Annotated in this window: 31 protein-coding genes, 2 tRNA genes and 1 pseudogene; 9 read left to right on the top strand and 25 right to left on the bottom strand. The window is 57.9% G+C overall.

The window, feature by feature from the left end; genetic code table 11:
* Positions 1-87: 87 nt before the first annotated feature.
* The 6 genes from BLT47_RS02255 to BLT47_RS02225 form a co-directional block, all read right to left on the bottom strand.
* Positions 88-1854, bottom strand: coding sequence for a hypothetical protein (locus BLT47_RS02255; protein WP_074661143.1), 1767 nt, complete (start codon positions 1852-1854; stop codon positions 88-90).
* A gap of 589 nt (positions 1855-2443) precedes the next feature.
* Positions 2444-3205 (bottom strand): ABC transporter ATP-binding protein, encoded by a 762-nt coding sequence (locus BLT47_RS02250; protein ID WP_065415208.1) that lies wholly within the window; start codon positions 3203-3205, stop codon positions 2444-2446.
* Positions 3206-3398: 193 nt separating this feature from the next.
* On the bottom strand, positions 3399-4406 hold the full coding sequence (locus BLT47_RS02240) for a FecCD family ABC transporter permease (RefSeq protein ID WP_074661138.1): 1008 nt from the start codon (positions 4404-4406) through the stop codon (positions 3399-3401).
* Entirely contained in the window at positions 4399-5598 is a 1200-nt protein-coding gene (locus BLT47_RS02235; protein ID WP_074661135.1) for an ABC transporter substrate-binding protein, read from the bottom strand. The genes BLT47_RS02240 and BLT47_RS02235 overlap by 8 nt, the downstream gene beginning before the upstream one ends.
* Before the next feature lie 529 nt (positions 5599-6127).
* Positions 6128-6364 carry a YbdD/YjiX family protein gene (locus BLT47_RS02230; protein WP_074661132.1) on the bottom strand — a complete coding sequence of 79 codons (237 nt, stop codon included), beginning with the start codon at positions 6362-6364 and terminating at the stop codon, positions 6128-6130.
* Between the two features lie 141 nt (positions 6365-6505).
* Positions 6506-8908, bottom strand: a complete 2403-nt coding sequence (locus tag BLT47_RS02225) for a carbon starvation CstA family protein (RefSeq protein WP_074661130.1) — start codon at positions 8906-8908, stop codon at positions 6506-6508.
* 1048 nt (positions 8909-9956) lie between these two features.
* On the opposite strand from BLT47_RS02225, the gene BLT47_RS02220 reads away from it, so the two are divergent.
* A complete protein-coding gene (locus tag BLT47_RS02220) occupies positions 9957-11144 on the top strand; it encodes a YeiH family protein (protein ID WP_074661127.1) in 1188 nt (395 codons plus the stop codon).
* Positions 11145-11373: 229 nt separating this feature from the next.
* Here the strand turns inward: BLT47_RS02220 and BLT47_RS02215 are convergent.
* Positions 11374-11449, bottom strand: a tRNA-Arg gene (locus BLT47_RS02215).
* A 121-nt stretch (positions 11450-11570) separates the two neighbouring features.
* On the opposite strand from BLT47_RS02215, the gene BLT47_RS02210 reads away from it, so the two are divergent.
* Complete coding sequence (locus BLT47_RS02210; RefSeq protein WP_074661188.1) at positions 11571-12413, top strand: DUF1684 domain-containing protein; 843 nt, start codon at positions 11571-11573, stop codon at positions 12411-12413.
* Positions 12414-12594: 181 nt separating this feature from the next.
* Here the strand turns inward: BLT47_RS02210 and BLT47_RS02205 are convergent, their stop codons facing one another.
* Positions 12595-13017, bottom strand: coding sequence for a YccF domain-containing protein (locus tag BLT47_RS02205; protein WP_074661124.1), 423 nt, complete (start codon positions 13015-13017; stop codon positions 12595-12597).
* A gap of 276 nt (positions 13018-13293) precedes the next feature.
* Between BLT47_RS02205 and BLT47_RS02200 the strand changes: the two genes are divergently transcribed.
* From BLT47_RS02200 to BLT47_RS02190, 3 genes are all read left to right on the top strand, one after another.
* Positions 13294-14199, top strand: a complete 906-nt coding sequence (locus tag BLT47_RS02200) for an ABC transporter ATP-binding protein (protein WP_143021745.1) — start codon at positions 13294-13296, stop codon at positions 14197-14199.
* 508 nt (positions 14200-14707) lie between these two features.
* On the top strand, positions 14708-15568 hold the full coding sequence (locus BLT47_RS02195; protein ID WP_074661118.1) for a hypothetical protein: 861 nt from the start codon (positions 14708-14710) through the stop codon (positions 15566-15568).
* The gene (locus BLT47_RS02190) at positions 15549-16205 is read left to right on the top strand and encodes a hypothetical protein (RefSeq protein ID WP_074661116.1); all 657 of its coding nucleotides are present in this window, start codon (positions 15549-15551) and stop codon (positions 16203-16205) included. The genes BLT47_RS02195 and BLT47_RS02190 overlap by 20 nt, the downstream gene beginning before the upstream one ends.
* On the opposite strand, the gene BLT47_RS02185 is transcribed toward BLT47_RS02190, so the two are convergent.
* Positions 16171-17784, bottom strand: coding sequence for a SulP family inorganic anion transporter (locus tag BLT47_RS02185; protein WP_083330005.1), 1614 nt, complete (start codon positions 17782-17784; stop codon positions 16171-16173). The two genes, BLT47_RS02190 and BLT47_RS02185, sit on opposite strands and share 35 nt — an antisense overlap.
* A 188-nt stretch (positions 17785-17972) precedes the next feature.
* Between BLT47_RS02185 and BLT47_RS02180 the strand changes: the two genes are divergently transcribed.
* A complete protein-coding gene (locus tag BLT47_RS02180; protein ID WP_049620292.1) occupies positions 17973-18311 on the top strand; it encodes a carboxymuconolactone decarboxylase family protein in 339 nt (112 codons plus the stop codon).
* 415 nt (positions 18312-18726) lie between these two features.
* Here the strand turns inward: BLT47_RS02180 and BLT47_RS02175 are convergent, their stop codons facing one another.
* The 6 genes from BLT47_RS02175 to BLT47_RS02150 form a co-directional block, all read right to left on the bottom strand.
* Positions 18727-21327: an ATP-dependent Clp protease ATP-binding subunit gene (locus BLT47_RS02175; RefSeq protein WP_074661113.1), complete on the bottom strand. Its 2601-nt coding sequence runs from the start codon at positions 21325-21327 to the stop codon at positions 18727-18729.
* A 112-nt stretch (positions 21328-21439) separates the two neighbouring features.
* Positions 21440-21901, bottom strand: a complete 462-nt coding sequence (dtd, locus tag BLT47_RS02170; RefSeq protein WP_049620290.1) for a D-aminoacyl-tRNA deacylase — start codon at positions 21899-21901, stop codon at positions 21440-21442.
* The gene (locus tag BLT47_RS02165) at positions 21902-22255 is read right to left on the bottom strand and encodes a DUF2516 family protein (protein WP_143021744.1); all 354 of its coding nucleotides are present in this window, start codon (positions 22253-22255) and stop codon (positions 21902-21904) included.
* 32 nt (positions 22256-22287) lie between these two features.
* On the bottom strand, positions 22288-24060 hold the full coding sequence (locus BLT47_RS02160; RefSeq protein WP_074661110.1) for a hypothetical protein: 1773 nt from the start codon (positions 24058-24060) through the stop codon (positions 22288-22290).
* Positions 24038-24679 (bottom strand): heme-binding beta-barrel domain-containing protein, encoded by a 642-nt coding sequence (locus BLT47_RS02155; protein ID WP_083330004.1) that lies wholly within the window; start codon positions 24677-24679, stop codon positions 24038-24040. Before BLT47_RS02155 ends, BLT47_RS02160 begins: the two co-directional genes overlap by 23 nt.
* A 9-nt stretch (positions 24680-24688) precedes the next feature.
* Positions 24689-25642 (bottom strand): hypothetical protein, encoded by a 954-nt coding sequence (locus BLT47_RS02150; RefSeq protein WP_074661107.1) that lies wholly within the window; start codon positions 25640-25642, stop codon positions 24689-24691.
* Between the two features lie 1170 nt (positions 25643-26812).
* Here BLT47_RS02150 and BLT47_RS02145 point away from each other — a divergent pair.
* Positions 26813-27439, top strand: coding sequence for a DUF47 domain-containing protein (locus BLT47_RS02145; protein WP_049620286.1), 627 nt, complete (start codon positions 26813-26815; stop codon positions 27437-27439).
* Between the two features lie 2 nt (positions 27440-27441).
* Positions 27442-28458 carry an inorganic phosphate transporter gene (locus BLT47_RS02140; RefSeq protein ID WP_176700768.1) on the top strand — a complete coding sequence of 339 codons (1017 nt, stop codon included), beginning with the start codon at positions 27442-27444 and terminating at the stop codon, positions 28456-28458.
* 345 nt (positions 28459-28803) lie between these two features.
* Here the strand turns inward: BLT47_RS02140 and pstB are convergent, their stop codons facing one another.
* The 8 genes and pseudogenes from pstB to BLT47_RS02100 form a co-directional block, all read right to left on the bottom strand.
* Complete coding sequence (pstB, locus tag BLT47_RS02135) at positions 28804-29583, bottom strand: phosphate ABC transporter ATP-binding protein PstB (protein ID WP_049620284.1); 780 nt, start codon at positions 29581-29583, stop codon at positions 28804-28806.
* Between the two features lie 109 nt (positions 29584-29692).
* On the bottom strand, positions 29693-30862 hold the full coding sequence (gene pstA, locus BLT47_RS02130) for a phosphate ABC transporter permease PstA (RefSeq protein ID WP_083330003.1): 1170 nt from the start codon (positions 30860-30862) through the stop codon (positions 29693-29695).
* 10 nt (positions 30863-30872) lie between these two features.
* Positions 30873-31985: a phosphate ABC transporter permease subunit PstC gene (pstC, locus tag BLT47_RS02125; RefSeq protein ID WP_083330002.1), complete on the bottom strand. Its 1113-nt coding sequence runs from the start codon at positions 31983-31985 to the stop codon at positions 30873-30875.
* 44 nt (positions 31986-32029) lie between these two features.
* Positions 32030-33163: a phosphate ABC transporter substrate-binding protein PstS gene (gene pstS, locus BLT47_RS02120; RefSeq protein ID WP_049620283.1), complete on the bottom strand. Its 1134-nt coding sequence runs from the start codon at positions 33161-33163 to the stop codon at positions 32030-32032.
* A gap of 165 nt (positions 33164-33328) precedes the next feature.
* Entirely contained in the window at positions 33329-34513 is a 1185-nt protein-coding gene (locus BLT47_RS02115) for a SixA phosphatase family protein (RefSeq protein WP_074661104.1), read from the bottom strand.
* An 87-nt stretch (positions 34514-34600) separates the two neighbouring features.
* On the bottom strand, positions 34601-37066 hold the full coding sequence (locus tag BLT47_RS08880) for an RNA degradosome polyphosphate kinase (protein WP_256332501.1): 2466 nt from the start codon (positions 37064-37066) through the stop codon (positions 34601-34603).
* An 84-nt stretch (positions 37067-37150) separates the two neighbouring features.
* A pseudogene (gene mshD / locus BLT47_RS09505) lies at positions 37151-38074 on the bottom strand (mycothiol synthase); the annotation flags it as partial.
* A 51-nt stretch (positions 38075-38125) separates the two neighbouring features.
* Positions 38126-38755, bottom strand: coding sequence for a hypothetical protein (locus BLT47_RS02100; RefSeq protein ID WP_074661101.1), 630 nt, complete (start codon positions 38753-38755; stop codon positions 38126-38128).
* A gap of 389 nt (positions 38756-39144) precedes the next feature.
* On the opposite strand from BLT47_RS02100, the gene BLT47_RS02095 reads away from it, so the two are divergent.
* Positions 39145-39222 (top strand) — tRNA-Lys (locus tag BLT47_RS02095).
* 1195 nt (positions 39223-40417) lie between these two features.
* On the opposite strand, the gene BLT47_RS02090 is transcribed toward BLT47_RS02095, so the two are convergent.
* Together BLT47_RS02090 and BLT47_RS09695 are read right to left on the bottom strand one after the other, a co-directional pair.
* Positions 40418-41728 carry an AAA family ATPase gene (locus tag BLT47_RS02090; RefSeq protein WP_176764471.1) on the bottom strand — a complete coding sequence of 437 codons (1311 nt, stop codon included), beginning with the start codon at positions 41726-41728 and terminating at the stop codon, positions 40418-40420.
* Positions 41729-41805: 77 nt separating this feature from the next.
* Positions 41806-42582, bottom strand: a complete 777-nt coding sequence (locus tag BLT47_RS09695; protein ID WP_083329999.1) for a bifunctional DNA primase/polymerase — start codon at positions 42580-42582, stop codon at positions 41806-41808.
* Between the last annotated feature and the right edge of the window lie 142 nt (positions 42583-42724).

The raw sequence follows: 42724 nt of genomic DNA, 5'->3' as shown, positions 1-42724 counted from the left end.
TGCGCGGAATATGTTTTACGGGACATGGTAGAAGACTACCTTTCTCCGGCTGAACGCCGGGGCTAGCCTATGTCCACCAACAGGGGGTCAGGTCCAGGGATCAACATTACTCACCTTGGTATAGGTCACGTCTTGCATAGGTCGGCTGTAGAAGCCGCATACTACGTACGAATAGTCACGCCCCGAAGCCCCCGAGGTATCTTGCGCTCCTATAGTTATCGGCGCCCGACCCTGCTCTACATTGAGGCCGTATTGCCCATCGGGCATAGGCGCGCGTTGCAAGGCAGAGGGGTGCACCGGCTCTGGTTGCTTACCAACGGCATACCCAATACATCGCAGAGGTTGATCTTGAGTGTACGGCGTGGAGGCATAATCCCGCTGCGGATCATGCGGATCGGTTTGCGTGACGCCGAGCAGGGTTACGTTATCACCCGGGTCCAATTGCGCGGCTCCATGCTCATTTGTGGTTAGAGCGTGAGTTTCGGCCCGCCCCGTCTTATTATTTTTGTAAGTAGCGGTGATTCCTGCGCCAGCGCGCGGCCCCATGTACCGCTTTTCTCCATCCATAACCTGGCTGGTAAGCGTCATGCACTGTTTGCGGTAGAAGGCCATGTTAATCTCATCGGAGAATTTGCCATCACGGACGTCGTTTTGTTCCTGCCGCGAAATCCGCTGGTCGTAGTACCCACCGATGTCATAGCCGCCGTCCGGGTGTCTAATCTCGGTGAAACTGATGCGCTTTTCTCTACAGGCGGGAATACTGCGGTTAAGTCTGGTGTTTAAAGAAATCTGGCCGGGCACTGGCACTTCGCCCCACCGGTTAGTTACCGAGCATGCCTTACCGGTATTGGGATCGTTATAGTACAGGTCCGAGAACATGTCCGCACGATGCTGTGCGGCCGGCCCCATTTCCAGAACATGGATCTTAGTACCCGATCTGACAATCTGTTGCACATAGGGATTAACCTGCTCTGCCGATTGCTTACTTCTCCCTACAGAAACCAGGAAAATATCGGTGTACCCGTATTTTTCAACGTGCTGGGCCATCTTCTTGAAAGCCCACATCCAATCCGAGCTTGACTCCAATTCGCGCCGCTGCCCTGGCCACTTCGGGTTAGTAGCATCTAAAGAACGGATCTTCTCAACAACTCGTTCGTAGCCATCTTCAGTTGCGAGTGACGTTGCTGGCAGATCTGGAGTATTTCCAGTGGCGTGCCCACCAACGATCGTCCCATCGGAGAGTACGTAGCCACTACCACCACGGTCCTCAAACTGCGAGAAGGTATATATCCCCACCTCGGTAGGGCTTCCTTTTAGCTTGGAGATAGCATCCTCAAGTTGCTGAGCCTGGTCCATGCGCCGAACATACGGCTTACCGTTGTACCAGGTTCCCCAATTATCAATATTTTCCCGCTCGCTTTTGTTTACATCGTATTTATCGGATCCCCACAAGGAATCGCGAATTTCCTTATCAGGAATGTGGTAACCCCAAGTACCAATAAAAGAACTGTCACTGAAAACCCCGCCCATGGTTTCCCAGGTGTAGGTACCAGCAAAGTCGAACATGACCGCGATCTTGGCCTGCTCACAGCCGGCTTCAGTAATTCCGGCGAAAGGATTATCTCCTTGCAGGTTCGGCCACGGATCTTGCTCGGAGCCCACCACGTACGATCCGCCATTGCCTTCCGCCGGGGCGTTTTGCGCGGTAACAAATCCCGGCTTGCTGCCGCCGGTGCTTTGCGGCTGTGCCCATGCCGCAGGCGCAGCGCCAAACATGGACATTACGAGGACGAGGACGCACAGCCACGCCGTTACGGCGATCGGTGCATTCTTCTTTCTGGACCCCAAGTACATAAGCCGCCTCCCCAGCGGATGCGTTTGTGTGCCGAACCAAGTTCGGACGAGGTACGCAATGCCAATTTCACGTAATGCAGACGCACCCTCCGGCGTGCCCACATCACTTACTTACAATCTGCGGGAAGTTTCACCAGTTTCCAAAACTTCCTTCTTTGCGCGCTACAAACCAGCGCCGTGGAGTAGGAAGAAAGTCCCAGGACCTAAGTTTTCCCTTTAGTTCGCACCCTCAAGACGATAGTCGAAACTTCCAGATTGCCGCTCACTTTCCCTCTACATTTCAATATTTGTGCACTAAACTTGCAGCGCACGGCTAGGCGTTAACTAGCCACATGAGCTGCATGTTTACAAAACCGGAAATTTCAATTTTGCAATGTGGCACGTTTTCGCGTTCACTTCCGGCGAACGCACTCAGGTACATTTAAACAACACTTCAAGATTTTTATGTGCTACGGCACGCATTTGGGGAGCTTTGGTAATGAAGTCCCACACAGGGAAACGCCCGGATGCCTAGCCGTCAAGCGTTACTGGAGCTATTACTAGCAGCCTGTGCCGCCAATGGGCATCCCGGCTATATCATCAAGTACCGCTAGCGGGAGCTTTCTGGAACGCCGTGCGGAATATCGAATCCGAATAGGATCCGGTTGTCTTGTTCTACCAGCGTGGCTTGCACGTGATATACCTCGGCAAACATTTCTGCGGTAAATACCTGCGCCGGGGTTCCTTGGGCATACACTTTGCCTTCGCTCAATACCACTACGTGGTCCGCAAACCTTTCGATAAGGTCGATTTGGTGCAGACTCACCAGAGTAGCCAACTCGTGGCTAATCGTGAGCTCTTTGATCTGGTGCATAATCCGGTACTGGTTTTCAATGTCCAAGGCGGAAGTCGGCTCGTCTAACAGCAATATATTCGGCTGTTTTGCCAATGCCTGGGCGATAAAAACCTTTTGCCTTTGCCCGCCCGATAATTCATTGAGGGGGCGCGTCGCGATTTCGCGCAAGCCCAAAAGATCTAAGACGCGATATACATCTGCTTCGTCTTCCGGAGTGGTGCGCAGGCCTAGTTCCGCCACTTTCCCGATGAGCACCGTTTCAAAAACGGTAAAAGGAAGATTTCCTTCTGCGTGCTGATTGAGATAAGAAACCACGCCTTCGGTACTGATCTCGCCGGCGGCAGTAGCCCCGCGCGGCCGCCAGCGAGGGTTGTGAATTGCCCGTATCAGCGTGGTCTTCCCCGCCCCGTTCACACCCATGAGCGCGGTGATCTGCCCCGGCTGTGCCTGCAAGTTCACGCCCGCTAAAACCGGTACCGTGCCGTAACTAAACGAAAAATCCTTTACCCGAATCATTTCTCTTGCCTTTCGCAGCCCCCAGCCGCCATTCCACCCGCATATTTACAGCCCCCGGCCACCGCTATTGCACCCGCATAATTACAGCCCATAGCCACCACCCCAGGTTCGCGACCCCAGCCGCCACCACTCCCCTGCATATTCGCAGCCCTTGGCCGCTGCATCGCCCGTGTAAATGCCCTGCCTGTTGGCATTAGGACAGCCTCCGGCGTCGTTGGCTAAGCAGCGCATACACGAGGAAGGGAATACCGATCAGGGAACTAATAATGCCGATCGGAACCACCACACCGGGCACCACCAGCTTCGAAAGAATGGAGGAAACCAGGAGGATAATCGCTCCCATAAGCGCGGAAGCGGTTACGTAAAAACGTTGGTCTTCGGAAACGAAACGGCGCGCCAGGTGCGGGGCGGCAAGTCCGATGAAACCGATTTTTCCGCAGAAACTCACCGCTACCGCAGTGACGATCGAAACCAGTATCAGGCAGAGGATTTTCACGCGCGCCACCGGCACCCCTAAGGCTTGCGCCCGTTCCTCCCCAAATTTCAGGGCAGTAAGGTTCCACGAGTTTTTCAGGATAATGAGGAAGGCAACGCCGCACACCGCTAGAAGCGCCCAGGCCTGACCGTAGGAACCGCGGCTGAGGCTACCCATGGTCCAAAATACGATGTAGGAGAGAGTATCTTCGGAAGCGCGGTATTGGATGAGCGAAAGCAAAGCGTCGAAAAAGAAATTCAGGGCAATGCCAGCTAGCACGAGCGCGGAATTACTCATCCGCAAATAATTACCCACGCCGAAAATGACTAACACCGCCAGTAGTGCCATGACAAGCGCGCCGCCGGTCACGTAAGCGATCGGTAAGGCGAGCACAAATACCACGGCTGCCCCGAAACTAGCCGCGGAGGAAACGCCGAGGGTGAAGGGGCTGGCGAGGGGATTATTGAGGATCGTCTGCATTACCGCGCCAGCTAACCCCAGGCTCAGGCCCACACCTATTGCCATAAGAGTTTGCGGCATACGCATGCGGAAGAAGGCGATATGTTCGAGGGAAGTGGGGTCGAAAATAACGGCGAGGTTGGAAAGTTTGATATCGGCCGGGCCCACCAAAAGATCCACCGCCGCGCAAACCAGCACTAGGAGCGCCGCGGCCACTACCCACGCAAACCGCGACGCTCCTTTCGTGCGTGCAATACGCTTACTCATACTTAACGAACCAGGTTCCCTGGAAATCGATCGGCATGAAGCGTTCGAAGTATTCTTGCATCAGCGCGTCTGGATCCAGGTCCGTAAATTCTTGCGGGTGGAAGAGTTTAGCCAGCACCGCGTAGGAGTAGAAATCGAGCATGTCCCGCGTGAGCGGGTGGCCGATCGCGTACAGCTCCCCATTTTGGATGGCCGTCAACTTATCCCAACCTTCCCTGTCCTGGTAGGGAGCCAGGGAGGCAATGGCTTCTTCCTTGCTCACCGAGAAGCCAATTTTCACCGACGTCGGCTGGTCCTCCCAGGTGGAGCCGGCAATAATAATGCGATCTGGATTGCTTACCAGCACCTGTTCAGGCGTGATAGGAGTAGCTTCATCGGGTTTCAAGAAATCGGTGGCAATATTCTTCGCGCCCACGGCTTCCAGGATGGCACCCCACATCATTTCCGAACCGTAGGTATTGCCGTACTCTTCGGGCCCACCGAAACCGATTTCCAGATAGGTAGAAATACTGCGGTCCAGGCCGGCGGCGCGGCTTTCAATTCCGCCCACCACATCCTGGTAAAAACCGTTGACGGCGTCCAGATTCTTAGTGAGCCCGGTAGCCTTGGCAATAATTTCCGTAGATTCGAGGTGAGTATCTAGTTTCTGGCCGTGGTAATCAATATATAGCACCGGCAGGCCGGCCTTTTGCGCCAGCGGATCCATCTTGGCTTTCAGCCGCACGGGCACAATAATGCCGTCCACGCCCATAGTAAGCAGCTCTTCGGCGGAAACCTCATCCTTGCCAACATCGCCAATCTTCGGAATATCTTGCAGTTCCGGGTTGGCAGCCACTAGCAGATCCCACAGGTCTTTCCGGTTCTTTTCCAAACCGTCATCCATCGCGGCAATCTTCGAGGTGTAATTATCACGGTCGAGCGCGGCCATGGTCAAAATCGGCCCACCCGATCCGGAATACTGAATTAGCGCTTTCTCCAGCGGTTTTTCCAGCTTTACTTTATTTCCGGTAACGTCCGTAATCTCAATCGGGCCACCTTGCTCTCCCGTTTGCCCGTTTGCAGGTGCCGACGCCGTCTCTCCCGCCTTCCCCGTGGGTGCCGAAGAAGAACTACTTCCTCCACACCCGGAAGATACGAGCAACAGTGCCCCTGCTACGCAGGCCGTGAGAAACTTTTTAGCTAATGCGCGCATAAAGCTCGTCCTTTCTATTTCTATTAGTATGCCGCCGCGCTGGAATGCCGCCGCGCGGCGCTGATTACCTAGGCGCAGCCAGCTTCACTGAAGCCGCTCAACGCACTTAGACTCAATCAGTCAATTGATTGATGGGGTCTGACAAGTGTTCCACTTTTCCTCCCTGTTGTCAAAATCCTCAACTCTGGTTAGAAAATCGGTTCGCGTGGGCCGGCGCGGTGGCGGGCCACTTGGTCGCGCGAGCTGCCCGGTTCGCGCGAACTGCCTGGTTCGCGTGGGCCGCCCAGTTCGCGTGGGCCGGCGCGGTGGCGGGCCGCTTGGTCGTGCGGGCCGCCTGCTCCTCGCAGGCAACAGAGATAAACAACAAGCGGGGCTGGGAGGCGAGTCTTCACCTCCCAGCCCCGCTTGGGCTAGTGCTGCCAATACTGCCGGTGCCGCTCACTCTGGAGAACCGGCGCCTCTTGCTCTGGAGAACCGGTGCCGCTCACTCTGGAGAGCTAGCAAGATTCGCCGGAGCCAGCACCAACTTTCAGCAGCAGCCGCTTTGCACATTGTGCTCGTTCCATTCGGCCCGTTGCCGCCAAAACTCTTTGGCCGTCAGGGGCGGGCAGTCCGGATGGTGGCGCTGGTGCCTTTCCACGTAGCGGTCATAGGCCGCTTCCCCGGTAAAGGCCCGCCAGAGCTGGCCGGCATATGCCAACTGGGCACGCAGCCGGCGCCACGCGGCTTTTAGGTACCCAGCCCTATCTGCACTTCGCTCCGCCATTATCCCTACCTCGCCTTCCTCACTCCATTGTCGCTTTACCGAGCCGGCACGGTTACTAAAGCTCCGCACCGGGCGCATTGTTGCCAGCTTGGCATATATACCAGCTTGACCTATATGCCGAGCTGGCCTACATACCAGGCGCTAAGGTTTTTCTTTCGCGGGGGTTTCCGCCGCCGCGGCGTGACTATGCCCGGTGCCGCCATGCTTCACGCCCGGAATCAGATCCGGATCGCCTACCACGGCGTATTCGGCGGCCAGTTTCTTTTCCAGCTTGGTGGCTACCAAGTGGGTGGGAGCAAAGAAGTTCGATTCTTGGAAAGGTTCTTCCGAACTCACGAAGCGCTGCTGGCGGATCGAAGAAATAATCCGCATGGCCGCACACACGATAATCCAGGTTACGGTGACCACGAACAAAACAGACATGCTTCCCTGGATGAAGGTATTGCGAATAACCGCTTCGGTATCGGCAATGCGTGCCGGATCGGTGAGTCCACTCAGCGTTTCGCGCGCATTGCGCCACTGTTGGAAGTAGCCCACCGCCGGATCGGTGGAGAAAATCTTTTGGAAGGAAGCGGTAAAGGTTACGGCGACGTCGAACACCAATGGCACCAACGGGATCCACAGGTGTTTCACATACCCCTTATTCACCACCACAACCGTACAAATAGTTAGAGCGATCGCGGCTATCAACTGGTTGGCTATACCGAATAGCGGATACAAAGTTTGGATCCCGCCGCGCGGGTCCGTGACCCCCATGAGGAGCAAGGACCCCCAGGCTCCCACCACGAGAGCGGTGGCGATCCACGCCCCTACCTTCCAGTCGGGGTCTTTGAACTTGGGGAACACCGCGCCCAGCGCTTCGGAAACCTGGAAACGTGCCACGCGGGTAACGGCGTCGACCGCGGAAAGAATAAACAAGGCCTCAAACATGATGGCAAAGTGGTACCAGAAGCCCATCATTGCTTTCCCGCCCCCAATTTTGTGCAGGATATGCGCCATGGAGACGGCGAGGGTGGGCGCCCCACCGGTACGGGAAACCACGTGAGCTTCACCCATATCGGAAGCCACGGCCTTGAGCGCCGCGCCGTCGGTCAAGGTGACCTCATTACCTTCGGCATCCCAGGTTTCCCATTCGATATCAATAGGTTCACCCTTAGTGTTGGAAACGTTGAGGTTTTTGACGGCGGCCGCGGTGATATCTTCCCGGTCGGTGGTTTGCGTGAGCACGGTTTCCCCGGCGAGTTTATCTACCGTGCCCGCGGAAGTATTCATGCTGAAGTAGATGCCCTGGTTGAGCGATACCGCGGCGGCAAGCGCCATAATCGCCACGAAGGATTCCATGAGCATACCGCCGTAGCCGATCAGCCGCACTTGGGATTCCTTCTGGATCATCTTCGGGGAAGTACCGGAAGAAACCGTGGCATGCATACCCGAAAGCGCTCCGCAGGCGATCGTAATAAACAGGAAGGGGAAGAGCGTACCGGCAAATACCGGGCCTTCCGTATTGCTCGCAAATTCGGTAACTGCCGGCATCTGTACCACCGGGCGCACCACGATGATCCCCACCGCGAGCAACACGATCGTGCCCACCTTCATAAACGTAGAGAGGTAATCGCGCGGGGTGAGGAGCAACCACACCGGCAAAATCGCGGCGAAGAACCCGTAAATCACCATGATTACCACGAGGGTGGTAGGCGAAAGCTTGAAGAATTCGCCCAGCGGGGATAGAGAAACGTAACGCCCCGCGATAATCGCAACTACGAGCGCCACCGCACCGGCTATTGACACTTCCGTTACCCGCCCCGGCGCTACGTACCGCAAGAACAGACCCATCACAATAGCGATCGGAATCGTCATCCCTACCGAGAAAACGCCCCAGGAAGATTCCGCGAGCGCATTCACGCAGATCATAGCAAGCACGGCCAGCACGATCATGAGCATTACCAGGATCATGACGGTAGCGACGGCCCCGCCGATCTTTCCGATTTCGGTTTGGGCCATTTTGCCAAGCGAATGGCCGCCGCGGCGCATGGAGAAGAAGAGTACCAGCATGTCTTGTACCGCGCCGGCTACCAGCACCCCGAAAATGATCCACAATGTGCCGGGCAGGTAGCCCATCTGCGCAGCGAGTACGGGGCCTACCAGCGGCCCGGCTCCCGCGATGGCCGCAAAGTGGTGGCCGTATAGCACCACGCGGTGGGTGGGGTCGAAATCGCGGCCATTGTTCACGCGTTCTGCCGGGGTGGCGTTTGCGTCATTGGGCCGCATGATTTTGCGTTGAATATAGAGCGCGTAGTAACGGTAGCCAATGGCGTAAGTGCAGACCGAGGTGATAACGAACCAAATCGTATTGACCTCTTCCCCGCGCACAATCGCGAGCATGGTCCACCCAATTCCGCCGAGCAGAGCAATAATCACCCAAAGGATGATTTTGGCGGGCGTCCACTTGTTGTGGGGTTTGATCCCCACGGGAACGCCCTCTTTATTACGTATGATGAGCTTTTCTTCTTCCGCGGTATATTGCGGAACCGTAGTGGATGACATATATCCTCCGATCAGCACTGATCGACTGGCCAGAATACGAGACTTTCGTTCTCGTTCCGTGCCGTGACCGCGCCGGCGCAACTGTTTCGGCTCAGGCCGAAGCCTCTGTTTCGGCCGGGACCTCCGTTTGGGCCGAAAGCTTTGCTTAGACCTAAACCTTGCCGTGCTTGCACCGGTGCGGTTGATTTGCATTATTTTGTTTTATTGCGCGCGGCGCGCGGTACGGTTACGGCTCCGGCTGCGTACGGCTGCGGTTACCGTTGCGTACGGCTGCGGCCGCGTACGGCTACACGTGGCTGTGAGCTGCGCGGTTGCCGGAGTACGGTTGCCGGAGCGCGATCGCCCAGCACCCCGCACGGCACCTTGCCGCGCATCTTTCCTGCACCGCGTAGCACCGCACCCCGCCACGCGCTCAGGTTCGCCTCCCCTTACTTAGCCACAGAGTAACGATAAGTGGTGAGCAAACACAAGTCGAAGGTAAATTACTGAACCGCCGGGCAGGCTCCCATGACCCGCGAGAGCCTGCCGGTACCTGCGGCCCGCTACCGGAAACCACGGGTTACCTTCGCGGTATCCAGAGTTCGCCAAGTTGTAGGTACGACGACGGCGCAATGGCACCGGAAGTGCACCCAGCACCTAAACGAGCAGGTGACCGCGCACACTTTCAGTACGTCCCAAAAATACACTAGACAACGCGCGATAAACAAGCTACACAAGATTTCAAGTAGGCGCGTGATTATTACCGCAGGTAGCGGCCCTGCCGGCACAGATAGCAGCCCTACCGGCACAGATAGCAGCCCCGCCAGCACAGATAACAGCCCTGCCGGCACGGGCACCTCGGCCCACTCGCCGAATCCGCTATTGTAGTTAGGAACGCCCCTGCCGTAGCAAGGAACTTAGGCACCGCAGGGTTTGGGACCGGCAGCGCTTAGGCACCGGCAGGGCTTGGCACCGGCAGCGCTTAGATACCGCAGGGCTTAGGCACCGGCAGGCGGCGTCGTACTCACCCAGAAATGCAAATGCACACCCAATAATAGGAAGGCGAGACTTGCGCGAAAGCAGCCACACCCCCGAGAGCACAAGCCCCGCCTTGGCGCGCTATTCTGCGGCGTTACCCGGCCTAGTTTTGAGTTTGCTGGTTGGTGTGGTGGCCACTTGGATCAATCATCTGGTGCCCACGCTTTCGGGGATGCTCGTGGCGATCCTCGCGGGCATTATTTGGTGCAATATTCGCCGCCCCGGGCCGCGCCTGCAACCCGGGATTGCGATCGCAGGCAAGCAGGTATTGCGGCTCGGCATTGTGCTTTTGGGTCTGCAGCTCGCTTTTTCCGATATTGCGGCGATTGGCGGCGGTGCTTTCTTGCTTGCCGTCTTGTGCGTGGCCGGCACTTTCCTGTTCACGGTGCTAGTGGGGCGCGCCTTGCGGCTCGCCGTGCCGCTAGTGTTGCTGATTGCTTCCGGTTTTTCGATTTGCGGGGCGGCTGCGGTGGCCGGCGCTATGGCGGTGTCCGACGCCGATGAGGACGATACTGCTACCGCTCTGGCCCTAGTGGTGCTTTTTGGCACCCTCATGATTCCGCTCATGCCGTTGTTGGTGCACGCTTTGGGCTTTGATGAAACCGCGAGTGGCATGCTAATTGGGCTTTCCACCCACGAAGTGGCGCAAGTGGTGGCGGCCGGCGGCATTATTGGCGCGCAAACCTTGAGCGTGGCCGTTACCGTGAAACTTGCTCGCGTGCTCATGCTCGCCCCGGTGATGATCGGCCTTTCCGGTTGGCGCCGGTGGCTGGTGCGCCAGGAACAGCGGCAAAACCGGCGGCAAGCCCGTGCAGCGGCTGCAAGCCTGACCGGCGGTAACACGAGCCTGCCCGGCGGCAACAATAGCAGCCAAGCGGGTGCGAGAACCGGGCAAAGCGCCGAGGCGAGCGAAAACGCAAATACGCCGGGCGCCGCCGATGCGGGTACGCGGGCCGCTTTGCCGCCGCTAATTCCGGCCTTCGTGCTCGGCTTTATTATCTGCGTGGCAGTGCGGAGCACCGGTCTGATTCCAATGGCGGTGCTGGACGTAATCAAGCCGGTGCAAACAGTTTTGATGTCTGCCGCGATGTTCGCACTGGGAATGGGAGTGCATTTCCGGAGCATTATCAAAGTGGGGCTACGCCCGGTTGTGTTGGCCGCGCTTGCCACTGCTTTTATTATCGGCCTCGCCACTTTGGGAGTAAGCCTACTGGCATAGCGCGTAGCTGAGTTACGGTTTACCGCCGTCGCTCCTTGTTACCGCCGGCGTTCCTTACCTTCGCCGCTCCTGAGCACCCTCGCTCCGGCTCACGGTTAGCACACAAACGAGTTCCCGGTTCCCGGTAAATACTCGTTTCCCGGTGAATACTCGTTCCTCCCGGTAAATAAATATCTCCCCGATGGAAAATAAAAACTCCCCGCCGGGAAAAATCATCCGAGGAGGAGTTTGGCGCGCCCGAAGGGATTCGAACCCCCGGCCTTCTGATCCGTAGTCAGACGCTCTATCCACTGAGCTACGGGCGCAGCACCAAGAACAGAACTGAGTAGTTCTCGTTTTTTGGACGCATACGAGTATAACCCGGATTCTACTTTCCCCCAAATCGGAAGAGATGAATGGGCGGCATGTCACAACTACAATGTGAGCATGGAGAATACTGGTTCACACATTCCGCAGGATACAGAGGCAATTACTAAGTGGCAGGCCTGGCATCAGCGCCGCGAACAGGAACTGGCGGCCCCGCACGGCTGGCTCTCCCTCATTTCCTTCACGTGGCTAAACTCCCACCCGCGCACGGTCAGCGGTTTTCCCGGGACTTTCCACGAGGTTGATGGTCACGTGCTCGCCCAGTTCGATCCCGCAGAGGGGGTGCGCCGCGGCGGCGTCGTGGTGGCAGAGGCAAGCATCGTGACCGCCGAAGATGATTCCGACCTCACTCTCCACTGGCAAGACCGCATCGCCGAAGTGGGGATGCGCGGCGGGCGTTACATGGTCCGCATCCGCGATCCGCACGCTCCCACCCGCACCGGCTTTGCGGGCGTCCCGGTATTCGCCTACGACCCGAACGCCGTAGTTACCGCCCGCTTCACCGCTTTCCCCGCCCCGCGCGAAGTAGAAATTAGTACCGCGCGGGAAGGTTTGCGTGGCACCGCACACCTGGTAGGGGAAGTCACTTTCCGGTACGACGCCGCCGCTCACCGCCTGGCGGTACAAGGCGACCCTGATGGCGTGCTCACGGCCGTGTTTTCGGATGCTACTTCCGGCCAGGAAACTGATGCTTGGCGTTTTGTTTCCTTCCCCGGGCCGGGCCTGCCGAAGAAGGACTCAGCGGCACAATTTGCGACCACGCGCACTGGCGAGGTGAAGATTGATTTCAACCGCGCTTTGAACTTCCCGATGGCCTTCAGTGATTTTGCTACCTGCCCAGCCCCACCGGCTGGCAATCATCTGCAAGTGGCGATTCGCGCCGGTGAAAAAGCGGCGCGCTAACTGCGCGGCCTGCGTTCGCAACAATGGCAAAAATTCGGTAGCAAATAATCGTTTCGGCCTGCTAGCACTGCTACTGCTAGCACTTCTACTGGCCGGTAGGCCTGTAACGGCAGTAGCTATGCATCAACGGTTATAGCCGTGCACTAGCGGTATAGGCATGCCCTAGCAATACAGGCACGCACTAGCGGTAATAGCCGTGCGGATATGGGGAGGGATAACGCGGGCCGGCAGCCCGCGTGCTGATCACATACTTGCCGAAGGGGAAGCAAGTAACCGGGATGAGCTTAATATTTGCTACCGCGAGGGGAATGCCAATAATGGTGACCGCCTGTGCCAAGGCAGTAACGAAGTGTACGAGTGTTAACCACAGGCCGGCCACGCAGAACCACACCACGTTCATCAGGCAAGAGCCAGCTCCCGCGCCCGGCTTTTCTACCACGGTGCGCCCGAACGGCCACAGCACATATCCGGCAATGCGGAAGCAGGCCACTCCCGCTGGGATCGTAATAATAAAAACGCAGGAAAAAATGCCGAGCAGTGCATAAGCAAGGGCCAGCCAAATACCCCCACAGAAAAGCCAAATAATGTTCAATATCGGACGCATGTTTTCACCCTACTCCACAACGCGGCATCCCTATTCCAGAATCTGGTCCCCCACCCCACCCGCACCCCTTGTGACCCATCCCACACGTCGATATAATGAAAACGACTCGCGCGGGTTTACCTAAAAAGAGCTCCAGGAGCTCGCAGATCTCTCGAAACGCTTGCACCTGGGGGATTGCCTCCGGCAACGTGCGTCAGGTTGGGTAGCTATTGATCGTTTCAACATAAAGGAGGAGGTGTGGCCCTTCGTTCACCGACGGGCCACACCTTCATAGAGGTGACTGAGAACAATATGGAACTGCAAGCATCTGCACTCACCCAGCGGTACGGAAAATCCCCGCCGATTTTCACCGATCTATCTTTTTCCCTTCGCGACGGCGTAGTCGCACTCCTCGGAGTAAATGGGGCCGGAAAAACTACACTCCTCAAAACCCTCGTGGGTATCCTGCCAGCATTTAGCGGTCAAGTGACGATTAATGGCCAGCAACTCTCCGCGCAAATCCGCGCGGGCAAGCTCGCAGATATAAGCTTCCTCCCCCAAGAAGTTACTTTCAATCCAAAACTAACCGTGGTGGAATTCATTACCTACATCGCCTGGATGCGCGGAGTGCCTTTGCGGAAAATATCCGCCCAGATTGGCGAAGTGCTCGATTCGCTAGATATAGCGAATATTCACCACCATCGGATGGGCAGTCTTTCCGGCGGGCAGGTACGCAGATGCGGCCTGGCCAGTGCCATTATCGGCACTCCCCAGGTGTTGATACTAGATGAGCCGACTGCCGGCCTGGACCCCGAGCAGCGCGTTGCTATCCGCACCCTCATTTCCCAACATCTCGCGCCGCTCACCATACTTTCTACGCATCTACTCGAAGACGTAGTACGCGTAGCAGACCGGGTACTCGTACTTGATGCGGGCAGTATTATCTTCGACGGCAACGTAGCACAGCTGGAGGCCTTGGCCACCGCTCACCGCTCGGCCGGCACATCCCTTGCGGAAAGCGGCTTCCTACATCTTGTTCGGCATTCCCACCCTGCGGAAACAATAACTGGAGTGGGAACTGCCCAGTCAGCAAGTCAAGATCACTCTCCCACCCCTGCGGCTTCGGCAATTCCCGGAACCAGCCTTGCGGAATCGGTAGGTAGCACACCCCGAGAAAGCGAGGCTCCTCATGAAACCTCCTAAGACTCGTTCTCCCTTGTGGTACCGCCGTCACCTTCTGGTTTACGCAACGCCCGTATTGTTATTCATCGTCGTGCTCATTGCGATACTTATGCGAAACCGCTGGAATATATCAAGTACGGCGGTTTCGTCCGGGGCACTTTTCCCATTCCTCCTGTTTTCGCCGCTTGTTGCCGCGCTCCAGGGGGTCGAAGTAAAGTACGAGACGCAAACGCGTCTGTTTTCGTGGGTGCCGTTGCGCCGCCGAACCGTTTTCGTAGAAAATCTTCGTCTTCTTCTCCCCGCGGTAGCTTCCATACTTGCCAGCGCGGGAACACTCCTTCTTATCGCCTTATTCGCTCATATTTCCTCGCCCTCAAATACGTTTTTCGCACGGGGAGTTTTTTCCTGGAGTCCCAGCGTTTGCTACCTAGCGGTAGCCGTTTGCGGCGTATGTGTGGCGCAATTACTTGGCCGTTCTGAATTATCTCTAGCGGTGTGCGCAATTGTCTCTTTTTGTTTGACCCTCGGCATGGGTGTTTTCGCGACCCAGTTTGCCTTCGAGGAACCGTATGAACTTGTGCCTTATGTCAAAACTGGGGCGCTGGCATTATTCGCGGGTGTGGCTTGCCTTTGCGCGCTTCTCATCGCTGGGCCTTCCGCCCGCGCCCAACACCCCAATATTTTAAGCTCGATAACCCGCGGTTACGGTCAAGCTTTCGTCGCGTTTTCGCTTGCGGGAATAGTAATTGTGACGGCGGCATTGTTGCCACAAGCAGAACTGCGGCGCCCGGCCGCTAGTCTCGTGGTTTGCACTTCCCCTTCCCCGCCCACGACCCCAGAATCGGAGGCTGGCGCCAGCCGCACACCTCCGCAGATATGCGTTTGGAAAGAACACGGCCGGTTACTACCCGAACTGGTGGCCATCCAAGAACGAGTACTTGATGCTCTTCCTCCTACAGTCCCTCTGCCCGCAAGTTTTCAGGACTTTGCGCTTGACGGTACGGCGAATGCTTCCTACAGTCTCAACCTTTCGGTACGCATGGGCACGGATCAAGTTACCCTCCCAACGGCGTACGTCCTGGCACTTTCCAATCACCTCTTTGTGCCTGATACTCCGGCGGAACACGATGGCGTCGCTACCGGCAACGCGGAAGTGAGCAACACCGAAGCCGCGAACGCTGATTTGAGCGCAGAAATGTTCGATAACACCACTCTTTTCACCTTGTGGCTACTCCACCAAGCATCACCGGGAATCTTGGACGATAGCGGTATCGAATCGATAGTTTATGCGCCTTCGGTTTTACTCAACGAGGTCAAGCAGGTCATAAAACTACCATTGGCAGAGCAGCAAGCTTGGGCGGGAGAAATCTATGACAGATCCGGAGCCTAATCAAACTTACTCGCATTTCGAGAATAATCGGCCTGGTGCCTTGCCGCGGGCCTTGACGCACGCGTATATCCGTGCCCACGGTATTCCTGCGGCCCTGATAGTCATTCCCACCATCTGCCTCGCGATTATCCTGCTTGGCGAACGCGTGACCGTTCACTCCTGGGTGGCAGGTGGAGTTACCCCCTTGGCTCGGTTGCTAACTGTGGGTATCCCCGTGGTTGCCGTCACTACCGTATTTCCCGGCTTCGAAGCGGCATACCATCCGCTTCCGCGGCGGCGGGTAACCGATACCCACGCTGCGATTTCTCTCCTCATGGTTTTGGGAATTGGCCTGGGATTAGGGGCATATATGCACGAGCCGAATCCGCTAGCTTTGCCTCGCCTATTTGCATTCTGGTGGGGGCTGGCAATCATCTCTGCCGCCATAGGCGGAAAGAAGTATACCTGGGTGATTCCGTCTCTTATTGCCTTAGGTAGTGGCTTCTTTTTCCCGCCGGAAGAAACTTCCGTCTGGAATGTGGTGATGTCACAGGTTGATTCGTGGCAAATTTACACTCTTGTGGGGGCAGTGCTTTTACTGGCGGGGTTGCTGTATCGAAAAGTCACTTTGCGGAGCAGAATTTCTCAGCGGCGGTAACGGCGTCGTCGATATTATCGAAGAAGTTTTCCTTTCCGCCGGCCGCGGCAGTAAGCCCCATGGATTCGGTGAGCTCTTCGTGGGCGGTACGTAACCCCACCACGAGCACGTGATTATCAGCTTCCCGCAAAGTGGTGACGATATCCGCCAGCGTTTTCGCGCCCGTTGCATCCATTACTCCCACATGGGAGAGCCGCAAGATTACCACCCATACGTCGTCTAGCCGGATAATTTCTTCCTCTATGCGATCTGCCACGCCAAAGAACATGGCGCCATCGATCCGCAAAGTACGAATCCGCGGATTCTTAGTGGGGTATTCCTTGCGCACCCCGGATTGCCGCGCTAAACCGCGCATGATCGAGATAGTTGCGATGGTAACGCCGATGAGGATCGCCCAAATGAGGTCAAATACCACTGTGATTAGCGCGGTGAGCACGAAAACCAGAATGTCGGTACGGGTGGAACGCGAAATTTGGCGGATCGAATGTACCGGGATCATCCTCCCGGCCGTCACAAACAGTACGCCTGCCAAAGCGGAAAGCGGGATCACGCTTACGATCTGGGCGGCTCCATACACCACTCCCACAAGCACCAGGGAGTGTATTACCGGGGAAAGCCGGGAACGGCCCTCGGCTCGCACGTTCACTGCGGTGCGAACGATTGCTCCGGTTGCGGGCATACCACCGAAGAGGCCGACGGCGCAGTTCGCGGCCCCCTGACCCAAAAGCTCTCGGTCTGGATTATAGGTTCCGCCCGGTACCATGCCGGCCGCTACGCGCGCCGAAAGCAGGGATTCAATTCCGGCTAGCAAGGCCACTGAAATCGCGCCCGGGAGGAGCGCCGTTACTACCTCGGCCGAGATTGGAGGTAGATGTGGAGCGGGCAAAGAGTTCGGTATTTCCCCGATCGTGGGCACGGGTAGTTTCGCCACCACCGCCACCGCGGTCACAATTGCCAGTGCTACCAGCGAACCGGGGAACTGCGGCGAAATCTTGTCCAGGAAGTAAATGAGCAGCGCGGTTATTAGCGCCACCGCCAACGGCAGGAACGCCTGCGGATACGAAGCTTCGCGTATTGCGGCGAACCCGGCCAGCAGCGTATTGCCCCCGGCTTGTACTTCCACGCCCAAAGCATTCGGAATTTGCTGGAAAATCAAGATGAAGGCGATCCCGAGCGTGAACCCCTCAATCACCGGCCAAGGAATCAGCGAGACCACCTGGCCCAAGCCCAAAACCGCGCCCACAATGAGCAGTACCCCGGCCATTAGCGAGAGCAAAGGTACGACGCCGATTCCATAGGCGGCAACCAGCGGAGCCAAAATAACGACCATGGCTCCGGTGGGGCCCGAAACTTGGAACCGGGAACCACCAAAAATGGCGCCTACGATTCCGGCCACAATCGCCGTAATTAGGCCGGCGGCCGCGCCTACTCCCGAGGCCACCCCAAAGGCTAAGGCGAGCGGGAGGGCCACAATTCCGGTGGTGATTCCGGCAAGAATATCGGTTTTCCAGTGCTGGCGAATTTCGCGAATATCAGTAATGTTGGGCAGCAGTGAAAGCAGATGCTTACGAAGCTTCAAAGAACTCCTTCAAGACTAAAAACTGTACCCATCATAGCATTTAGTTCGGCATTTTTCAAATGTGCTTCAATAGCGTTGCTGGGTATTGATTTTATTGCTCGGTTTTTCTTCTCTGGGCGGGATTTTCCGCGCGTCTTCTCGCGTATATTTGAGGAGACGGCTCGAACTACTATCAGAGAGGATAAACCGTGAGCTACAAGGAAAAGGCGAAGGCCAATAAGAAGGAAACTGCGGAACTGTTCAAGGCCGCCCCGGAAGATCTTAAAGCCTTCATGCATATGCATGACTTGAACATGAAGGAAGATGCGCTCGACGTCAAGACGAAGGAACTCATCGCTTTGGCTATTGCGATCAGCACGAAGTGCGAAGGCTGCATTATCGCGCACGTGGACGCTTTGGCTAAGGCAGGCGGAACCCGCGAAGAGCTCGTTGCGATGATCAAGGTGTGCCTGCTCATGAACGGCGGCCCGGGCACGGTATACGGCGCCAAGGCACTCGCTGCTTTCGACGAACTCACCGCTGAGTAACTCACCGTCAGGCAACTAAACCTTCGAGTAACTAACTGCCAGGCAACTGGACCGTCGAGTAACCCACCACTTGGTACCTAAACTTTGGTACCTAAGCTGCCGGGTAACAAAACGCCGGGTGACTAAACCCCCGAAAATTTACCGCTGATTGATTATTTACCGCGCAAGCTCGCGCTGCACGCGGGGCTTGCCTTAAACGCAAGAGTGCGGGGAACGAACTGCCTTCCTCTTAGTTCGTTCCCCGCACTCATATTTAAATCTAGCCTATTAGCCTTGCGCCTAGACATTAGCCCTGCACCTAGCCTACGGCCGCGCGAGTTTTAGTTCGCGGCTCGTAGGCGATGCGCGTTCTAGTTCACGGCTCGGGCCTCCCGGCCAACCGGTTAGGCCGGTAGCCGGGGCCCTCGCCTGAGTTTTAGTTCGCGGCTTGCAGGCCGCCGGAGGCGGGCCCGGAGGGCCGGCCGGCCGGCGGAATCAGATGGCTCGTATTTTGGGCCGGTGCCAAGGATTCCATTTCTTCCGGTTCACCGAAAGTTTGTGCGCCTTCCGGTAGCGGAGCATCCGGATCCTGGCCGGTGAAGGTGAAGCTCATCGGAATGTCTTCCTTGTTCACACCCACCACGATCACCTGGTTGTCCTTGAACTCGCCGTAGAGGAGCTTTTCGGAGAGCACGTCTTCAATATCGCGCTGGATGGCCCGCCGCAAGGGGCGTGCGCCCAGCACCGGATCGTAGCCGCGGTCTGCCAAAAGTTCCTTCGCGTCCTGGGTGAGCGCCAGCGAAAGGCTTTGTTCGCGCAAACGCCCATCTAGCTTCGCGATCATCAGATCCACGATCTGCAAGATCTCTTCCCGGTTGAGCTGCGGGAATACGATCACGTCATCCACGCGGTTGAGGAACTCGGGGCGGAAGTGTTCCTTTAGCTCTTCCGCCACCTTGGTCTTCATCCGCTCATAGGAACTGGTGACGTCTTGATCGAACTGGAAGCCCGTCTGCACGCCCTTGGCAATATCCTTCGTTCCCAAGTTCGTGGTCATAATGATGATCGTATTCTTGAAATCGACCACGCGGCCCTGCGAATCCGTCAAGCGGCCTTCTTCCAAAATCTGGAGCAAAGAGTTGAACAGATCCGGGTGGGCCTTTTCGATTTCGTCGAACAGCACCACGGAGAAGGGCTTGCGGCGTACCGCTTCCGTCAGCTGGCCACCTTCCTCATAACCCACATATCCCGGAGGGGCACCAAACAGCCGCGAGACCGTGTGCTTCTCCGAATATTCAGACATGTCCAAAGTGATGAGTGCCGATTCGTCCCCGAACAGGAATTCGGCAAGCGCCTTGGCCAGTTCCGTCTTCCCCACGCCGGTAGGGCCGGCAAAGATGAAGGAACCACCCGGCCGGTTCGGATCCTTCAAGCCTGCCCGCTGGCGCCGAATTGCCTGCGAAATAGCGGTTACGGCCTCGTTTTGGCCAATAACACGCTTGTGCAATTCGTCTTCCATGCGCAGCAGCTTCTCCGATTCGGCTTCGGAAAGCTTGAACACCGGAATCCCGGTAGACATAGAGAGCACCTCGGTGATGAGATCCTCATCCACCACGGATACCACGTCCATATCTCCGCTCTTCCACGCGTTTTCTTGCTCTTCGCGCTGGGCGGTAAGGCTCTGTTCTTGATCGCGCAGGCTCGCCGCCCGTTCGAAATCTTGGCCGTCAATCGCGGCTTCCTTTTCGCGGCGCGTACCGGCAATCTTTTCGTCCAGTTCACGCAGTTCTGGCGGTGCCGTCATCTTCCGGATCGCCAAGCGGGCCCCGGCCTCATCGATCAGGTCAATCGCCTTATCGGGCAGGAAGCGGTCGTTAATATAGCGATCCGATAGGGATGCGGCGGCTTCCAAAGCGTCGTCGGTAATAGTTATCCGGTGGAAGGATTCGTAACGGTCGCGCAAACCCTTGAGGATTTCCACGGTCTGTTCCACCGTGGGCTGTTCCACCTGAATCGGCTGGAAACGCCGTTCCAGAGCGGCATCCTTTTCAATGTACTTACGGTATTCGTCCAGGGTGGTAGCACCAATCACCTGGATTTCCCCGCGCGCCAGCATCGGCTTGAGTAACGACGCCGCATCCAGGGCACCTTCCGCCGCACCGGCACCCACCAGGGTGTGGATTTCGTCAATGAAAAGAATGATGTCCCCGCGAGTATTGATCTCCTTGAGGATTTTCTTCATTCTTTCTTCGAAATCACCCCGGTAGCGCGAACCGGCTACCAAAGAACCCATATCGAGAGAATAAAGCTGCTTTTCCTTCAGCGTTTCCGGCACATTATCGGCGGCGATGAGTTGCGCCAAACCTTCTACCACGGCGGTTTTACCAACGCCGGGTTCCCCGATTAGCACCGGATTGTTTTTGGTCCGGCGGGAAAGCACTTGCATAACCCGCTCGGTTTCCGTGTGCCGGCCAATTACCGGATCTAGCTTGTGATCGCGTGCCGCTTGCGTGAGATTGCGGCCGTACTGGTCAAGAACCGTGGATCCAGCTCGGTGGCCTTCGCGGCGCCCGCCGCCCACGCCTACCGCTTCCTTCCCTTGGAAACCGGAAATCAGCTGGTTGACCTGGTTGCGCACGGTGGGCATATCGGCGCCCATCTTCTGCAATACCTGGGCGGCTACCCCATCTGGTTCGCGGGTAAGGCCGAGCAAAAGGTGTTCGGTACCGATGTAGGAGTGGCCTAGCTGCAGGCCTTCACGCATCGCGTACTCGATGACCTTTTTGGCGCGCGGAGTAAAAGGAATATGCCCGGAGGGTTGCTCCTGGCCTTCCCCGATAATCTCCACTACCTCCGAACGCACACCTTCTAGCGTGACCCCCAGAGCCTCGAGCGCCTTCGCCGCTACACCTTCACCTTCGCGGATCAGGCCCAGCAGGATGTGTTCGGTCCCCAGGTAGTTGTGCTTGAGGTTACGCGCCTCTTCCTGCGCGAGCACGATGACCCGCCGGGCGCGGTCCGTGAACCTTTCGAACATAACACTCCCTTGGTTTGAAACTATCTAAGAGGGTAACGACCTGCGCGGAACTTCCCCTCCCCTGTTCGCCAGCGGCGTTTTATTCATTATCATATCGCCGAGCTTGCGCGGTTTACGCGGCAGGAATCTCCACCAAGATAGTGAGCGGTCCGTCATTTACGAGTTCCACATCCATTTCCGCTCCGAAAGTGCCAGTGGCTACCTGCAGACCGTAGGTTTCGCGTAATTCTCGCACCACTTCTTCATATAGCGGTTCGGCAATATCACCGCGCGCGGCCCGCGACCACGAAGGTTTGCGGCCTTTACGCACATCCGCGTACAGCGTGAACTGGGAGACGACGAGCACCGGCGCTTCTGCTTCCTGGGCCGAAAGTCGGTGTTTTTCATCATCCGTACCATCTGCGGCTCGCAACAGCTTGAGCTGCGCAATTTTTCTTGCCACCGTGGCGGCGCGGGCGGCGTCGTCGTCTTGGGTAACCCCAACCAGGACGCACAATCCGGGCCCGATCTCCCCCACGACCTCGTTATCTACCGTTACCGAAGCACGTTTGACGCGCTGGATCACCGCACGCATTTACCATCCTCCTCGCCAAGAATCGCGCCGGCCCCAATCTTCGCCGGCGCGGCCAATACCCATTCTTTGCCTTTCCGGCCCCAAATAATAAAGGGCCGCGTACAGGGAAACGCAGGTGAGTAGCCCGCCCATCGGCAACCGCCATCCCACCAAATACTGGATGACCACTACCAGGAGCGCGAGCACTAAAACCGGCGTCCAAAATTCTTTGGATTTACGGGCAAAGGTGAATTTGTGGGAGCTTTGCCGCAAGCACGAAAGGAGTGCCCAGGCCACGAAAGCGGTGAGTAAAACGCCCACCGTCAAACCGTAGATGTGGTGGATCATGATTATGGTCGCTACCGTGCCTGTCACGTGACTCCCTTTACCGTTTACCGTCGCCGGGTTTACTTGCGCGAGCTCGAATCTTCCGCGCCCGTTTTCCTGCTCTGCCAGCTTAGCAACCAGGGCAGAGGGCGTGCCCAGACCACCGGTTCCGCCCAGGCCGAAAACTGTGCCTGCCCCGCCAGTGCGGCTAATTCCGCGGTTTGTGTTTCTTCGCCGCCCGGCACCAATTCCGCGGTTTGTGCCATTTCGGCAGGCGGTACTAATTCCGCGGTTTTGGTGGCGGAAGTGGTTTCCTCCAATTCCGCGGTTTCGGTGGCACTGGCTTCGGTGGCACTGGCTTCGGTGACGTTGGTTTCGGTGGCGATGGTTTCGGTGGCGTGGGGCGCAACCAGCACCGGCGTCGTGCGCGTGGCGGCAAGCGAGGCGCGGTCCAGCAAAGCAAGGGCGAGCGGCCCCTCCTCATAATCGCGCGCCGCCAACACCACTTCTCCGCACGCCCGCACTACTGTGCGAGGTGCAGTACTTTTCTCCGGGCCGGGTTCCGGGCGAGGTTCCGGGTGAGGCCCCGGGCAAGATTCCGGGCCGGGTTCCGCGCGAAATGCTGGGCCAGTTTCCGGATTATTTTCCGGAGCAGTTTCCGGGTAGGTTTCCGGCGAAGTTTCGGGGTGGGTTTCCGGCGAACTTTCGGGGCCGACGCCGGACGCTTCGGAAATGAACAAAACATCTCCGGGAGTGGGCAGATCGGCCAGGTCGGGGCCTTCCAGATAGAGCAAGGCGGGAACGCGCACCGATGCTGGTGGCGTGGGCGAAGCTGTAGGCGGATCTTCTCGCGAAGCTGCCGGAGAAGCAGCGGGCGGATCAGTTGGCGAAGCAGCGGGCGGATTGAGCGGCGCATAACCCACTTCGGCGGGCCGGGCGCCTACCGCTGCGGCGGCATAGCTAGCGGGCCGGAAAGTGGCGGCAAGTTGCGATTCCCAGGCAGTAAGCCCGGCTGCTTTCACCCCGGCCGCGGCTAATTTGGCGAAAATCTGGCTTAGTTGCGGTTCGCTACCGGGAACCAGCGCATACACGGCTTGCCAAGCTTCGTTCGGTTCACTGCCAATGCGTTCTGCATATTCGGCACCTTCCCACGGGTCACGCCAGAGCAAGGGTTCGCCCTGCGCGCTACGGGCCGCCACCTGCATGAGCGCTTCGCAGGCCGGGCCTGTGCTACGCGCTCCAAGCAAACGCAGGCGCGAAAAACTTGCGCTGCCCGTACCTTCCGCGGTAGCCGAGCCGTCCACGGTGGCTAATGTTTCCTTCCCGGGCGCTGGCAATTCCACGCTGGCTTTCCGCTGTTTGGCATCCGGTTTTTGCGCGGCTGGTAAAGCCGGCTCAACATCCGGCAGGTGTTCAGCTGCTCGAACTTTCTTGCTGCCCTGGCCCAGCCGGCGCATTTGTGCTGTTTCAATGCGGAAAACTTGGCCTCCAGCCACCGCGAGCGCATACCCGCCAATAATCTGGCCCGCACTGTTGAGCTTGAGTACGTCTCGCCAAAAATGATCGGGCGCCGAAAACGCCGGCGCCTCCGCTGGCACTGCAGAGAGCGGCGTATCCGCGAGCGCTTGCACGGGTACGTGGCCTAAGTCAGTAAAGGCGCGGCCGGCAAGAAGCATGCGCTGTTCGCGGTAGGGATTGCCAAAATGCGAGGGCACGCCAAACGCGGCGCCCTTCCCGCGCGGGTCTGCGGTAGCTTCCACGGCGCCCGCGCGTGCCAGCAAAGGGCTTGGCACTGCTGCCGCGTGCGGGCCTGCTCCCGTATCTGCCCGGTTATTTTTCGGTCCCGTTACCATCTTCGGTTTCTACCGCTTCCCCAGTTTTTGCCGCAAACCCGGGGATATCGCCCACTCTTTGCAAGCGGGCAGACATATAGTCGCGTAATTCCTGGCCGAAAGCGGCCATTTCATAGGCGAAGAAAAGTTCGGATTCCACATATCCACCGGTGATCCGCCCCGCTTCGTAGCGCTGCGCCGTCGGCGTGGCAGCAATAGCATCGGCCACGAATTGGAACCGCGGCCCTTGGATCGCACCGGCCAAGGTCATCGCGTGCCCGGTCGGTTGCGCAACCGTACCTTCCAAAATGTATTGGCCGTTCTTCCCCTCTGCATGTTCGGGCGAAACCCGCAGGTAACCGACGAGCGAAGACCACAGCTGCCCTTTCGTGAGCATCCGGTATTGCACGCCGCCAGGCCGTTCCTGGTCAATAGCCGCAACCGGTTCCTGCGCCAACCAAACATCGGAAACTACCCGCAAATACGGGCCGCCATTGTCGTTATCGATCCGCAGTTCGTGCAGGAACGCCGCCGCTTCCACGCCCTCATAGGCGAGGATGCCCGCGCCGCGCCAGTCGTCAACCAGCCAGGCCATCGGGTACGTTTCCGGAGCAAGATTTGTGGGGATTGTGAACACCATGGTTCTAGACTAAGCGATAATCGCCGCTATGCCGAAAGCGAGCCATCCACACACGCTGACCACGGCTAATTCCACTCCAGCTTGGGTGAGCCAACCAATGGGTGCGCGGCCGGTAGCGTTGTTTTCAGAAGCTTCGTTCTCACGCGCACGCGAGGTCTCACGCGCACGCGCGGTTTTTGTGGTTTCCGAGTTTTCCACAGCGGGGGCGACGACGCCGTCTTCCCCGGCCGTTTTTTCTTCGGCCGTGGTTTGCGGGGAGGTAAGGCTGAGCTTTTCGGCTAGCACCCCGGAGTAGTAATCGGAGAGCGGGTAGAGCAGGGCCGGGACGATGGCGAGCCAGACCGGGCCGGCGGTGAGCGTGGCCCACGCGGTGGCGCCGGTGATGGTGCTATAGGCCCAGCCGGCACCGAGCCCGCCCGCAAAGGCTACGAGCAGATATGGCCACCAGGAAGCGATGCGCCCCAAAATGATGCGGACGACCGCCATGCACAGCAGGGATTCCGCCATAATCGTGCCGGCCATTTCCCCGCCTACCAGGTGCAGGCTTGCCGGCCATAAGCCAGCACTAATAGCCACCGCAATCGCCAGGTAACTCACCGCGAGTTGGGAAACCAAAGTACCGGCCGGCATCGGGCGTGCCATCTGGGCGAGAAACACAATAACCACACCCATTCCGGCCAGCACTGGCATGGCCGAAATCTTGCCCAAGGCACCGGCAATAGTGGCTATGGCGAGCATCGCCCAGGCCAGGCCGCGCGCTAGATGCGGATTGGGAATTTTCGCGCGAGCCGTGATTGCGTAAACAGCGAGCACCCCGGAAAGGAAGGCGAGGCCGGCCGTTACCCAGGCCGCCGTTCCCGTGGGTGGGAAACTGATCGGAAAACCGGAAGTCAAAATAAATACCGCGGTGAAAGCAACACAGACCAGGAGTGCCACGAAATCGGCTAGTAACGTGACTCGCACCGGAATCGACTTGCTGACCTGCGGAGTTTCCGACGAGCGCGACTCAGAAGAGCGCGGTTCCGACGGGCGCGACTCGGATCGGTACGATCGCCCCTCTGCGCGGTACGGCCGCGTTGCAGGCAGGTCCTGCTCCTGCGGCTCGGCGTGGTGGCTGTGCAGAGTTTCTGCCCGTAGGCCAGATGCCCGTCGGCCCGATGCCCGCCGGCCCGAAGCGCGCCTACCGGCCGCACGTCTACCGGCGGCTCTTCTACCGGAAGCCCTTCTGCCGGAAGCGTGGCTGCCGCTGGCGCCGGTGGGATGGTTTTCCTGCTCCTGCCTGTCCATACCGTCATTCTGTCAAATATCGCTCTCCCCTAGCGGGACTTTCATTTAGCCTCGCGGAGGAGAAATTGCATCCGCAAAAAAAATTTCGCTGCCATGCCACTGGAAGCCTGGTTGCGTACGGCGTCGTACCCCGCAGACCGTAAACCGTAAGCCCGCTACGGCCCCTAACCGAGAGTCGGAAACTTAAATACCGTGCGCTCTAAAACCGACGTTCTAAAGCTCGCGCTCCAAAACCTTAATAACACCGACTTTTCCCCATAAAATCAACGAAAACCCCCACCATAAACAACGATTATTGTCCATTAGCCCAAACCCGACGTTCCAAAGCCGGCGCCCCAAGGCCGATGCTCCAAACCCGGAACTTCAAAACCGGTGCTCCAAAGCAGATGCTCCAAACCCGCGTAATACTTAGGCTTCCCCAGCTCAAGGCCGGCGCGCGCAGTATTTTTACTCTGCCGTAGTTCCTGTTAGAGTATTGGTACGGCATCGGACCACGAAAGCCCCGGGCTCCAACTACAGCCGCTTCGAGCGGCATTCGCGCCGTCAGGCGCTCTCTGGTCCGATGCCTTTTACTTTCCTTTTTCGCCGCGCCCGGCCAAACCTTCCCTCACACTTGCCCACATTTTTATGTTACGGCACTCACTTTTTGCCTATTTGTGGTTGGAGCTTGCCCAGTATCTTCCGCGTTCTACCACGTCTTTGGCCGCTACCGTTGCGCCCACCCCGCGGCTTAGCGAGTAAAACACCACACCGAGCATCGAAAGTCACCTTCATTTTCGTTTTACTCATCTAAGCTGTTTTCGGAAAGTTCGCCGACTGTTCTTCACGTCGAAACGGAGCGTTAACTTGAAGTTTTTTAGTAGGTTCTCAAAGTCTCACCAAGTGTTGACGCTAATTAAAGATCAGGCGCAGCACTTGGAAAGTGCGGCGAACGAGCTTCAGCAGATCGTTAGCCTCGATGTTTCACAACAGGCCGAGCGCGCCCAAGCGCTCCACAAAATTGAAAACCAGGCCGATGATGCCTCGCATACGCTACTGACTTTCGTCAATAAGTCTTTTGTTCTCCCCTTCGATCGCACTGATCTTTACGATTTAAGTTCCACGATCGATGATTGTGTAGACCTCATCGATGAAGCCGGTTCCGGGATTGTTATGCTCTCCCCTTCCCATTTGCCCGATGAATGTTTGGAAGTGGTGGGGTTGCTGCAGCAGTGCGCTTCAGAATCGGCGCGGATCCTTTCGCATTTCTCGCCCACTTCACCCGAAACGCGCGACTATTGGATCCACATGAATCAGCTCGAGAATCAGGGCGACCGGCTCTACGGCAACACTATCGTCAAGCTTTTCAACGGCAGCACTGACGCTTTGGAAGTGATGCGGCTCCACATGATCGCCACCGCTTTGGAAAACGCTTTGGATTCCTTCGAAAACTTGGCGAATGTGGTTGAGCAGATCGCGCTCAAGGAGTCATAAGCGTGTCCGAATTACTGTTCCTCGTATTCGTGGTGATTGCCTTTAGCGTCATTTTTGATTTCACTAACGGTTTCCACGACGCCGCGAATGCGATCGCTACTTCTGTTGCCACGCGTGCTCTCACCCCGCCGGTGGCCTTGGCCATGGCGGCCTGTATGAATTTTGTGGGGGCCCTACTTGGCACGAAAGTGGCGGAAACCATCGGGTCCGGGATCGTGAATATTACCGACGCCCCGGCCCTCGACGGTTTGGTACTGGTGCTCGGAGCGCTGATAGGCGCCGTCGTCTGGAACCTGATTACCTGGTGGTTCGGCCTACCTTCCTCAAGTTCGCACGCCCTTATTGGCGGGCTGGCGGGCGCCGGGCTGGTCACCGCGGTTACCGTCCACTGGGCCGCGATTGTGGATAAAGTCGTACTCCCCATGGTGATTTCGCCGATCATTGGTTTCACCCTCGCCTACGTGGCAATGAAATTGCTCCTCGCTTTGCTTGACTGGCGTGCCGCTTCCTATCGGCGCACAATGGATGGTTTCCGGTATGCGCAAACGATTTCCGCTGCCGCGGTAGCTTTGGGGCACGGTTTGCAGGACGCCCAGAAAACTATGGGTGTGATGGTGTTGGCGCTGGTCGCGGGTGGTTTTCACGACGACGTCGCCGTGATCCCCCTGTGGGTGAAACTTTTGGCTGCCGGCGCGATTTCGGCTGGCACCGCCACCGGAGGTTTCCGGATTATGCGCACGCTCGGCTCGAAACTGATTGACCTGGATCCGCCGCACGGTTTCGTGGCGGAAACGGTGGCTGCCGGGGTGCTCTATACGACGGCGTTTTTGTGGGCCGCACCAATTTCGACGACGCAAACCATTACCTGCGCGATTATGGGCGTGGGTGCCACCAAATCCAAGGCGGCGGTGCGTTGGGGTACGGCCGGCAATATTGCCCTGGCCTGGATATTCACCTTGCCCTGCGCCGCGGCTTTCGGCGCTTTGGCTACCTTCTTGCTACGCCTCGTCCTTATTTAAGCACGACTGCGCGGCTGCACGGCCGGCGTGAAACCGGCGTCGTAAAACCGGCTTTGTATGACCAAGAGACCCGTGAAAACTGTGGGGGACACGAACCACAGTTTTCACGGGTCTCGCTGGAGCGGGTGGGCAAGCCCGCTTCCACGCGGCAAACGGAACCGCGCTGGTTGGTAAAGCAACGGTGCTTGTATCCCAACCAAACCAAACCGGCGCCGCACAACCAGTATTAACCAACCGGTGCCGGTAATAAACCGCACCGGTGGCCACTGGTGGGCGCCTGTCCGCGAGCTGGAGCGGCCAGGCCGGCCTCCGCCCGCTGCCTATCCGAAGCGGCCGGAGACTTGCTTACCCGAAGCGGCCGGAGACGTAATCTTCGGTTTCGGAATTTGCGGGGTTGGAGAAGATTTTCTCCGTCGAGTCAAATTCCACGAGGTGCCCGGGCTTGCCGGTGCCTTCAATATTGAAGAAACCGGTCATTTCGGAAACGCGGGCGGCCTGCTGCATGTTGTGCGTGACGATCACGATCGTGAAGTCATCTTTCAGGTCCGTCATCAGGTCTTCGATTGCCAGGGTGGAGATCGGGTCCAGGGCGGAGCACGGTTCGTCCATGAGGAGCACTTGCGGTTTTACCGCGATTGCCCGGGCGATGCATAGACGCTGCTGCTGGCCACCGGAAAGGGAAGCGCCCGGCCGGTCCAGCCGGTCTTTTACTTCCTCCCACAAGTTGGCTCCACGCAAGGAGGTTTCAACGATTTCTTCGGCGTCGGCCTTGTTCACCTTCTGGTTATTGAGCCGGTAGCCCGCCAAAACGTTATCGCGAATCGACATGGTGGGGAACGGGTTGGGCCGCTGGAACACCATGCCCACGTGCCCGCGCACGGTTACCGGATCCACACCCGGGGCATAAATATCTTGCCCGTCGATTTCTACCGATCCGGTTACGTAGGCCCCCGGCTGTACTTCGTGCATCCGGTTGAGGGAACGCAAGAAAGTGGATTTCCCACACCCGGAAGGGCCAATCAGGGCGGTAATCGAGTTCGGACGGATATGTACGTTCACGCCCTCTACGGCTAGGAACTTGCCGTAGTAGATGTTTTCGTCGCGTACGACGATTCCTTCAGTCACTTCTCTGTCCTTTCAGAGCTGCGGCTACGTGCCGGCTAACTAGAGAGTCTTAGCTCCGGCTACGCACCGCCGAGCTAAAAAGTTTTGGCTGCGGCTACGTGCCGGCAAGCTAGTGGGTCTTCGGCGCGAATACCTTGGCGATAAAGCGCGCAATGAGGTTGAGGATCAAGACGATGATTACCAGCACGAAGGCGCCACCCCAGGCGTAATCCATCATGCCGCGTTGGAACATCGAATAGACGAATACGGGCAAGGTCATTACCGGGCCGTTGATGAGCGAATAGTTGAACCCATCGGGCGAGGAAGCGGTAATCATAAGCGGCGCGGATTCACCGATCACGCGGGCCAGGGCGATCACGCACCCCGAAACAATGCCCGGCAAGGCGGTACGCAAAACCACTTTGATAATGGTCCGAGATTTCGTGACACCCAAAGCATAGGAAGCTTCCCGCAGTTCATCGGGCACAATCCGCAACATTTCCTCGGTATTTCGTACCACGATCGGCGTCATTAGAACCACGAGCGCAATCGCACCCATCAGACCGTTGCGGTGGCCCGTCCAGGGCGCCACCATGCCCACGAAAGCGGCGGCGAACAAGCCGGCCACGATCGAAGGAATACCGGTCATGATGTCTACCAGGAAGGTAACGATCTTTCCGAACCAGCCACCCCGGTAGTATTCCACCAAGTAAATAGCGGTCATAATGCCGAGCGGGATTGCAATAATCGCCGTGGTACCGGTAATCGTCAAAGTACCTACGATGGCGTGGCCGAGCCCGGGCCGCGAACCAGCTTCAGACATTCCCACCATCGAATTGTTGAGGAAGGAATAGTTGAGTACCGGGACCGCATTTTGTACTACCGCCCACAGCAGCGAGATCAGCGGTACCACCGCGATCACGAAAGCGGAAGTAATAATAATTCCGGCCATGCGGTCTTTGCCTGCCCGCCGGCCTTCTACGCCGTGGGAGACGAACCGCATTACCACGAGGAAGATCAGGTAGCCCACTACTAGGGCCCCGACCGCCGATTCAGCTTTGAAACCGAAACGGAACAGGCCGTAGGTGAGCAACCAGCACACGATGAGCGCGCCGAAGGTGAAACCCTTGGGAAGTTTCTTGTTGCCTCCCGCGGTGAGATCCACCTGCACGCGTTCTTTTACCGCAGTTTCGGCGCCGATGCCATTGCCGGTGCCATTGCCGTTGCCGGTGCCGTTGCCGCTGCCGACGCCTTCGCCGTTGCGCGGTGCGGAGATTTTTTCGTTAATGTTTGTTGCCATGCCTGCCTCCTTATTTCACGGCGCTGGCGGCAACGATGCGCCGCGCGGCCCAGTTGACCACGAAGGTCAAAATAAACAGGATGAAACCGATACCCACTAGTACCTGGCTGGGCAGGCCGGGGCCGGCTTCCGGGAAGTTCAAGGCAATCTGGGAAGCGATCGTGGAATGTTGCCCGGGTGCCATGAGGTTGAAGTTCACGTTGAGCCCCGGGGAGAGCACCATGAGCAAAGCCATGGTTTCTCCTAGTGCGCGGCCCAAACCGAGCATCGATGCGGAAGTAATGCCGGAACGGCCCATGGGCAGTACCGTCATCTTGATCATTTCCCAGCGGGTAGCGCCGAGGCCCAAAGCAGCTTCTTCGAGCAGCGTGGGCGTTTGCAAGAAAACTTCCCGGCACAGCGAGGTGATAATCGGGATCACCATGATTGCGAGTACCAGCCCGCCCATGAGTACGTTACGGGCCGGAGGTACGAAGTGTACGAGGTCGGGTTGCAAGGGCCACCAGTCAAACTGGGCGAGCCCGTTTTCTTCTCCCATAAGCGGCACATAGTCCACCCACCATTGCAGGATTGGTCCAAGTGCGCCGTCGATCCACTTGAAAATTGGCCGTAAGGCCGGCTCTAGCGTTTGCATACCCCACAGCCCGAAAACTACGGAAGGGATCGCCGCCAACAGGTCGATCACGTATCCGAGCCCGGCCGCAAAACGCCGGGAAGCATAGTGGGAAATAAACAGCGCGATCCCGATGGAAAGCGGCACCGCGATCGCCAGGGCGATAACGGATGCGAGGATCGTTCCGAACAGGGAGGCGCCGGCATACTGCCAGAAATTCAGGCCCTTCGTGAAGGAAGCGGCGTCTGTAATTTCTTCGGCAGAGGCCAGGTAAGCCGGGTAAGACTGGGCGAGGAGGAATACGAAAACGGCACCCAGGATCAAAATAATCAGGACGCCGGCTCCGTAAGCCAGTCCTTTGAAGGAAGCATCAGCGCGGCCACGCGCGCGCCGAGAGCCGAAAGTAAGCGCGGAGGTTTTCGGCGTTTCCACTGCTGTATTTTCGGCCTGCGGGGAGGCTACAGGCGTTGCCGCCGGAACCTCCCCGGTAGTTTTATCAACTTTTGCCATCAACTTGCGCTATTCGCTCGTTGTTTCGCCTAGTTTCGCACGTGTTACTTGATCTTGGCGATTGCGGCTTCGGCTTCCTTACGCAGTGCGTCCGAAATCGGAGCGTTACCACCCTTCGCGGAGGCGGCACGTTCCTGCCCTTCCGCAGAAACCACGTAAGTGAAGAATTCCTTCACCAAGGAGCCCACCGATGCGTCCTTGTAATCCTGGCATGCCACCAGGTAGGAAATCATAACGGCCGGGTAGGCATCTTCGATGGAACCGTCACGCTTGAGGTCCACGGTCAGGCGCGTATCGGTAGCGTCTTCAGTTGCCGGGGAACCGTCCACAATCGCGGCGGCAGCTTCCGGAGTGGGGCCTACGAAATCAGAGCCGACCTGCAGCTTGGCAGCCTTGAGATCACCGATCTGCGAATAGTCGGCGTACGTGATGGCACCTTCGGTGGTCTTCACCAGGTTGACGACGCCGGACGTTTGCTGCGCGGACTGGGTACCGGTGATGGGCCAGGTGTCAGAAGGCTTGTCCGTCCACACATCGGGAGCGGCTTCCTGCAGGTAGCCCTGGAAGTTCTTGGAAGTACCGGAATCATCGGAACGGTTGACGGGAATGATATCGAGATCGGGCAGGTTTACACCCTGGTTCGTTTCGGCAATAGCCGCGTCATTCCACTTCTTGATCTCGCCCTTGAAAATCTTGGCAACGGTTTCCCCAGTGAGGTTGAGGTTATCTACGCCGGGCAGGTTGTAAGCCACGGCGATCGGGGAAATGTAAACCGGCAGTTCGATCAGCACATCGCTGGCGCACTGGCTACCCTGGCCCACCTTGGCGAGCTCTTCTTCATCAAAAATGGAATCGGTGCCGGCATAGGCCACCTTTCCGGTGAGGAACTGTTCGCGCCCGGTACCGGAACCCGTCGGTTCGTAGTTGACGGTAGCGCCGCTGTTCTTCTGCACGAAAGCATCCCGCCAGGCCTGCTGGGCATTTACCTGCGAGGAAGCACCCGAACCGTTAATGGTTCCGGAAATGCCCGAATCGGAGCTGCCAGCATTATTGGTAGCGGCCTCCGTGGTGGCCGATTCCGTGGTCTTATTTCCGCTATTTGCGTCCCCTCCGCAAGCGGTCAGGGTAAAAGCGAGGGCAGAGGCGGCAGCAAGTGCCGTAAACTTCTTAATCTTCACAGTTGTGTCCTTGTATGCCAGGGAGCGCCCGTTTCGCGCTCACTGCGTTCAGGCTAAAAAGCTCGGGTAACGGCTCCAGACATTTAAGGTAAACGGGAGGTTAACTAGCCTGTCTGGTCGATCACAGGTAGTTTTCAGTTTCCGCGGCGGGTTCCTGCGCCCGCGCTACCGTTTGAGCGCGGCAGCGGGCCGCAAATCAGCGGCCGTGCGGTATTCCAGGGAGATCGGCCGGAATTTTTCTGCTGCTACCGCGGTGGAACCCATCATGTGCAAGGCCAGAATTTCTCCGGTTTTCAGGTAGGGATCTTTTTTGGGGATGCGCTTTTTGACGCTCCCCCGCGCATGCAGGCCAGCTTCTTCCAGTACGCCCGGCAGCGTGGGCCGGTGCAAAGAAACGGCGGCGGGGGATTGCGAAGAGACAAGGAAATCATGAATGGTTTGCGCGGCCCGTTTGGGATCTTTGGCATAGGCAGCTTCGGTAAGTTCCGGCGCGGTTTCGATCTTCAACCCCGTCCACCGCGCATACGGATAGAGCGTATCCACACACCGTTTCCACGGGGAAGAAACCAACCAGGTAATCCCATAATTTGACAGGTCATAGGCGATCTCTGCGGCTCTTTCCGCCCCTTGCGGGGTGAGCGGGCGCGTATCTTCCGGACCTTTCCACACGGATCGTTTCCGGGCCCGCGCGTGGCGCACAAAAAGCACGGCGCGCGTGTTCAACTCCCCGTGTTTTTGGATTTTGGCTACCTTCACGGCCAGTTTGGCGAGTGGTTTAGTGTGCGGGCCGGCACCGAGGATTTCTGCGGCTTCCGCCAGTCCCACCCAGCGATGCGGGCGAGCTTTGCTGTGTTTGCGGTAGCGTTTTTGGCCTTTGCGTAAAGCCAGGGCCGGATGACCGGGTTGCAGTTCTTGTGCCAACCAGAAAGAGATCCGCATTCCCGGTTTTCCGCCCGGCCCCTTCAGGTAGGAGCTTTGCAGTGGCTGGGCGAGGGCGGCGTCGAAACCGGCAAATTCGGCGGCGGCACGCACCGCGGCGTCGCGAGCGCCTTCGCGTTTGCCGCGCACCGCTACCGGGAACATCCACCCCCACGGTTTGCCCAAGTCAACGAGGAGTATTTCGACGTCGTCCACCCGCACTTTCCCGGCGCTACCGGTATTTTTACCCGTACCACCGGCGCTTTTTCCGCTGCCGCTGGTACCTTTCCCGGTATCACCGGATTTTTTCCCGCCGCAGGTACCTTTCTTACCGCTACCGGTATCGCGCGGTTTCATAGCGTCACTAGCGTCTGCCTTGTTCGGGCGCAGGCGCCATATAACGCACCCGCCGGCCCGCTTCTCTTTGCTCATTATTGCCTTTCGCTACGCTGCTTCGAAAACCTACTGTTCGCTACGTTTGCTTTCAAAAAACCAACTAGCGGTTCCGGTAGCCGGCCTCTAGTTTTGCGACCCCGCTACTTTGGAGCGGGCCTGCCGCATGAGGAGATCTTGGATGTCCACGAGCGGCCGGCCTTTTGCGGTGCGGTTGTGCCGCACCCACCCGTCTGGGCCGAGCCGCCAGGAACTGGTGGAATCGGCCATGGCCACGTCGATAAGTTCAACGACCCGTTCGATTTGTTCGGGCACCACGATTTTTATGAGGGCTTCTACGCGACGGTCCAGGTTGCGGTGCATGAGGTCGGCCGAACCGATCCATACGTCCGTATCGCCGTCGTTGCAGAACGCATAGATGCGCGAGTGTTCCAGGTATCGGCCCAGGATGGAACGGACCCGAATGTTTTCGGAAAGGCCGGGGATGCCGGCCCGCACCCCGCAAATGCCGCGGACTTGGATCCATACCGGTACGCCGGCTTGGGAGGCCCGGTAGAGGGCGTCGATCATGGTTTCATCAATGATCGAATTGCATTTGATTTTGATCCAGGCGGGTTTGCCAGCGTTTTTGTTCGCAATTTCCTTTTCGATTCTTTCCACCAGGCCGGCGCGGATCCCGGTGGGGGCCACGAGCAGCCTGTGGAAAGTGGCGGCGGGGGCATAGCCGGAGAGCTGGTTGAAGAGGCGGGTGAGATCTTGGCCCACGTTGCGGTCGCAAGTGAAAAGCCCTAGATCTTCGTAGCCACGCGCAGTTTTCGGGTTATAGTTCCCGGTTCCCACGTGGCAGTACCTGCGCAATATGGCTCCTTCTTGGCGTACCACGAGGCACAGTTTGCAATGGGTTTTCAGGCCCACCATCCCGTAGACCACGTGGACGCCGGCGCGTTCGAGTTTGCGCGCCCACCCAATATTGCGTTCTTCATCAAACCGAGCCTTGATTTCTACGATCGCCAAAACCTGTTTGCCGGCCTGTGCCGCTTGAATAAGCGAATCAATGATCGGAGAATCCCCCGAAGTACGGTACAGGGTTTGTTTGATGGCGAGCACTTTCGGATCGGCGGCAGCTTGCGCGATGAAGGCTTGCACCGAGGTGGAAAATGATTCGTAGGGGTGTTGGACGAGCACTTCCCCTTGCCGGATCTTTTTGAAAAGATTCGCCGATTGCGCCGATTCCGCATCGGTGAGCCCCACCGGCGTGACCGGTACGTATTTCGGGTATTTGAGGGCTGGCCGATCCAAGCTGTGAAACAAATCCAAGCTGGTCAGATCGAGCGGGGCGGGCAACCGGTAAACATCACTTTCCCCAATATCCATTTCGGACATGAGGAACTGGAGTACTTCCGGCGCCATATTTTCGTCCACTTCCAGGCGCACTACGGGCCCAAAACGGCGTTTCATGAGCTCTTTTTCGAGTGCGGTAAGCAGGTTTTCGGCGTCGTCTTCCTCTACCTCTAGATCTTCGTTACGGGTGACCCGGAAAGTAGAGTAATCCTTCACTTGCATACCCGGGAAAAGTTCGCCTAAATGTTCCCCGATGAGTTCCTCGAGCGGCAAGAAACGGAGTTCTTCTTCCGGTTCTGCGGGGATCGTTTCGGCGCGGTAAACGTTACCTTGCGGGTCTAACGCAATGAACCGCGGGAGAATATCGGGTACTTTCACGCGCGCGAACATAGTGGCGCCGGAACCGTCTTCCACGCGTACCGCCAGGTTGAGCGAAAGCCCGGAAATGTACGGGAACGGGTGGGAAGGGTCGACGGCGAGTGGGGTGAGCACCGGGAAAATATTGGATTTGAAGAACCGCGAGAATTGTTTCTTTTCGGTTTTTCCGAGCTCGTGCCACCGCGTGATACGAATTCCTTGGTCGGCAAGTTTGGGGGCGACGTCGTCTAGAAAGACGCGGGCATGCCGAGCCGTGAGTTCGTGCGTGCGTTCTTCGATCCCGTTCATCACTTGCCGCGGGGTAAGCCCGGAAGCGGCGGTGACGGCGATGCCGGAGCGAATGCGGCGCTTCAGGCCGGCCACTCGCACCATGAAGAATTCGTCCAAGTTGGAAGAGAAAATGGAGAGGAACCAGGCGCGTTCCAAAAGCGGCAAGCTTTGATCCTCGCTCTGTTCGAGCACGCGCTCATTGAAGGCCAACCAGGAAAGTTCACGATCCGCAAACCGGCCCTGCGGGAGTTTGGACTCTTCCGGAGCTTTGGCCGCGCGCTTGGCTTCCGCGCGCGCTTCCTTCGCCATTTGCGTGAGCGATTTGGTGGAAACCGGCGAACCGAGCCGGGCCGCCACATGGAAACTATCTTCCGGCTGCGCCGCGGCCGCCTGCGCGGCTGCGGCCGCTACTGCTTCCGCAACGGTTTCCACGGTATTTTCCGGCGCGGTTTCCGGCGCGGTTTCCGACGCGGTTTCCGGAGCGGTTTGCTGAGCTGCACCTTCTGACGAGACGTTATCTGGCACCGACGCTTCCGGCCGTGCCGTTCCCAGTGTTTCCGGCGCCCTAGCTTCCGATGCTTCCGGCGCCCTAACTTCCGTCATTTTGGCCACATCTGCCGCCGTGGCGGGGCTGGCGCCGCGTGCGGCACTCAAAGATGCCGTTAGCGGCACGTGATACAAAACGTGGCGTTGCGCCTGGTGGAAGCCGGCCTTTTCGTACACGCGGACGGCCGCCTCGTTTTCCCCATCCACATACAAGATGACTTTTTCAAAACCGCGGTTTTGTGCCACTAGTAGCGCCCGGTGCGTGAGCTCGGTACCCAAACCGCGGCCCGCATATTCCGGATCCACGCCGAGCACATAAATCTCCAGGGAACTATCCGGTGCGGTTCCGGTTTCGATGCTGCTATTGGCGCTGGTTACGGTTTCGCCCTCGGGGCCAGCGCCGGTGCCAGCCCCTTGCGGCGTCGCCACTTCTTGTGGTTTGAGCCAGAGGAAACCGATCATGGTGCCCTCGGTTTTAGCCACGAGCAACAATTCCGGGGAGAACCACGGTTCGCGCATGCGCGCCCGGAAATCCGCGGCCTGCAAAGCCCCCTGTTCGGGGTGGGTAGCAAAAGCGGTGGCGTTGAGTTGTACCAGGGCCGCAAAATCTACGTCTGGATCGAAAGTGGAAATAACGACGCCGGGGATCTCGCCGGGTTCGGGCGCCGGATTTTCTTCTCCCACGCTACGTTCCAACACCAGCAGCTCGCGGCCGGGAAGCAGACCTTCTTTTTCGGCCAGGTACTGGGCGGCCGGCAAATCGCCATGCGCCCAAAAATCTGTTTCCCCATCCCGGGCAGCGGCCCGCAACAGGGCCGTACCCACGCCGGTGCCGCGAGCTTGCGGTAATACCGCCAATTCCACGGTGTTATTGCGGCCGCGATGGGCGATACCCACCGCCGGCTCCCCTACCTGCCACACTTTGGAAGAACTGGCCCCGGCGGCCACGTCTAGCAGGGTCTGTTCATCGAAGGGCGCCGTGCCGTCTGCCACTTCTGCGGCGTGGGCGATGCGTTGCAGGGTTTCCGCGGACTGTGCGGTTAGCGGACCGGATACAACTTCCATAAGTGCTTCCTCGTTCTAATTTTTCATAGTTTTCAGTTTGAGTGCAAAGTTTTAGTGCAAGAGCCCGCGCGCGGCCTGCTGGCCAGCCTCACGGAACTCCAGGCTGGTTTGAATAAGCGCCGTATCGCGGCGGGTAACAGGTGTGGCCAGCGGATGTTCGTCATTGCTGATCCAGTGCGGATCAACTTCTCCCAAAGTGTTGGTCAACCGGGCCGACTTGGCGAGCACTTCCTCCAACTCGCCGGTGAACTCGCCTCCAAGCACGCTATCCCAAGCATCTTTTACTTCGCTGGGCCGCGGCGTCATATCGAGCTTTTGTTTGCCGTCCGCCCCCTGGGATTCCAGTTCCGCGGCCGCTAAATCCCACCGGCGTTCCACTTCTTGCGGATAGCGGCGGATCCATTCGCGCAATAGGAAGCCGCGCCACAAAGCTCCGGGCAAAGAGTCTTCCGGTGAACGCACCCAGGATTCGGCAATCACGTCCACGCCTTCCGCGCGGACGAGTTCCAATACCCGCCCCCGAATCGCAGCTTCTTCCGGATCATCTTCCGCGTCTCTGTGGAATAGCAATGCCTGCGCAGAGGTATGAGCAAGCTCAGAGTTGTAAGCAACATCACCATCGCCCTGGATCGCTTCGAGCTGTTCCGGCTTGATTTGTGCCGGCCTACGGAACTTAGCCATTGTTTCCTCCTAGATCTGTGGTTATATCTACTTTTCCGGTCCTCCTCTATTGTCTCTCATCTCACCCGGGAGCGGGGCACCGCGCGTACTACCGGCCACTTTTCGCCACAGCCGGCACCCCACACTCGCCTGGAACTGCCGTACCGGTCGCTTCGTATTCCACTGCGGCGCCTTCCGTTTCCCGACGCCGTCGCCAGCACCGCGCGCGTAGCTTTACGGCACCGCGCGTAGCTTTACAGCCCTGCGCGTAGCTTTACAGCCCTGCGCGGTACTTTCCGGCACTACGCGACCTACCTGGGCTTACGTATGGAAGGCCGAAAGCGACCGCATGAAAAGTTCTCCCTCTCACATTTTCCACATCTGGGTAAACAGGCGCTAAACTACTAGGCGGGCCTCTAGCTCCAAATGGTTAGAGCACTGGACTTTTAATCCATGGGTTGTGGGTTCGAATCCCACGGGGCCTACCACCACTTTCCCCCGGAATCACAACGAAAAGTGATTTCGGGGGAAAACTTTTAACACGCAAAAGGGGACAAAAAGGGGACAAGCACCGGCCAACTGAGGGCGCTCGAAGGTAAAACTGTCTGCCTGCAATTGAAGGCGTCATGCCAGCACCGGCTACCGCAGGGGCCCGGTAATGCGTCCAGCGCTCGCGATAAGGGCACTACCAGACCACCTAACGGGCGGCTATAGGAACAGTCTCCAGAGCGGCGTATAGGCAGGTTTGTGCACCTTCCATGTGTGCAGTTTTTCGCCGCTCATGCAGCTCTTGGCGCGCCCTGTAGCACGTTCGCGAGCGCTCACCGTGCCACCACATAGGCCGTTCCCCAGTGTCGCCGGTGAGGGCCATTGCGCGGGCCTGGCCGGTAGTTTTTGGTGCAGATTACGGGCGGTAGAACACGAAACGATTATTTATGCAGGCGGGCGCATATTCACAATGTTTGAACCCGCTTTTCCTTTTTTCTAACTCCCCGCCGGCGAAATTCTAGCTTAAGGGAGTTAGGGTATACCCCCAGGGGGGGGCGTATGTGGCGTTATGGCGAGGTTTAACGCTCGCTATGACCTTTACTAGTGCGAGCGCATACTATGCGCGTCTAAGGCGCGTCTAAGGCGTGTTTAAACCCGTCTACGCGGCCCATATCTGGCACTCCCTAGGCGGGGCGGGCTCATCTTGCGCCCGGCAAACAAAATCGCCGCCCGGCCCGCTCACCTTTTCACGTTTCCAGGGCGGCGCGCGGCTAGTGAAGCCCGCATGATTCTAGTTCTCTAGAGGCTAGCTTTCATGGTTCAGTCCTTTGCTAACTCTTTCTTTTCGTAGCTGTTGGTTTTTCCGCGCGAGTAAGGTAGCCGGCTAGTGGGGAGGGTTTTTACCCTCCCCACAATCAGCCCCCTGGAACGTCCAGGCTAAATTATCCTGCTACTGGAGTAGACCTTCTACCGGCCCGGGGGATTAACGTTGCCGGGTCATCATTTTTACTCCCCTCCTGTCCTTGTGTGTGACCGCCAGGGAGGCCTAACCTTTTCGTCCACGCTTCATTTATTGGCCTGGAGGCTTCATCTGGCCTGCAGGTGGGATGATGGTTGCCATATCCCGGGCGCATTGGTTCACCGCAATAGGCGCACCAATAGCCGGTTACCGGTAGGTCCATACCGTCCAGGGTCCTAAACGTTGCCACGTCCCGCCCCTTCCTTTTTCAGGCATTCACTGCACGCCTGCGCTGCTGAGAGCGGTACCTTATGAATGGGGCATTCATCCAGTGCGCTCGCGGGCCCTGGGGAGAAGGAAGGGCTGAAACCACTGGGGTTTTCACCTCGACTTTTCGGCGTGTTAGGGCCGTTTTCCCAGTGCTTTCCAGTGGTTTCATTTTCTTCAGTTTGAAACAACTGTGAAAGCACTGGCGAAGTGGCGGTATCTCGCCGAATACTCTCATTATCTTTTCCAGTGAGTTCAGTGCATTCACTGCCCCCGGGTAGCCTCCACACTCCCCTAGCAGGAAAATCTACCTGCTTGGATTGCGCTCCTATCCTTTTCAAGGCCCGCCAAACCGTAGTAGACGACGTACCAAACTCTTCACGGGCCGCCTTGTAAATCGTTTTCGTTGGAGTCCACTCACCAGACTGCAAGAAACTGCGCAGGAAGTCGTCTAATCCCTGGCGTTCCTCTTTCTCGTCCTCACTAAGCACTTGCCGGTTAATAAGAGTCTCCACGTCCACAGGTGACGGCCCTTCAATGGTGATACGTGCCGCTGCTGGAGAGTTTTCCCCGCCCACTAGAGTGTTCGTGAAACTGAACTTTAGTGGCGTATCGTCCATCACTCCGGCGTTGAACTTGGTTGCTTGCACAACCGAGTATTCTTCAGCGCCGGCAACCATGAGGACCGCGCGGGCCGCGTTATACCATTGGGCACTACCCGCCAGGGCTTGAGTGACTTGTCCCCCGCTCTTGCGGGTATGCACCACACACACGATTGCCGCGCCTGTACGCCGCGCAACTTGGTTGAGGGCGTCTAGCATGGCCTGCACGTCTTGGGCGTTATCGTTATCGCCCTGCAAGCTCCTTGAGGCCGGGTCCAGGATTACTAGCCGGGCCCCGGTCTCGCCGATAACCTCCTCAAGCCGGCTAGTGAATAGCGGCAAGTGGAGGACTGTTTCCACATATTCGCCGTCATTGTCTTTCGCCGGTCCCAGCAATTTCGCCGGTTCCAGCAAGCACAGTTTATTAAGGTCTGCTCCGTTGACTTCACACCGGGGGCGTATCACCCCTTGAGGGGAATCTTCTGGGGAATAGATGAGTACGCCGCTTGGCGTACCGTACAGGTCCCCTTCCAAAGTCCCGCGGGTTACTCGCGCCGCTAGGTGTGTGACTAGGGAAGATTTTCCGGTACCTCCATAGCCGCCTAATACGGTGACATAACCGAGCGGAATACGCCCCTCCCACAACATTTCAACCCTCTCAGGTATTACTTCGCTCATTGGTGTCACGTTTATTCTCAGTACCGGGCGCGGGGGGCGCTCTTCCGGCGCTGTAGGCACTTTAAACATGCTCTCGTTCATGCGCCCCTCCCCACATGTTTGCGTGCACTCTCAATCGTGGCCCGGACTTCCCTTTCTGGTAGGCCCGTACTTCTGGCCGCTGCGGCTAGACCTTCCCAATTAGTAGCCCGGCCTAAGAGGTCACGTTCACCCATGAAACAGGCGGCGACGAACAGGCGATTATTCCGCTCTCCTACCGGGGCGCTTTCGACCCGGTCTATCAGGTTGGTAACCCCTCCACTAGTGGCGCGCATAGGCCTGTATAAGGGCCGTGGAGGGGGGTTTAGCCGCCGTTCTAAGGCAAGGGGTAAGCCGGCCAGCGGGCCGCTATTCACCCACTCGTAAGGCAAGCCAGTAGCGGGGTGAATAGAGGGAGGTGCGACCACGTAACCGGTCCCGCCCGCCCGTACGTCAATACCGGGGGCTAATTTGCCGGCACTGCACCCTATCGGGGCACTACTCGTAAAATAGTAATGCCAACCACCACTACCAGTACGGACCGTAGCAGTCTCTGGGAGTTGCCCGCCCGCCAGTTCCGCCAGCTTTTCAGGACTACCCCCGTGCCGCGGGTCAAGGTCGACTACTACTATGCCGAATGTTGCAACAAGCCCAATATTCGCGGTAGGCCAGGTGCGCCACCACTGGGAAATAGTCGCTTGGTCACTGGACGCGTTAGCAAAGTTTTTACCCATAGGGCAACAGGGCCGTTTACCTTTGAGCGGTAGAACTTTCCATCCCGCCGCCCCGTAGGCTAGCGCGGCGCTCGCGAGAACGTTTTCAGCGGTCTGTATCATTGTTTTCACCCCCCGCCCATAACGTCCAGAAACATGCTTAGGGCGCGTACAACTCTGGCCGCTTCCACCCCGTCAAGGGTTAAACCGTGAGTGTTCTGTTTCGTTAAAGTGTAGGAAGGAACACCCCCGCGCATGGCAACAG

The organism is Actinobaculum suis (assembly GCF_900102025.1).
GTDB lineage: Bacteria > Actinomycetota > Actinomycetes > Actinomycetales > Actinomycetaceae > Actinobaculum > Actinobaculum suis.
This window is presented reverse-complemented; position numbering and strand designations above follow the sequence as displayed.

Coding starts and splice junctions, on each gene's coding strand:
- BLT47_RS02100 (WP_074661101.1), bottom strand. CDS start 38,755: ATGGCTAAGTTCCGTAGGCCGGCACAAATCAAGCCGGAACAGCTCGAA.
- BLT47_RS02235 (WP_074661135.1), bottom strand. CDS start 5,598: ATGCGCGCATTAGCTAAAAAGTTTCTCACGGCCTGCGTAGCAGGGGCA.
- pstA (WP_083330003.1), bottom strand. CDS start 30,862: ATGGCAACAAACATTAACGAAAAAATCTCCGCACCGCGCAACGGCGAA.
- BLT47_RS02205 (WP_074661124.1), bottom strand. CDS start 13,017: ATGCGTCCGATATTGAACATTATTTGGCTTTTCTGTGGGGGTATTTGG.
- BLT47_RS02230 (WP_074661132.1), bottom strand. CDS start 6,364: ATGGCGGAGCGAAGTGCAGATAGGGCTGGGTACCTAAAAGCCGCGTGG.
- BLT47_RS02160 (WP_074661110.1), bottom strand. CDS start 24,060: ATGGTAACGGGACCGAAAAATAACCGGGCAGATACGGGAGCAGGCCCG.
- BLT47_RS09695 (WP_083329999.1), bottom strand. CDS start 42,582: ATGATACAGACCGCTGAAAACGTTCTCGCGAGCGCCGCGCTAGCCTAC.
- dtd (WP_049620290.1), bottom strand. CDS start 21,901: ATGCGTGCGGTGATCCAGCGCGTCAAACGTGCTTCGGTAACGGTAGAT.
- BLT47_RS02255 (WP_074661143.1), bottom strand. CDS start 1,854: ATGTACTTGGGGTCCAGAAAGAAGAATGCACCGATCGCCGTAACGGCG.
- BLT47_RS02225 (WP_074661130.1), bottom strand. CDS start 8,908: ATGTCATCCACTACGGTTCCGCAATATACCGCGGAAGAAGAAAAGCTC.
- BLT47_RS02195 (WP_074661118.1), top strand. CDS start 14,708: ATGGGTGTTTTCGCGACCCAGTTTGCCTTCGAGGAACCGTATGAACTT.
- BLT47_RS02190 (WP_074661116.1), top strand. CDS start 15,549: ATGACAGATCCGGAGCCTAATCAAACTTACTCGCATTTCGAGAATAAT.
- BLT47_RS02250 (WP_065415208.1), bottom strand. CDS start 3,205: ATGATTCGGGTAAAGGATTTTTCGTTTAGTTACGGCACGGTACCGGTT.
- BLT47_RS02090 (WP_176764471.1), bottom strand. CDS start 41,728: ATGAGCGAAGTAATACCTGAGAGGGTTGAAATGTTGTGGGAGGGGCGT.
- BLT47_RS02175 (WP_074661113.1), bottom strand. CDS start 21,327: ATGTTCGAAAGGTTCACGGACCGCGCCCGGCGGGTCATCGTGCTCGCG.
- pstC (WP_083330002.1), bottom strand. CDS start 31,985: ATGGCAAAAGTTGATAAAACTACCGGGGAGGTTCCGGCGGCAACGCCT.
- BLT47_RS02240 (WP_074661138.1), bottom strand. CDS start 4,406: ATGAGTAAGCGTATTGCACGCACGAAAGGAGCGTCGCGGTTTGCGTGG.
- BLT47_RS02115 (WP_074661104.1), bottom strand. CDS start 34,513: ATGAGCAAAGAGAAGCGGGCCGGCGGGTGCGTTATATGGCGCCTGCGC.
- BLT47_RS02210 (WP_074661188.1), top strand. CDS start 11,571: ATGGAGAATACTGGTTCACACATTCCGCAGGATACAGAGGCAATTACT.
- BLT47_RS08880 (WP_256332501.1), bottom strand. CDS start 37,066: ATGACGGAAGTTAGGGCGCCGGAAGCATCGGAAGCTAGGGCGCCGGAA.
- BLT47_RS02155 (WP_083330004.1), bottom strand. CDS start 24,679: ATGGTGTTCACAATCCCCACAAATCTTGCTCCGGAAACGTACCCGATG.